This is a genomic window from Dickeya aquatica, from assembly GCF_900095885.1.
Classification (GTDB): Bacteria; Pseudomonadota; Gammaproteobacteria; order Enterobacterales; family Enterobacteriaceae; genus Dickeya; species Dickeya aquatica.
The window spans coordinates 4,430,870-4,488,540 of sequence record NZ_LT615367.1 but is presented as its reverse complement, the minus strand read 5'-3'; the positions used below and the strand labels follow the sequence as shown (position 1 = coordinate 4,488,540).

Annotated in this window: 51 protein-coding genes (1 of these 51 cut by a window edge); 34 read left to right on the top strand and 17 right to left on the bottom strand. The window is 54.8% G+C overall.

The features are described from left to right. The first annotated feature begins 118 nt into the window (after nt 1-118). Nucleotides 119-1,489, top strand: a complete 1,371-nt coding sequence (gene glmU, locus DAQ1742_RS20315) for a bifunctional UDP-N-acetylglucosamine diphosphorylase/glucosamine-1-phosphate N-acetyltransferase GlmU (protein WP_035345374.1) — start codon at nt 119-121, stop codon at nt 1,487-1,489. A 218-nt stretch (nt 1,490-1,707) separates the two neighbouring features. Further along, nucleotides 1,708-3,540 (top strand): glutamine--fructose-6-phosphate transaminase (isomerizing), encoded by a 1,833-nt coding sequence (glmS, locus tag DAQ1742_RS20310; protein ID WP_035345376.1) that lies wholly within the window; start codon nt 1,708-1,710, stop codon nt 3,538-3,540. A 126-nt stretch (nt 3,541-3,666) separates the two neighbouring features. On the opposite strand, the gene DAQ1742_RS20305 is transcribed toward glmS, so the two are convergent. Then, nucleotides 3,667-3,942: a hypothetical protein gene (locus DAQ1742_RS20305; protein ID WP_035345378.1), complete on the bottom strand. Its 276-nt coding sequence runs from the start codon at nt 3,940-3,942 to the stop codon at nt 3,667-3,669. Between the two features lie 511 nt (nt 3,943-4,453). On the opposite strand from DAQ1742_RS20305, the gene pstS reads away from it, so the two are divergent. The 8 genes from pstS (at nt 4,454) to DAQ1742_RS20265 (ending at nt 11,817) form a co-directional block, all read left to right on the top strand. Then, a complete protein-coding gene (pstS, locus tag DAQ1742_RS20300) occupies nt 4,454-5,494 on the top strand; it encodes a phosphate ABC transporter substrate-binding protein PstS (protein WP_035345380.1) in 1,041 nt (346 codons plus the stop codon). A gap of 147 nt (nt 5,495-5,641) precedes the next feature. Further along, the gene (pstC, locus tag DAQ1742_RS20295) at nt 5,642-6,631 is read left to right on the top strand and encodes a phosphate ABC transporter permease PstC (protein ID WP_035345382.1); all 990 of its coding nucleotides are present in this window, start codon (nt 5,642-5,644) and stop codon (nt 6,629-6,631) included. Continuing rightward, complete coding sequence (pstA, locus tag DAQ1742_RS20290) at nt 6,631-7,518, top strand: phosphate ABC transporter permease PstA (RefSeq protein WP_035345385.1); 888 nt, start codon at nt 6,631-6,633, stop codon at nt 7,516-7,518. The genes pstC and pstA overlap by 1 nt, the downstream gene beginning before the upstream one ends. 65 nt (nt 7,519-7,583) lie before the next feature. Next, the gene (gene pstB / locus DAQ1742_RS20285; RefSeq protein ID WP_012886779.1) at nt 7,584-8,360 is read left to right on the top strand and encodes a phosphate ABC transporter ATP-binding protein PstB; all 777 of its coding nucleotides are present in this window, start codon (nt 7,584-7,586) and stop codon (nt 8,358-8,360) included. Between the two features lie 13 nt (nt 8,361-8,373). Beyond that, nucleotides 8,374-9,105: a phosphate signaling complex protein PhoU gene (gene phoU, locus DAQ1742_RS20280; RefSeq protein WP_035345388.1), complete on the top strand. Its 732-nt coding sequence runs from the start codon at nt 8,374-8,376 to the stop codon at nt 9,103-9,105. 236 nt (nt 9,106-9,341) lie between these two features. After that, entirely contained in the window at nt 9,342-10,178 is an 837-nt protein-coding gene (locus DAQ1742_RS20275; protein WP_035345391.1) for an ABC transporter substrate-binding protein, read from the top strand. A 138-nt stretch (nt 10,179-10,316) separates the two neighbouring features. Further along, complete coding sequence (locus tag DAQ1742_RS20270) at nt 10,317-11,063, top strand: amino acid ABC transporter permease (protein WP_051124151.1); 747 nt, start codon at nt 10,317-10,319, stop codon at nt 11,061-11,063. A gap of 1 nt (nt 11,064) precedes the next feature. After that, entirely contained in the window at nt 11,065-11,817 is a 753-nt protein-coding gene (locus DAQ1742_RS20265) for an amino acid ABC transporter permease (protein WP_035345394.1), read from the top strand. A gap of 10 nt (nt 11,818-11,827) precedes the next feature. On the opposite strand, the gene yieH is transcribed toward DAQ1742_RS20265, so the two are convergent. Then, the gene (yieH, locus tag DAQ1742_RS20260) at nt 11,828-12,493 is read right to left on the bottom strand and encodes a 6-phosphogluconate phosphatase (RefSeq protein ID WP_035345396.1); all 666 of its coding nucleotides are present in this window, start codon (nt 12,491-12,493) and stop codon (nt 11,828-11,830) included. 284 nt (nt 12,494-12,777) lie between these two features. Here yieH and DAQ1742_RS20255 point away from each other — a divergent pair, with 284 nt between their 5' ends. Beyond that, nucleotides 12,778-14,115, top strand: a complete 1,338-nt coding sequence (locus DAQ1742_RS20255) for an NCS2 family permease (protein ID WP_067487394.1) — start codon at nt 12,778-12,780, stop codon at nt 14,113-14,115. A gap of 57 nt (nt 14,116-14,172) precedes the next feature. On the opposite strand, the gene DAQ1742_RS20250 is transcribed toward DAQ1742_RS20255, so the two are convergent. The 3 genes from DAQ1742_RS20250 to aegA all read right to left on the bottom strand — a co-directional run bounded on the left by DAQ1742_RS20250 (nt 14,173) and on the right by aegA (nt 17,768). Next, complete coding sequence (locus DAQ1742_RS20250) at nt 14,173-14,913, bottom strand: 4'-phosphopantetheinyl transferase family protein (protein ID WP_067487398.1); 741 nt, start codon at nt 14,911-14,913, stop codon at nt 14,173-14,175. Nucleotides 14,914-15,225: 312 nt separating this feature from the next. Then, the gene (locus DAQ1742_RS20245; RefSeq protein ID WP_035345399.1) at nt 15,226-15,747 is read right to left on the bottom strand and encodes a 4Fe-4S dicluster domain-containing protein; all 522 of its coding nucleotides are present in this window, start codon (nt 15,745-15,747) and stop codon (nt 15,226-15,228) included. Beyond that, nucleotides 15,744-17,768 carry a formate-dependent uric acid utilization protein AegA gene (gene aegA / locus DAQ1742_RS20240; protein WP_067487402.1) on the bottom strand — a complete coding sequence of 675 codons (2,025 nt, stop codon included), beginning with the start codon at nt 17,766-17,768 and terminating at the stop codon, nt 15,744-15,746. The genes DAQ1742_RS20245 and aegA overlap by 4 nt, the downstream gene beginning before the upstream one ends. 125 nt (nt 17,769-17,893) lie before the next feature. Between aegA and DAQ1742_RS20235 the strand changes: the two genes are divergently transcribed. The 9 genes from DAQ1742_RS20235 (at nt 17,894) to DAQ1742_RS20195 (ending at nt 27,375) form a co-directional block, all read left to right on the top strand. Beyond that, a complete protein-coding gene (locus tag DAQ1742_RS20235) occupies nt 17,894-18,202 on the top strand; it encodes a hypothetical protein (RefSeq protein ID WP_180706197.1) in 309 nt (102 codons plus the stop codon). A 1,189-nt stretch (nt 18,203-19,391) separates the two neighbouring features. Beyond that, nucleotides 19,392-20,534, top strand: a complete 1,143-nt coding sequence (gene arnB / locus DAQ1742_RS20230; protein ID WP_035338846.1) for a UDP-4-amino-4-deoxy-L-arabinose aminotransferase — start codon at nt 19,392-19,394, stop codon at nt 20,532-20,534. After that, on the top strand, nt 20,534-21,517 hold the full coding sequence (arnC, locus tag DAQ1742_RS20225; RefSeq protein ID WP_035338848.1) for an undecaprenyl-phosphate 4-deoxy-4-formamido-L-arabinose transferase: 984 nt from the start codon (nt 20,534-20,536) through the stop codon (nt 21,515-21,517). The genes arnB and arnC overlap by 1 nt, the downstream gene beginning before the upstream one ends. Further along, nucleotides 21,514-23,505, top strand: a complete 1,992-nt coding sequence (gene arnA, locus DAQ1742_RS20220) for a bifunctional UDP-4-amino-4-deoxy-L-arabinose formyltransferase/UDP-glucuronic acid oxidase ArnA (RefSeq protein WP_035338850.1) — start codon at nt 21,514-21,516, stop codon at nt 23,503-23,505. The genes arnC and arnA overlap by 4 nt, the downstream gene beginning before the upstream one ends. A gap of 13 nt (nt 23,506-23,518) precedes the next feature. Continuing rightward, nucleotides 23,519-24,418 carry a 4-deoxy-4-formamido-L-arabinose-phosphoundecaprenol deformylase gene (arnD, locus tag DAQ1742_RS20215; protein ID WP_035338851.1) on the top strand — a complete coding sequence of 300 codons (900 nt, stop codon included), beginning with the start codon at nt 23,519-23,521 and terminating at the stop codon, nt 24,416-24,418. Then, nucleotides 24,418-26,067, top strand: coding sequence for a lipid IV(A) 4-amino-4-deoxy-L-arabinosyltransferase (gene arnT / locus DAQ1742_RS20210; RefSeq protein WP_035338853.1), 1,650 nt, complete (start codon nt 24,418-24,420; stop codon nt 26,065-26,067). Before arnD ends, arnT begins: the two co-directional genes overlap by 1 nt. Then, on the top strand, nt 26,064-26,402 hold the full coding sequence (gene arnE / locus DAQ1742_RS20205; RefSeq protein WP_035338855.1) for a 4-amino-4-deoxy-L-arabinose-phosphoundecaprenol flippase subunit ArnE: 339 nt from the start codon (nt 26,064-26,066) through the stop codon (nt 26,400-26,402). Before arnT ends, arnE begins: the two co-directional genes overlap by 4 nt. Beyond that, a complete protein-coding gene (gene arnF / locus DAQ1742_RS20200) occupies nt 26,399-26,797 on the top strand; it encodes a 4-amino-4-deoxy-L-arabinose-phosphoundecaprenol flippase subunit ArnF (RefSeq protein WP_035338857.1) in 399 nt (132 codons plus the stop codon). The genes arnE and arnF overlap by 4 nt, the downstream gene beginning before the upstream one ends. A 98-nt stretch (nt 26,798-26,895) precedes the next feature. Next, a complete protein-coding gene (locus DAQ1742_RS20195; RefSeq protein ID WP_035338858.1) occupies nt 26,896-27,375 on the top strand; it encodes a GNAT family N-acetyltransferase in 480 nt (159 codons plus the stop codon). 108 nt (nt 27,376-27,483) lie between these two features. Here DAQ1742_RS20195 and DAQ1742_RS20190 read toward each other — a convergent pair whose 3' ends face one another. After that, entirely contained in the window at nt 27,484-28,095 is a 612-nt protein-coding gene (locus tag DAQ1742_RS20190; protein WP_035338860.1) for an NAD(P)-dependent oxidoreductase, read from the bottom strand. A gap of 140 nt (nt 28,096-28,235) precedes the next feature. Here DAQ1742_RS20190 and DAQ1742_RS20185 point away from each other — a divergent pair, with 140 nt between their 5' ends. Next, on the top strand, nt 28,236-28,622 hold the full coding sequence (locus tag DAQ1742_RS20185) for a winged helix-turn-helix transcriptional regulator (protein ID WP_035345584.1): 387 nt from the start codon (nt 28,236-28,238) through the stop codon (nt 28,620-28,622). Nucleotides 28,623-28,735: 113 nt separating this feature from the next. On the opposite strand, the gene hppD is transcribed toward DAQ1742_RS20185, so the two are convergent. After that, nucleotides 28,736-29,821 carry a 4-hydroxyphenylpyruvate dioxygenase gene (gene hppD, locus DAQ1742_RS20180; RefSeq protein ID WP_035338862.1) on the bottom strand — a complete coding sequence of 362 codons (1,086 nt, stop codon included), beginning with the start codon at nt 29,819-29,821 and terminating at the stop codon, nt 28,736-28,738. Between the two features lie 323 nt (nt 29,822-30,144). On the opposite strand from hppD, the gene DAQ1742_RS20175 reads away from it, so the two are divergent. From DAQ1742_RS20175 to licT, 5 genes are all read left to right on the top strand, one after another. Further along, entirely contained in the window at nt 30,145-30,918 is a 774-nt protein-coding gene (locus tag DAQ1742_RS20175; protein WP_067487405.1) for an MBL fold metallo-hydrolase, read from the top strand. A gap of 57 nt (nt 30,919-30,975) precedes the next feature. Further along, nucleotides 30,976-31,914: a GlxA family transcriptional regulator gene (locus DAQ1742_RS20170; protein ID WP_371327851.1), complete on the top strand. Its 939-nt coding sequence runs from the start codon at nt 30,976-30,978 to the stop codon at nt 31,912-31,914. Nucleotides 31,915-32,285: 371 nt separating this feature from the next. Next, entirely contained in the window at nt 32,286-34,202 is a 1,917-nt protein-coding gene (locus DAQ1742_RS20165) for a beta-glucoside-specific PTS transporter subunit IIABC (protein WP_035338867.1), read from the top strand. Further along, entirely contained in the window at nt 34,199-35,623 is a 1,425-nt protein-coding gene (locus tag DAQ1742_RS20160; protein WP_180706196.1) for a glycoside hydrolase family 1 protein, read from the top strand. The genes DAQ1742_RS20165 and DAQ1742_RS20160 overlap by 4 nt, the downstream gene beginning before the upstream one ends. Then, the gene (gene licT, locus DAQ1742_RS20155) at nt 35,620-36,459 is read left to right on the top strand and encodes a BglG family transcription antiterminator LicT (RefSeq protein ID WP_035338870.1); all 840 of its coding nucleotides are present in this window, start codon (nt 35,620-35,622) and stop codon (nt 36,457-36,459) included. The genes DAQ1742_RS20160 and licT overlap by 4 nt, the downstream gene beginning before the upstream one ends. 33 nt (nt 36,460-36,492) lie before the next feature. Here the strand turns inward: licT and mnmE are convergent, their stop codons facing one another. The 5 genes from mnmE to rpmH all read right to left on the bottom strand — a co-directional run bounded on the left by mnmE (nt 36,493) and on the right by rpmH (nt 40,348). Next, nucleotides 36,493-37,857 carry a tRNA uridine-5-carboxymethylaminomethyl(34) synthesis GTPase MnmE gene (mnmE, locus tag DAQ1742_RS20150; RefSeq protein ID WP_035338872.1) on the bottom strand — a complete coding sequence of 455 codons (1,365 nt, stop codon included), beginning with the start codon at nt 37,855-37,857 and terminating at the stop codon, nt 36,493-36,495. A 117-nt stretch (nt 37,858-37,974) separates the two neighbouring features. Beyond that, nucleotides 37,975-39,606 (bottom strand): membrane protein insertase YidC, encoded by a 1,632-nt coding sequence (yidC, locus tag DAQ1742_RS20145; RefSeq protein WP_035338873.1) that lies wholly within the window; start codon nt 39,604-39,606, stop codon nt 37,975-37,977. A gap of 2 nt (nt 39,607-39,608) precedes the next feature. After that, the gene (yidD, locus tag DAQ1742_RS20140) at nt 39,609-39,866 is read right to left on the bottom strand and encodes a membrane protein insertion efficiency factor YidD (protein ID WP_071604042.1); all 258 of its coding nucleotides are present in this window, start codon (nt 39,864-39,866) and stop codon (nt 39,609-39,611) included. Further along, entirely contained in the window at nt 39,830-40,189 is a 360-nt protein-coding gene (rnpA, locus tag DAQ1742_RS20135; protein WP_067487410.1) for a ribonuclease P protein component, read from the bottom strand. The genes yidD and rnpA overlap by 37 nt, the downstream gene beginning before the upstream one ends. Nucleotides 40,190-40,207: 18 nt before the next feature. Beyond that, nucleotides 40,208-40,348 (bottom strand): 50S ribosomal protein L34, encoded by a 141-nt coding sequence (gene rpmH / locus DAQ1742_RS20130; protein ID WP_004093983.1) that lies wholly within the window; start codon nt 40,346-40,348, stop codon nt 40,208-40,210. A gap of 689 nt (nt 40,349-41,037) precedes the next feature. Between rpmH and dnaA the strand changes: the two genes are divergently transcribed. The 4 genes from dnaA to gyrB all read left to right on the top strand — a co-directional run bounded on the left by dnaA (nt 41,038) and on the right by gyrB (nt 47,196). Further along, nucleotides 41,038-42,426, top strand: coding sequence for a chromosomal replication initiator protein DnaA (gene dnaA, locus DAQ1742_RS20125; RefSeq protein ID WP_035338876.1), 1,389 nt, complete (start codon nt 41,038-41,040; stop codon nt 42,424-42,426). A 4-nt stretch (nt 42,427-42,430) separates the two neighbouring features. After that, nucleotides 42,431-43,531: a DNA polymerase III subunit beta gene (dnaN, locus tag DAQ1742_RS20120; protein ID WP_035338877.1), complete on the top strand. Its 1,101-nt coding sequence runs from the start codon at nt 42,431-42,433 to the stop codon at nt 43,529-43,531. 150 nt (nt 43,532-43,681) lie between these two features. Next, nucleotides 43,682-44,767, top strand: a complete 1,086-nt coding sequence (recF, locus tag DAQ1742_RS20115; protein WP_035345588.1) for a DNA replication/repair protein RecF — start codon at nt 43,682-43,684, stop codon at nt 44,765-44,767. 17 nt (nt 44,768-44,784) lie between these two features. Next, entirely contained in the window at nt 44,785-47,196 is a 2,412-nt protein-coding gene (gene gyrB / locus DAQ1742_RS20110; RefSeq protein ID WP_035338879.1) for a DNA topoisomerase (ATP-hydrolyzing) subunit B, read from the top strand. Nucleotides 47,197-47,267: 71 nt separating this feature from the next. On the opposite strand, the gene DAQ1742_RS20105 is transcribed toward gyrB, so the two are convergent. From DAQ1742_RS20105 to DAQ1742_RS20090, 4 genes are all read right to left on the bottom strand, one after another. Continuing rightward, on the bottom strand, nt 47,268-48,458 hold the full coding sequence (locus tag DAQ1742_RS20105) for an MFS transporter (RefSeq protein WP_180706350.1): 1,191 nt from the start codon (nt 48,456-48,458) through the stop codon (nt 47,268-47,270). Between the two features lie 161 nt (nt 48,459-48,619). Then, entirely contained in the window at nt 48,620-49,372 is a 753-nt protein-coding gene (rsmJ, locus tag DAQ1742_RS20100; protein WP_035338882.1) for a 16S rRNA (guanine(1516)-N(2))-methyltransferase RsmJ, read from the bottom strand. Then, the gene (prlC, locus tag DAQ1742_RS20095; protein ID WP_035338884.1) at nt 49,369-51,411 is read right to left on the bottom strand and encodes an oligopeptidase A; all 2,043 of its coding nucleotides are present in this window, start codon (nt 51,409-51,411) and stop codon (nt 49,369-49,371) included. Before prlC ends, rsmJ begins: the two co-directional genes overlap by 4 nt. Before the next feature lie 155 nt (nt 51,412-51,566). Then, a complete protein-coding gene (locus DAQ1742_RS20090) occupies nt 51,567-51,851 on the bottom strand; it encodes a DUF2623 family protein (RefSeq protein ID WP_035338886.1) in 285 nt (94 codons plus the stop codon). Between the two features lie 167 nt (nt 51,852-52,018). On the opposite strand from DAQ1742_RS20090, the gene DAQ1742_RS20085 reads away from it, so the two are divergent. After that, nucleotides 52,019-52,861: a 23S rRNA (adenine(2030)-N(6))-methyltransferase RlmJ gene (locus DAQ1742_RS20085; protein WP_035345592.1), complete on the top strand. Its 843-nt coding sequence runs from the start codon at nt 52,019-52,021 to the stop codon at nt 52,859-52,861. Between the two features lie 50 nt (nt 52,862-52,911). Here the strand turns inward: DAQ1742_RS20085 and rnz are convergent, their stop codons facing one another. After that, on the bottom strand, nt 52,912-53,841 hold the full coding sequence (rnz, locus tag DAQ1742_RS20080; protein ID WP_035338888.1) for a ribonuclease Z: 930 nt from the start codon (nt 53,839-53,841) through the stop codon (nt 52,912-52,914). A 303-nt stretch (nt 53,842-54,144) separates the two neighbouring features. Here rnz and gorA point away from each other — a divergent pair, with 303 nt between their 5' ends. From gorA to DAQ1742_RS20065, 3 genes are all read left to right on the top strand, one after another. Beyond that, a complete protein-coding gene (gene gorA, locus DAQ1742_RS20075; RefSeq protein ID WP_035338889.1) occupies nt 54,145-55,497 on the top strand; it encodes a glutathione-disulfide reductase in 1,353 nt (450 codons plus the stop codon). 374 nt (nt 55,498-55,871) lie between these two features. Then, the gene (locus tag DAQ1742_RS20070; RefSeq protein ID WP_035338891.1) at nt 55,872-57,305 is read left to right on the top strand and encodes an MBOAT family O-acyltransferase; all 1,434 of its coding nucleotides are present in this window, start codon (nt 55,872-55,874) and stop codon (nt 57,303-57,305) included. After that, a protein-coding gene (locus tag DAQ1742_RS20065) for an SGNH/GDSL hydrolase family protein (RefSeq protein ID WP_035338893.1) crosses the window boundary here: on the top strand, nt 57,292-57,671 show its start. The gene runs 742 nt beyond the window's last position; 380 of the gene's 1,122 nt are visible here — the first part of the coding sequence; its start codon is at nt 57,292-57,294; the stop codon falls past the right edge of the window. The genes DAQ1742_RS20070 and DAQ1742_RS20065 overlap by 14 nt, the downstream gene beginning before the upstream one ends.

Here is a 57,671-nt window from a genome sequence, read left to right as displayed (position 1 = left end):
GAGCGGCCTTGAGGCCCCATTTTTCGCTGAAAAATATGTAGTAATCCGGTGCGATAACAGGTTTACTTTCGTTCGCCCTCATGTGCAGGGCTCCATTCCGTTTTAAGTCAGGATGCCTATGTCTAACAGTTCAATGAGCGTGGTTATTCTTGCCGCAGGCAAGGGAACCCGCATGTATTCCAGCCTTCCTAAAGTGCTTCACCCTCTGGCAGGAAAACCGATTGTCCAGCATGTGATTGATGCTGCGCTCAACGTGGGTGCCGGGCGCATTCACCTGGTTTATGGACATGGCGCAGAGCTGATTCGCCAGACGCTGACCGATGCCTCGTTGCACTGGGTGTTGCAGGCCGAACAACTGGGTACCGGTCATGCGGTGCAGCAGGCAGCGGATGATTTTGACGATAACGAAGACATCCTGATCCTCTACGGCGATGTTCCGCTGATTTCACCGGCGACGTTACAGCGCCTGGTTGCCGCGAAACCGCAGGGCGGCATTGGCCTGTTGACCGTCGATTTGCCCGATCCAACCGGTTATGGCCGCATTGTGCGGGATAATGGCGAGGTGGTCGGGATTGTTGAGCATAAAGATGCCAGTGAGCAGCAGCGTGCCATTACAGAAATCAATACCGGAATTTTAGTCGCCGGTGGCCGTGACCTGAAACGCTGGTTAAGCCAGCTCAATAACCATAACGCACAGCGTGAATACTACCTGACGGATATTATCGCCATGGCCGCTCAGGAAGGAAACCGGGTGGTCGCGGTGCAGCCATCGACGCTGAGTGAAGTGGAAGGGGTAAACAATCGCCTGCAACTGGCGACGCTGGAGCGCACTTTTCAGCGCGAACAGGCTGAACGGCTGCTGCTGGCAGGCGTCATGCTGATGGACCCGGCCCGCTTTGACCTGCGCGGAGAGCTGGTGCACGGCCTTGATGTGACCCTTGATGCCAATGTGATTCTGGAAGGCCGGGTCACGCTCGGCAACCGGGTGAAAATCGGCGCTGGGTGCATCATCAAAAACAGCGTGATTGGCGATGATTGCGAACTGAGCCCCTACTCGGTTGTTGAAGATGCGGTGCTGGACGCGCGCTGCACCATCGGCCCGTTTGCCCGTCTGCGCCCAGGCGCTGTGCTGGAAGAAGAGGCACATGTGGGCAACTTCGTCGAAATGAAAAAGGCGCGCCTGGGTAAAGGGTCGAAAGCCGGTCATCTGACCTATCTTGGTGATGCGCACATTGGCTCCGGCGTGAATATCGGCGCGGGCACGATCACCTGTAACTATGACGGTGCCAACAAACACCAAACCGTGATTGGCGATGATGTGTTTGTCGGGTCGGATAGCCAGCTGGTTGCACCGGTGACGATTGGCCGTGGCGCGACCATCGGCGCGGGGACTACCGTCACCCGTCATGTTGGTGAAAATGAACTGGTGATAAGCCGCGTGAAACAGACGCACATTGCGGGCTGGAAACGCCCGGTGAAGAAAAAGTAACCGTCTCATGCCCGAGGCGCGCAGGCCCGTCAGGGTTAGCGCGCTCCTCTGGCTGATGATGATAACGTTTGGTCTGGGCTTATTACCGTTGAGCCCAGACCAAAACATAATAAAACCCCGCTTTCTACAACGGCTCGGGGAACCCGGAATCAACCGGAATAATCAGGTCTAAAGACATCGCGGTGACACAATATGTCACGTTTACAGGAATACAACCGATGTGTGGAATTGTTGGCGCTGTCGCGCAACGAGATATAGCTGAAATCCTGCTGGAAGGGCTGCGCCGCCTTGAATACCGGGGTTATGACTCTGCCGGTCTGGCGGTGGTGGGCCATGATGGGCAGGTTTCACGCCTGCGTCGTCTGGGTAAAGTGCAGGTGCTGGCGCAGGCGATGGAAGAACACCCGCTGACCGGTGGCACCGGGATTGCGCATACCCGCTGGGCAACGCACGGTGAACCGTCCGAGCATAATGCGCACCCGCATGTGTCTGGCCATATTACCGTGGTGCATAACGGCATTATCGAGAATCACGAACCATTACGTGAATTGATGGTGTCGCGTGGGTATCAGTTTACCTCTGCAACCGACACCGAAGTCGTTGCCCATTTGGTGCATTGGGAGCAACAGCAGGGCGGCTCACTGCATGACGTGGTGCAGCGTGTTATTGCGCAATTGCGCGGTGCTTACGGCATGGTGCTGCTTGATAGCCGCGACCCCAGCGTATTGGTTGCCGCCCGTTCCGGCAGCCCACTGGTGATTGGCCGGGGCGTCGGGGAGAACTTTATCGCCTCAGACCAGCTGGCACTGTTGCCGGTAACGCGCCGTTTTATCTTCCTTGAAGAAGGCGATATCGCGGAAGTTACCCGCCGCACGGTACGCATCGTCGATCGTCACGGTAAAGAGGTGCAGCGCGAAGAGATAGAATCAAACGTGCAGTATGACGCTGGCGATAAAGGGGCCTACCGTCACTACATGCAAAAAGAGATTTTCGAGCAGCCGCTGGCCATCAAAAACACGCTCGAAGGGCGCTTTAGCCACGGTGAAATTCATCTCTCAGAGCTGGGGCCTAAGGCCGAGGCGCTGCTGGCAACGGTGCGACATATACAGATTATTGCCTGCGGTACGTCATACAACGCGGGCATGGTGTCGCGCTACTGGTTTGAGTCGCTGGCGGGTATTCCTTGCGATGTGGAAATCGCCTCCGAATTCCGTTATCGCAAACCGGCGGTGCGTGAAAACAGCCTGATGATCACCTTATCGCAATCCGGTGAAACGGCTGACACGCTGGCAGCGTTGCGTTTGTCAAAAGAGCTGGGGTATCTCGGTTCGCTGGCGATTTGCAATGTGGCGGGCTCCTCACTGGTGCGTGAATCAGACTGGGCGCTGATGACCCGCGCCGGGGCTGAAATCGGTGTTGCTTCCACCAAGGCTTTTACTACCCAACTGACGGTGCTGTTGATGTTGGTGGCGCGTATTGGCCGTTTGCGCGGGATGGCGGCAGAGGTTGAGCGTGAAATCGTGCAGGCGTTGCAGGCGCTGCCCGCCCGTATAGAACAGATGCTGTCACAGGACAAGCTTATCGAATCGCTGGCAGAAGGCTTCTCTGATAAACACCACGCGTTGTTCCTCGGCCGTGGCGATCAGTACCCGATTGCGATGGAAGGCGCGCTTAAGCTCAAAGAGATTTCCTACATCCACGCAGAAGCGTATGCCGCAGGCGAACTGAAACACGGCCCGCTGGCGCTGATTGATGCTGATATGCCAGTCGTTGTGGTCGCGCCTAATAACGATTTGCTGGAAAAACTGAAATCCAACATCGAAGAAGTGCGCGCGCGCGGCGGTGAAATCTATGTGTTTGCCGACGAGCAGGCCGGGTTCACGTCTGACAGCGAGATGATGAAAATCATCCAGTTGCCGCATGTTGAAGAGTTCATCGCGCCTATTTTCTACACGGTGCCGCTACAACTGCTCTCTTACTATGTGGCGCTGATTAAAGGCACCGATGTTGACCAGCCGCGTAACCTGGCGAAATCGGTAACGGTGGAGTAAGGTTTGCCGGTGACTGAGCGAAGAGCGTGATTCTTCGCCTGGCATAAAAAAGCCCTGATTTAATCTCTCAGGGCTTTTCTTTTTTACATTAAATACGAGGTAGTCATGATATTTTATGGATAATAGTTAACATATTAACTTTGATTTGCCTTTAATATTGTTGATATCTCTTTTTAGACATTCAATTTGATTCGTTAATGCTTCGTTTTTGTTTTCTAATTTTTTTATTCGATCCATCATTTCATTAATATCCCTTATTGTAATATTGGTTTGGGAAATTTTATCGCCATTACCTGCGGATAGCAGTTGCTCTCTGTCAAATGGATTGGAATCAAAGGCATTTGTTATAAATGGAGCACATAATAATGTGCTGGCTATTATAAATTTCTTGGCTGCGTGCATACATTGAACTCCTTTTAGTATTAACACGCTTTTACTTTACTGCTGTAATTAACGCCCTGCTAATCAGAGAAATCTGTCTTTTCTGTTATTTTTATTTTTACGCAAGAGTACATGGTTTGTAACAGAATCGCCCTGCCTGCGGTATAGCGTTTAATCGGGTTTTCTAATTTTGGACAGTATGCTATTTAATAAAAGCCATGTTGTGGTTGAGAGGTGAAAGCCGCATGTGTTAAGAACAGCGTGTTTTCAAAACAGTGTGTTTTCCTCAGCCTCTTTACCCTCTATTTACCCTCTCTTTTCCCCGCTCTTGTTGAGGGACGCGCGTGTCGCCAACTGTCCCTGATGTGCCTGTCACATAACTGTCATATTTCATACATTTTACTGTCACCGAATTGACCTATTTTCTCTTCCAGCAAATGACATTGTGATCGCGCACACGCTGCGGATGACACCTCTACCGATTAAACAATAGCTCCGGGTCTACACGTCTAGGTATCCCACAGGAGGGATTATGAAACTCATGCGTACCACTGTTGCCAGTATCGTTGCTGCAAGTTTTTCTCTGACGGCGGTTTCTGCTTTCGCCGCAGCAAATCTCACTGGTGCAGGTGCGACATTCCCCGCTCCGGTTTATGCCAAGTGGGCAGACTCTTATGAGAAAGAGACCGGCAATAAAGTGAACTATCAGGGCATCGGCTCCTCCGGCGGCGTGAAACAAATTACCGCCAAGACCGTCGATTTTGGCGCGTCCGATGCTCCGCTGGCCGATGACAAGCTGGCGCAAGATGGCCTGTTCCAGTTCCCGACCGTGATTGGCGGTATCGTACTGGCGGTTAACCTGCCGGGTGTGAATGCCGGTGAACTGACTCTGGATGGCAAAACGCTGGGTGATATCTACCTGGGGAATATTAAAAAATGGAACGATGCGGCCATCGCTAAACTGAACCCTGGTGTGAAACTGCCGGATCAGGATATCGCGGTGGTGCGTCGTGCCGATGGTTCTGGCACTTCTTATGTGTTCACCAGCTATTTGGCGAAAGTGAACAGCGAGTGGAAAGAGAAGATTGGTGCCGGTAACACGGTGAACTGGCCGACCGGTCTGGGTGGTAAAGGCAATGACGGTATCGCTGCGTTTGTTCAGCGTCTGCCGGGGTCTATCGGTTATGTCGAATACGCCTATGCCAAGCAGAACAATCTGGTGTACACCAAGCTGCTCTCTGCCGATGGCAAAGCTGTCAGCCCGACGGAAACTTCATTTAGCAATGCGGCCAAAGGGGTGGACTGGAGCAAGTCGTTTGCACAAGACCTGACTAACCAGAAAGGGGCGGATGCATGGCCTATCACGTCAACCACCTTCATCTTGCTGCACAAAGAGCAGAGCAAACCGGAGCAGGGCACCGAAGTGCTGAAGTTCTTCGACTGGGCCTACACGAAAGGCGATGCACAGGCGAAAGCGCTGGATTACGCCACCCTGCCTAAAGATGTGGTTGCTCAGGTTCGCGCTGCATGGAAAGCACAAATTAAAGACAGCAGCGGTAAAGCACTATACTGATTGCAGTCGGTCAGGAACGGTTGAGTCAGTCTCCTGAGGTGGATAAACCGCAATCGGTCTATCCACCTCCGACGTTGATAGCGCCGCCTGATTATCTGAAAGACGCAGTTATTTGAAAAACGCCGTTATCTGAAAGAAGAGAGACGTATGGCTGACGATAAGCCAACAACTATAGCGGATATACCTGTAGGCAAAACCATTACCCCGCCGGGAAAACAGGGCGATATCCTTTTCGGGGCGCTGGTCAGACTGGCGGCCCTGCTGACGTTACTGCTGCTGGGCGGCATTATCGTCTCACTGATGTTCGCCTCCTGGCCGAGCATCAAAACTTTCGGTTTTTCTTTCCTGTGGAACAAAGAGTGGGATGCGCCTGCCGGGCAATTCGGTGCGCTGGTGCCGATTTACGGCACGCTGGTGACGTCGCTTATTGCCTTGATTATCGCCATTCCCATCAGTTTCGGTATTGCGCTGTTCCTGACGGAACTGGCACCCGGCTGGCTGAAGCGTCCGCTTGGGGTGGCGATTGAGCTGCTGGCGGCAATCCCCAGTATTGTTTACGGCATGTGGGGGTTGTTTGTTTTTGCTCCGCTGTTTGCCAAATATTTCCAGCAGCCGGTCGGCAATGTGCTCTCTGGCATTCCGCTCATCGGTTCGCTGTTTTCCGGCCCGGCTTTCGGTATCGGCATTCTGGCCGCCGGGGTCATTTTGGCCATTATGATAATCCCTTATATTGCCGCTGTGATGCGCGATGTGTTCGAGCAAACGCCGGTGATGATGAAAGAGTCGGCGTATGGCATCGGTTGTACTACGTGGGAAGTTATCTGGCATATCGTGCTGCCGTTTACCAAAAATGGCGTGATTGGCGGCGTGATGCTCGGGCTTGGCCGGGCGCTCGGTGAAACCATGGCGGTGACCTTTATCATCGGTAACACCTACCAGCTCGACAGCGTTTCGCTCTACATGCCGGGTAACAGTATTACCTCGGCGCTGGCCAACGAATTTGCCGAAGCGGATACCGGGCTGCATACCGCCGCGCTGATGGAGCTGGGCCTGATCCTGTTTGTGATTACTTTTATCGTGCTGGCCTGCTCGAAGCTGATGATTATGCGTCTGGCGAAAAATGAAGGAGCACGCTGATGGCAAGCATTGGCATTGAAACCCATTCCGATACGCTGGAAACCCGCCGCAAGATGCAGGCGTGGCGTCGTCAGAAAAACCGTATTGCGCTGTTTTTATCCATGTTGACGATGGCATTTGGCCTGTTCTGGCTGGTGTGGATCCTGATGTCTACCGTCACCCGAGGCATTGATGGCATGTCGCTGTCGCTGTTTACCGAAATGACGCCGCCCCCCAATACCGCAGGCGGTGGGCTGGCCAACGCGATTGTCGGTAGCGGGTTACTGATTGTATGGGCCACATTACTGGGCACCCCGCTGGGGATTATGGCGGGCGTCTATCTGGCGGAGTATGGTCGTAAATCACTCATTTCTGAGGTTATTCGCTTCATTAACGACATTCTGCTGTCTGCGCCGTCAATTGTGGTTGGGTTATTCGTCTACACGCTGGTAGTAACCAAAATGGAGCACTTCTCCGGCTGGGCGGGCGTAATTGCACTGGCGTTGTTGCAGATACCTATCGTGATTCGTACCACCGAGAACATGCTGAAACTGGTGCCAGATAGCCTGCGTGAGGCGGCCTATGCGCTGGGGACACCGAAATGGAAGATGATCTCGGCTATCACCCTGAAAGCGTCGGTATCCGGCATTATTACCGGTGTGTTGCTGGCGGTGGCGCGTATCGCCGGGGAAACCGCTCCGCTGCTGTTTACCTCGCTGTCGAACCAGTTCTGGAGCACTGATTTGATGCATCCGATTGCTAACCTGCCGGTCACGATTTTTAAGTTTGCCATGAGCCCGTTCAAAGAGTGGCAAGGGCTGGCGTGGGCCGGGGTGCTGCTGATTACCTTGTGTGTGCTGCTGCTGAACATTCTGGCACGCGTACTGTTTGCCAAAAAAACACGTTAACCCAGCAACATTAATGAATATTTGAGCGTCGCGCAGGCGGCGTTCGCCAGAAGAGAGACGTCTTAATGAGTATGGTCACAGAGACATCCGCCAGCAAAATCCAGGTGCGTAATCTGAATTTCTATTATGGAAAATTTCACGCCCTGAAAAACATCACACTGGATATCGCCAAAAATCAGGTGACGGCGTTTATCGGGCCGTCTGGCTGTGGTAAATCCACTTTGCTGCGTACCCTGAACAAAATGTATCAGCTCTATCCTGAGCAGCGCGCTGAAGGCGATATCCTGCTGGATGGCAACAATATTCTGACAGATAGCCAGGATATCGCGTTGCTGCGCGCCAAAGTGGGCATGGTGTTTCAGAAGCCGACACCGTTCCCGATGTCGATTTACGACAACATTGCCTTTGGCGTAAAGCTGTTTGAGAAGCTGTCGCGGGCGGAAATGGATGAGCGCGTACAGTGGGCGCTGACCAAGGCGGCGTTGTGGCAGGAAACCAAAGACAAACTGCACCAGAGCGGCTATAGCCTGTCCGGCGGTCAGCAGCAGCGTTTGTGTATTGCCCGCGGCATCGCCATTCGTCCCGATGTCCTGTTGCTGGACGAGCCCTGTTCGGCGCTGGATCCGATTTCCACCGGCCGTATCGAAGAGCTGATTTCCGAGCTGAAGAAAGACTATACCGTGGTGATCGTCACGCATAACATGCAGCAGGCGGCGCGTTGCTCCGACCATACGGCGTTTATGTACCTGGGTGAGCTGATTGAATTTAGCGATACCGACACCCTGTTTACCGCGCCACGGCAGAAGCAGACCGAAGATTACATCACCGGTCGTTACGGTTGATTACGGGAGTATCATGGAAAATCTTAATCTGAATAAACATATTTCCGGTCAGTTTAATGCCGAACTGGAAAGCATCCGCACCCAGGTGTTGACGATGGGCGGGCTGGTGGAACAGCAACTGACGGATGCTATTACCGCCATGCACAATCAGGATGCGGAGCTGGCGCAGCGCGTGATTGAAGGCGATGCTAAAGTCAACATGATGGAAGTGAGCATTGATGAGGCGTGCGTGCGGATTATTGCCAAGCGCCAGCCAACCGCCAGTGACCTGCGCCTGGTGATGGCCATTATCAAGACTATTTCCGAGCTGGAACGTATTGGTGATGTGGCGGACAAAATCTGCCGCACCGCGCTGGAGAAGTTTTCCCACCAGCACCAGCCGTTGCTGGTCAGCCTGGAGTCGCTGGGCAATCACACCGTGCAGATGCTGCATGATGTGCTGGATGCGTTTGCGCGTATGGATCTGGATGAAGCCAAGCGCATCTACATGGAAGACAAGAAAGTGGACAAAGAGTACGAAGGCATTGTGCGTCAACTGATGACGCACATGATGGAAGACTCGCGTACCATTCCCAGCGTGCTGACCGCCCTGTTCTGTGCCCGCTCCATCGAGCGTATTGGTGACCGTTGCCAGAACATTTGCGAGTTCATTTTCTATTTCGTTAAAGGCCAGGATTTCCGCCACCTCGGCGGTGATGCGCTGGAAAAAATGCTGGCGCAAAAAGACGCAGGCAAACCGGAATAACGATCCCGCTGTTTTATCTCCAGCGCCCTGCATTCGTGGGGCGCTGTCATTAGTTATGTACCATTGCCGCGTTGTCACCCAAGCTTGCCTGAAGCCGGATAGAACATAAGTTCATATTATGGGTATTTATGTTATTTCCGGTGGGCGAGCGCCGCTGTTAGCCTGCATTTATTGAGTTAACAATCGTTTATGAACTCATCATCGTTTAGGCACAACGGCTTACAGGCGGATAAAAAATGAAAAAATCTTTGTTGGCATTCTCTCTTCTGGCAGGGCTGGCGGCGCTTTCTGGTAATGCACAGGCCGATAAACTCGATGACATCCAGAAAGCGGGCGTGGTGAACGTAGCCGTTTTCGACAGTAACCCGCCGTTTGGCTATGTTGACCCGCAAAGCAAAAAACTGGTGGGGTATGATGTGGACGTGGCGCAGGCTATCGGCAAAGCGCTGGGGGTGAAAGTGGAGCTGCGCGCGACGAACCCGGCTAACCGTATTCCGCTGTTGACCTCGAAAAAAGTCGATTTGATCGCCGCCAACTTCACCATTACCGACGAACGTGCCAAACAGGTGAATTTTAGTGTGCCCTATTTTGCTACCGGCCAGAAATTCATTGCCCGCAAAGGCGTGCTGAAAACCCCGGAAGACATCAAAAACCTGCGTATTGGCGCAGATAAAGGCACCGTGCAGGAAATCACCTTGCGTGAGCACTACCCAACGGCGAAAGTGATCTCTTATGACGACACGCCGCTGGCGTTTGCGGCACTGCGTAACGGCAACGTGCAGGCCATCACCCAGGATGACGCCAAACTGGTGGGGCTGCTGGGCAACCTGCCGGCTGCACAGAAAGCTGACTTTGAAATTTCGCCCTTTAGTATCACCAAGGAGTATCAGGGTGTTGGCATTCCCAAAGGCGAAGACCGCCTGACGGAAAAAGTGAATGACATCCTGCTGAATCTGGAAAAACAGGGCGAAGCGGTGAAAATCTATGATCGCTGGTTCGGGCCGCAAACCCCGTCAGCACAGCCGCGCGGTGATTTTAAAATCGCCCCGCTGGCACAACAGCCGAAAGCCTGATCCCCGTACTGCCACTTACGCAGCGCCGGAGGTGGCAGATCCCGGTAATAAATAAAAGACAGTAATGATATTGATGATAGTCACAACATTTGGCGTTGTAACCTTGCCCCCGGCCCCATCCCGGGGGCCTTCTTATTGATGATGACTGATAATCGCTTTCAACGTTGGCTGGCTGAGACATGGCTTGCCCCAGAGTACCTGCACTGGTTGTGGCAGGGTTTTCTGATTACGCTGGGATTAGCGCTGGCAACCTCACTGCTGGCTACCGTGCTGGGGTTGGGGCTCTCGGCTATGCGTGATAGCCGCATCCCTCTGCTGCGCTGGCCGGTCGTTGCCTATTGTTCGCTGTTTCGCAACACGCCCTTGCTGGTGCAACTGTTCTTTTGGTATTTCGGTGCGCCTCAGTGTCTGCCAGCGGCCTTCATGCAGTGGCTCAATACTCCGCACACGCTGCCGCTGTTGGGTATTAGCCTGCCGTCGTTTGAGTTTATTGCCGGTCTGATGGGCGTGACGTTCTACTCCAGTGCGTTTATTGCCGAAGAGATCCGCGCTGGCATTGCCGGTGTCGCGCGCGGCCAGAAATATGCCGCTTGTGCGCTCGGGTTAACCGGCTGGCAGGCCATGCGCTATGTGGTGCTGCCACAGGCGTGGCGAATTGCGTGGCCGACGCTGCTTGGCCAGTACATGAACGTGATAAAAAACACCTCGCTGACGATGGCTATCGGTGTGGCTGAGCTTTCTTATGCTTCGCGTCAGGTGGAAACAGAAACCTTGCGCACGTTTCAGGCTTTTGGGGTGGCGACGCTGCTCTACGTTGCTGCCATTGCCGTGCTGGAAGGCTTTGGTATGTGGCGTTCACACCGGCAAGCGCTAAAGGGGAAGTAAGATGGATTTCTCGGTAATCATCGATAATTTCAGTTATCTGATGTGGGGGACGTTTCCTGAGGGGCCGCTTGGCGGTGCGGCGCTGACGCTGGCATTAAGCCTGATGGCCGGATGTGCCTCGGCGCTGCTGGGCACGGTGTTGGGGGTTGCGCTGGCGATGAGCCGGGGTTTGGGCGGGGCGTTATTGGCGCTGGTGCTGGGTTTTTTCCGCGCTATACCAGTTATCATGCTGATTTTTTGGACTTATTTTTTACTCCCGATCGTGTTTGGGGTGGATATTCCGGCTATCACCACCGTGGTGTGCGCGTTAGCGTTAATTGCCTCTGCGTATCTGGCTCATGGTGTGAAGGCTGGGATCATGGCGATATCTGCGGGGCAGTGGCAGGCCGGGCTGTCGCTCGGATTGGGGCGCTGGCAGGCGCTGTGGTATATCGTGCTGCCACAAGCATTGCGCATGATGGTGCCCTCGTTCATTAATCAGTGGATCTCGCTGATTAAAGACACCTCGCTGGCTTATATTGTCGGCGTGGGCGAGCTGACCTTTCTCGCCACGCAGGTCAATAACCGCAGCATGGTCTATCCTGCCGAAGTGTTTTTGTTTATTGCGCTGGTCTATTTTTTGTTTTGTCTGGCTCTGGAAGGGGTGGCTCAGTATGTTCGCCGCCGTTTTCACGCCACCCAGCCCCCGGTGCGCCGCAGGTTGTTTGGCTTTCTTCGCATCCTAAAACGTTTACCGCGTGAGGCAACGTCCTGACGCGTGAGCCTCAGGATGTCAGCTTCCAGCCTTGTTGTTGCCACAGCGTCGGCAACTGTGCCATGTCGTGGAACATTGTCACCCGCGGGTGGTGGAGGGGCGCATTGTGCGCATCCGCGCAGTAGTAAAAGACCGGAATGCCTGCCGCTATCCCTGCCTGAGTGCCGGAAACCGAGTCTTCCACCAAAATACAACGTGAGATCTCCACGCCCATTTCCCTGGCGGCATGGTGCAGTAATGTGGGATCGGGTTTCCATTTGCCAATGTCATAGCCGCTATAGATGTGTTGACCAAAAAACGGCAATAACCCGGTTAAGCCCAGCGAGTGCTGCATTTTGCTGACCGGGCCGTTAGACACCACAGCGGTGGGCACCTGTAGCGCGTCCAGAACCGCTTTGACTCCGGGGATCGGTTGCAGTGAGAGATCAAAAAGTCGCGCCACTTCCGCGCGAAAATGTCGCTCCAGTTGATCAACGGATACCGTTAAACCAAAACGCGTGCTGATGCGCTCAATGATGTCGTAGAGCTTCATGCCTTTAAACGTTTGAATGACCTCGGTCAGCGGTAACTGCACGCCGTAGGGTTCAAAGATATTCACATAAGCCTGACAACAGATGACCTCGCTATCGACCAGCGTGCCATCACAGTCGAAAAGTACACATTCAATTATCGACATTCACACTCCTCATAAACGCATCTTCCCTTTGGGATAAGGTGGCGGTGATTAATCACTTTACCTGACTGACAGCCGATTGTGATGCCGGATAATTTTCCGATATCGGAAAACATGAACAAACGTTTTCGCAGCATGAACGGAAGCGAAAGCGCAGCGATCAGGCGCGAGATATAGAAAATTATTATGACCGGGAAAAAAAAGCCACCGGGTGCGTTAACTGCTGCGCATTTTGGTATAGGATACCGGGCGATTCTGTTTCCTTTTTCTTCTTTAGGTTATTTCTCATGGATAAATCTCAGTCTGGTTCCGCTGCGCCGCAGGGGTTGCTGGAGCGCGTGTTCAAGCTCAAACAGCATGGCACTACGGCGCGTACGGAAACGATTGCCGGGTTCACCACATTTTTGACGATGGTTTACATCGTGTTCGTTAACCCGCAGATCCTCGGGGCCGCCGGGATGGACACCAAAGCGGTGTTCGTCACGACCTGCCTGATTGCCGCTTTCGGCAGTATTTTTATGGGGTTGCTGGCTAATTTACCGGTAGCACTGGCACCGGCGATGGGGCTGAATGCCTTTTTTGCCTTCGTGGTGGTCGGCACCATGGGCCTGCCCTGGCAGGTGGCGATGGGCGCTATTTTCTGGGGCGCTATCGGATTTTTGTTGCTGACCGTATTTCAGGTACGTTACTGGATGGTGGCGAACATCCCGCAAAGCCTGCGTCTTGGTATTGCCAGCGGGATTGGTCTGTTGATTGCGATGATCGGCCTGAAAAATGCGGGCATCATCGTGCCTAACCCGGAAACGCTGGTTGCCGTTGGTAAAATGACCTCGCACGGCGTTTTGCTCGGGGTGCTGGGTTTCTTTATTATTGTGGTGCTGGCTCATCGCAATATCCATGCCGCCGTGCTGATTTCAATCGCCGTAACAACCCTGTTGGGCGTGGTGCTGGGTGATGTGAAATACACTGGTATTTTCTCTATGCCGCCGAGCGTCACCAGCGTGGTCGGGCAGGTCGATTTGGCCGGTTCGCTGAATCTGGGGCTTTCTGGCGTGATTTTCTCTTTTATGCTGGTCAACCTGTTTGACTCATCCGGTACGCTGATTGGCGTGACGGATAAAGCCGGTCTGGTGGATGCGCGTGGCAAATTCCCGCGGATGAAACAGGCACTGTATGTTGACAGCATCAGCTCAGTGGCCGGGGCATTGATTGGGACGTCATCGGTCACGGCGTATATCGAAAGCTCGTCTGGCGTGTCTGTTGGCGGGCGTACCGGGTTGACGGCAGTGGTGGCTGGGGCACTGTTCCTGCTGGTGATTTTTCTGTCTCCGCTGGCCGGTATGGTGCCTGCCTACGCGGCGGCCGGTGCGCTGATTTACGTTGGGGTATTGATGACGTCAAGCCTGGCGCGTGTGAGCTGGGATGACCTGACCGAAGCGGTGCCTGCGTTCATTACTGCGGTAATGATGCCGTTTACTTTCTCGATTACCGAAGGGATTGCGTTTGGCTTTATCGCCTATGCCATCATGAAAGCGGCAACGGGGCGCTGGCGTGATATCAGCCCGTGTGTGGTCGCGGTGGCGGTGTTATTCCTGCTGAAAATCGTCTTTATCGACGCCCATTAATCATCAGCGAGCCGGGGCAGCCCGGCTCGCGCTTTTCTTCCTTCCTTTTTTCCTTTGTTACATCACGTATTGCGCAGACGCGTTTTCCGTCGCATGGCTGCTTAATTTGATGTACCGCCGCGACTGACGCTGCTGGTGCACGATTTCACCGCTTTTACGCATACCGTAGGCCGAGGTGTAATTCCACATCACCAGACGATCCAGTCTCGGTGTGTGGGCGCAGGCCCAGGCCAGGTAGTCGTCAATATCGCTCACCACTTCCACCTCCGGTATGTGCCGGGAACGCAGTCGGCCGGAAGCCGGGTGCAGCTTTAATGACTCCGGCCCTCCGGCGTGAAAGCCGGGGATTTTTAGCACCGACTGACGAATCGTGCACAGTTGGGTGGCGGCTTCGAGCGGGTCTAGCTGGGCGTCAATCCAGGCTTTTTCCGCGTGAGTCTGGGTTTGCAGGTGAGTGGGCGTTTCACGACTCCAGACGCGGATAATTTCAACATCCATACCGACTTTTCCCTCTTCACTGAGCAGGATGGCGATGGTATTTCCTGCATAGCCAAGGCTGAAATCGGGTAGATGGGGGTCAACAAAACAGGGTCTGCCGTTTGGCGAAACCATTAATGGCGGGAGAACTGGGTAACCGAAAAAATAAAACATCATTTCTGCCAACAGTGCCCGGCCTTTCAGATAGCGCTCGCGGCGCTTAACGGAAAAGCTGTGCGTGGATGAAATCAGGTCATCCGATAACCGTTGCAGATCGGGTAACGCCTCCGTGCTTGCCCACCTGACGAAATGACAGGTCATATTCACTCCATGATGCCAACGAAAAAAACGGATAGTTTTTAGTAGAATACTGCGATGCGAAGTCATTGCTGACGCATACCGCCAGACAAAAATCTGTGACAAAGAAAAACTGGCGGATAAATCGGCGATAATTATCTCTGCCAGTGCAGAGTACGTCAAAACGCACTTTTCATTAAAACTGATTTTATTTTAATTGAAACAAAAGTCGGGGCTGCATCACATCCTGCCACACCCCCTCTGGCTGGAGAAGTGCATTGAGTGATCTGTGAACAGAGACCCCGTGAACGCCTTGCCCTTCACGGGGTCTCTTAATCAACGCAGAGGAATGTCCGTACGGGGCCAGGCAGAGCGCTGTTGCTTCTCATGAACCTGTTCGGCTATTGCTTCTGGGGTGACGAGTTTGAGTGCTGAGGTGGGGCAAACCCGCACACAGGATGGGCTTTGCGCAACACCGATGCACAGATCGCATTTATGGACGTCACTGCCGGATGTGCATTGGCCGTCATCAGTTGCACGGGCGACCACATTAATGGCACCAAACGGACAGGCTATCACGCAGCTTTTGCAGCCAATACACCGTGATGCAATAACCTGAATGCTATTTTGATGCTGCACCAGTGCATCATGCGGGCAAACGTTGGCGCATGGTGCATTTTCACATTGATGACACAATACAGGCGTCGTTACGTTAGCATTTTTTATTACTTTTAGGCGCGGAAAAAAATGCGATTTATGCAATTTTTGTTGGTCGCCCGCATGGGCAACCGCGCAGGCAATTTCACAGGTACGGCAGCCAATACACTTGGCGGCATCGGCAATCACAAACGAATTCATGACAGGCGCTCCCGTGGCTGAACCGGGGTGACGGGCAACGACATGTCTTGTACATCAATGCCCATGACATGCAGCATACCTTGTGCGGCGTAACGCCCGTCGGCGATAGCCGTCACCACCAGGTCAGCTCCGCGCACCGCATCACCGCCGGCGAACACGCGCTGATGGTTAGTCTGGCAAGGCTGGCTTGTACCGGCGGTGTTCTGTGCATCATGAGGTGTGGCAGTGATGTGCCCCCAGTTATTCAGCGCGATGTGTGCATCCTGCAACCACGGCATACTGTGGCTCTGAAAACCAAAGGCGGTTATCACCGCATCCGCAGGCTGAATAAACTCTGAACCGGCAATCGGTTTAGGGCGGCGACGGCCACTGGCATCCGGCTCGCCCATTTCGGTACGGATCAGGCTGACACCGCACACCGCACCTTCATCATTCAGGCAGATTTTAACCGGCTGTACGTTGAATAAAAACTCCACACCCTCTTCACGCGAATTTTTCACTTCCTTGCGAGAGCCGGGCATGTTGGCCTCGTCACGACGATAAGCGCAGGTCACCGCGGTGGCTCCCTGACGAATCGAGGTACGCAGGCAATCCATGGCGGTGTCGCCGCCGCCGAGCACCACGACCCGTTTCCCCGCCATCGACACATAAGGCTCATCCGGCAAGGCCGGTAGTCCCATAACGTGTTTGGTGTTGGCAATCAAAAACGGCAACGCATCGTAGACACCGGGTGCGTCTTCATGCTCCAGACCGGCTTTCATTGAGCGGTAGGTGCCGACGCCGAGAAACACGGTATCGAATTCTGCCAGTAGCTGCGTCATGCTGATATCGCGCCCCACTTCGGTATTGAGCCGAAACTCGATACCCATGGCACTGAACATGTTACGCCGGTAAGTCAGCACGGATTTATCCAGCTTGAACGCCGGAATACCGAACGTCAGCAAGCCACCGATTTCCGGGTGACGGTCAAACACGACCGCCTGAACGCCGTGGCGCGCCAGTACATCGGCACATGCCAAACCTGCCGGGCCTGCGCCGACAATCGCCGCCCGTTTGCCTGTGGCCGCGACATGGCTTAAATCAGGCTTCCAACCCATCGCAATGGCGGTATCGGTGATGTAGCGCTCGATATTGCCGATGGTGACGGCCCCAAAGCCTTTGCCTAAGGTACAGGCTCCTTCGCACAGCCGGTCTTGCGGGCAGACCCGGCCACAAATCTCCGGCAGGCTGCTGGTCCGGTGCGACAATTCAACCGCATCAAGAATGCGCCCTTGCTGTACCAGTTCCAGTAACGCGGGAATATTGTTGTGTAGCGGGCATGTCCATTCACAGATGGCATGTTGCCCACAGTGCAGGCAGCGACTGGCCTGGTCGTGGGTTTGCTCCGGGCTGAACCCGTGATAAATCTCGTCAAAGGTGGTTTTTCGCTGTGTCAGCGGTTTTTTTACCGCTTCGCGGCGTGGCCAGTTTTTATGGCTATCCAGCGGGTGGCATGACACGCTTGCCAGCGTTGGCGTCCCGCGCATGGTGCCGGGCAGGCCCGTTTGTGCGGTACGCAACTGTTTGGCGCGCCGCTGTTCTTCGAGCGCGGATTCGCTGACAACGTGCAGTGCCTTGGTGGGGCACGCCTCTACGCAGGCCTGACCTTGTGGCCTGTCGAGGCACAGGTCGCATTTGTGTGCTGCGGTTCCGCTTTGTGCGGCCGTTTCAACGCTGATAGCGCCGAACGGACACGCCAGCACACAGGTTTTGCAGCCAATACATTTTTCGGCCAGTAGCTGAACGCCGCCTTGTTTTTTGACCAGTGCCCGGGTCGGGCAGACGCTGGCGCAGGGGGCGTCTTCACAGTGACGGCACGTTACCGCAGTATGCTGTTCTGCCTTGCCAAACACCTTGATTCGTGGGTGAAAATCCTGCCTGTTTTGTGGGTAACACCCGTCATTATGGGATATCACACAGGCAATTTCGCAGGCTTTACAGCCGATACAATCCTTCGCATTGGCGATAACAAACTGATTCATATCCTCTCCCGACATGTACTACTGGGTATATAGATGAGCCGCTGTCTATCGTCAGGCAAGCCTTGGCCTCATCGGGTAAGTGATTTACCAGAGCGGCAGCGGGTGTCTGTGTCGATGGCGGGCTGGTGCGTACCGGCTGCCTGTACTGGCAGGCGATGCGGGTGTTACCAGCCTTAGCGGGTCACTTGGCAAGTGATGCTGAAAAGGGGCTGTTACCTGTCTCGTCAGGAGAAAAAATAGCGATCCCCTCATTTTTTGAGCGTGTTTTAAGGGCACCCAAACACCGCTCTGGATTCATCCTAGCGGCTCAGCAGTGGGGAAATCTTGATATAGAACAGAGAATATGGGGTAAAAATAACCAGAAATTTTCGGGCGTTTATCAAAAAAACGGCCTTGTGAGTGCGAGGGGCTGCCTCAAGAGAGTGAATGGCTAATTTATCGTGCAATTCCTGGGCGTAATTATCGTTTCAGGTGATATCGAAAGTGAGGATTATTTTCATTCCCGTGTGGCAAAAAATAGTATTTCAGCGTTGCCAGATGGCTGTTTTTTACTATTCTTTGTCAATGATAATAAAAGAGAAATATGAGATCAGTACAGAGAGTGGTAAGCAAACTTAATCATTTTGCTTTCCGGCTGATTTTTAATAGCAAGATAAGTGGTTTTGATGAATTAACGTGTAAAGGGCATTAATAATGCATTAAATAATATTGCAAGAAATCGTAATTATTCTTTTGCTCTGATTTCAATGTGATGTGCATCACGAAAAAAAAGCTTATTTTTCGTTTGGTTACAGTCAGTCTATCCGCAGAATAACATCTGCCGTTGCTTAAGGCCCGGTGGCGGGAATGGGCGGGTGATGCTATGCCGCCCTCGTCATGGGGCGGAAATGGCGTAACATCATGCGGTTGTAATATGAAGTATGACGGATATATATGAAACGAACGCTTAATTGGTGGTAGTGTGGCAACGCTATTATATTGACGGTGGGTTTAAACATCGCTTGCTACTCTTTTGCCGGTGACATCTCTTGTGGATGCCTCTTGGCAAAGACGATAAGCCGGTAAAAGAGGAAACTGAAGCGAGCTGGCGATGTCCAAGGGATTTGGGTATAGCCTGGCGCGTTGAGTGTTTGATGATCGGGCTCTTAATATTCAGCTAAGAAATGTTCGTTATGATCACCACGACGTGCTTATTCCAACGAAGTTATTGGCGAAGCCTGCGTGGAAACGGGCAGCTTGCAGAAATCGCGTATAGAGCGTGGTGTATGCGAGCAGCGTGAAAGCCCGTTGTTTCATCATGGCCGAAAAATACGCCTTATGGGATAGGCTCTGAATAACCGGATGAAAGAGGTTGTGGATAGCGTTCTGACGGCGTCAGCCGGAAGAGAGGCTTGCCTGAGTGATTGCCATGTTGTTGGCTGGCAGCTGTTTTGTTGCTCGGTGGTCATCTTCTTGTCATTTATCGCTCTTCTACTGATTCTTCATAAGGATTCAAGATGTGGTTTCCTCTTAACGCGTTTATTCCCTGACTCGAACCCTGATGGCGGGTGGCATGTCCCCTGACGCATCGGACGCCTTTTTCGCGCCAGTAATCATAGAGTTAACCTGAGAGTGAATTTTTACATGGCTGATTTTCTACCTTTCTCACGCCCTGCATTAGGTGAGGAAGAACTCGCTGCGGTCGGGCAGGTTCTTCGTTCGGGATGGATTACCACAGGTCCCAAAAATCAGGAACTGGAGCAACAGTTCGCCGCACTAACCGGTGCAAAACATGCAATTGCAGTCAGTTCTGCCACCGGAGGAATGCATGTCACGTTAATGGCACTGGGTATCGGCGCGGGTGATGAGGTGATAACGCCATCGCTGACCTGGGTGTCCACCCTGAATATGATTGTGCTGTTGGGTGCCGAGCCGGTGATGATTGATGTGGACCGCGATAACCTGATGGTCACGCCGCAGGCGATTGAAGCGGCTATCACCCCGCGAACCAAAGCCATTATTCCGGTGCATTACGCCGGTGCCCCGGCAGATATCGACGCCATCCGTGAGATTGGCCGTCGTCATGGCATTGCGGTGATTGAAGATGCTGCACATGCGGCAGGCACCTACTACCGTGGCCGTCATGTTGGTCATGAAGGCACGGCCATTTTCTCGTTTCACGCCATCAAAAACATGACCTGTGCCGAAGGTGGCCTGGTGGTGACGGATGATGATGCGCTGGCGAACCGTATTCGCAGTCTGAAATTCCACGGCCTGGCGGTGGATGCGTTTGACCGTATGGTGCAAGGGCGCGCACCGCAGGCTGAAGTGGTGTCGCCGGGCTTTAAGTACAACCTGCCGGATATCAGTGCGGCGATTGCGCTGGTGCAGCTCAATAAACTGGCGGCTAACAATGCGCGCCGCGCCGAGCTGGCACAGCGTTATTTGCAAAAACTGGCTGATTTGCCGTTTGAGCCATTGTCACTGCCTGACTGGCCGCATCAGCACGCCTGGCATCTGTTCATTATCCGGGTGGACGAAGCACGCTGTGGCATTGACCGCGATGGCCTGATGCAGGAACTGAAAGCGCGCAATATCGGCACCGGCCTGCATTTCCGCGCCGCCCATACCCAGAAGTATTACCGCGAACGTTTTCCTGATGTGCATTTACCGAATTCTGACTGGAACTCCGCGCGCATCTGCTCTTTGCCGCTGTTCCCGGATATGCGTGACGAGGATGTGGACCGGGTGGTGGATGCGTTAACTGAACTGGCGGGGAAACGCTGATGCTGGAAATGGACGCTATCAAAAAAGTTTCTGTAGTTATCCCGGTATTTAACGAGCAAGAGAGCCTGCCGGAGTTAATTCGCCGCACCACACATGCCTGCGAGCAGCTTAACCGCGATTATGAAATTCTGCTGGTGGATGACGGCAGCAGCGACAATTCTGCCGAATTGCTGACTGAAGCTGCGCAAGTGCCGGGTAGCCGCGTGATTGCGGTGATCCTCAATCGTAATTACGGGCAGCACTCGGCGATTATGGCTGGCTTTAGCCATGTTTCGGGCGATCTTATCATTACGCTGGATGCTGATTTGCAAAACCCGCCGGAAGAGATCCCCCGGCTGGTGGAGACCGCCGATCAAGGCTTTGATGTGGTGGGCACCATTCGTGAGAACCGGCAAGACAGTGTCTTTCGTAAAACCGCCTCGCGCATGATCAATCGCCTGATTCAGCACACGACCGGCAAGGCGATGAACGATTACGGCTGTATGCTGCGTGCCTATCGCCGCCACATTATCGATGCCATGCTGCACTGCCATGAGCGCAGCACCTTTATCCCCATCCTCGCCAATACCTTTGCCCGTCGTACCACCGAGATTCTGGTGCGCCACTCAGAGCGTGAATTTGGCGACTCGAAATACAGCTTCATGAAGCTGATTAACCTGATGTACGACCTGGTGACCTGCCTGACCACCACGCCGCTGCGTCTGTTGAGCGTGGTGGGCAGCATCATCGCCATCTCCGGTTTTACGCTGGCGCTGTTGCTTATCCTGCTGCGGCTGTTTTTTGGCGCGGCCTGGGCGGCGGATGGCGTATTCACGCTGTTTGCCGTGCTGTTTACCTTTATCGGCGCACAGTTCGTCGGTATGGGGCTGTTGGGCGAATATATCGGACGCATCTATAACGATGTCCGCGCCCGTCCCCGCTATTTTATTCAACGTATTGTTGGCAACGATCCACGATTTTCTGAACAGGACAATGAAGAATGAAAGCAGTTGTTTTTGCCTATCATGATCTCGGCTGCGTGGGACTCCGCGCGTTAGTGGCAGCGGGTTATACCGTAGAAGCGGTGTTTACCCACGCAGATAATCCAGCGGAAAATCAGTTCTTTGGATCGGTTGCCCGTACTGCGGCGGAGCTGGGAATTCCGGTTTTTGCGCCCGAAGACGTCAACCACCCGCTGTGGGTTGAGCGTATCGCGGCGATGTCGCCGGACGTGATTTTCTCGTTCTATTATCGCAACCTGTTGAGCGATGCCATTTTGCAAAGCGCGCCGCGCGGTGCATTCAACCTGCATGGCTCGCTGCTGCCGCGCTACCGTGGCCGCGCGCCGCTGAACTGGGTATTGGTTAACGGTGAAACCGAAACCGGCGTGACGTTGCACCGCATGGTGGCGCGTGCCGACGCCGGTAACATTGTTGCCCAGCACAGCGTGGCAATTGACGATGCCGATACCGCGCTCAGTCTGCACCATAAATTGCGTGATGCCGCCCGCAACGTGCTGGAAACCGCGCTGCCGGCCATTAAAGCCGGTAACGCACAGGAAACCGCGCAGGATGAAAGCCAGGCCACCTATGTTGGCCGCCGTACCCCGGAAGATGGCCGCATTGAGTGGCAGAAACCGGCGCGTGCGCTGTTTAACCTGGTGCGCGCGGTGACGGAACCGTGGCCGGGCGCGTTCAGCTTCGTCGGCACCACCAAATTTATTATCTGGCAGACCAAAATCCGTACCGATTTCCCGGCGGCGAAACCGGGTACGGTGCTCAGTACCTCGCCGCTGGTGGTCGCCTGTGGTAGCGATGCGCTGGAAATCGTGACCGGGCAGGGCGATAACGGTATTTATCTGCAAGGTTCGCAACTGGCTCAAAGCCTTGGCCTGGTGACGGGTGCCATCCTCAATAATTCACCGATGGTGAGCGTGAAGCGCCGCACCCGCGTCTTGATTCTTGGCGTGAATGGTTTTATCGGCAACCACCTGACCGAGCGTTTGTTGCAGGAAGATAACTACGAAGTGTTCGGGCTGGACATCAGTTCCGATGCCATTGAGCGCTTCCTCGGTAATCCGCGTTTCCACTTCGTGGAAGGCGATATCAGCATTCACTCTGAGTGGATTGAATACCACATCAAAAAATGTGATGTGGTGCTGCCGCTGGTGGCCATCGCTACGCCGATTGAGTACACCCGTAACCCGCTGCGCGTGTTCGAGCTGGATTTCGAAGAGAACCTGAAAACCATCCGTGATTGCGTGAAGTACAAAAAACGCATCATTTTCCCGTCCACGTCTGAAGTGTACGGCATGTCTACCGACCCGGTGTTCGACGAAGACAACTCTAACCTTATCGTCGGGCCTATCAACAAACAGCGCTGGATTTACTCGGTATCCAAGCAACTGCTGGATCGCGTTATCTGGGCTTACGGCGAAAAAGAGGGGCTGCGTTTCACCCTGTTCCGTCCGTTCAACTGGATGGGGCCGCGTCTGGATAACCTGAATGCCGCGCGTATCGGCAGCTCTCGCGCCATCACCCAGTTGATCCTGAACCTGGTGGAAGGCTCGCCTATCAAGCTGGTGGACGGTGGTCGGCAGAAACGCTGCTTTACCGACATCAAAGACGGGATTGAAGCGCTGTTCCGCATCATCGAAAACAAAAATGGTGTGTGCGACGGGCAAATCATCAACATCGGCAACCCGGACAACGAAGCGAGCATTCGCCAGCTGGCAGAACAGCTGCTGGAGAGCTTTGAGAAGCACCCGCTGCGTAACCAGTTCCCGCCGTTTGCCGGTTTCCGTGAAGTGGAAAGCAGCAGCTACTACGGCAAAGGCTATCAGGATGTGGAGCACCGCAAACCGAGCATCCGTAATGCCAAACGTCTGTTGAACTGGCAGCCTTCGATTGAGATGGAAAAAACCGTGGCAGAAACGCTGGACTTCTTCCTCCAGACCGTTGAGAACGGGCAGTTTAGTCAGGACGGCGAATAAAACAGGACTGCGAATGAGAAAAGTAGGGTTACGGATTGATGTCGATACCTGGCGAGGCACCCGAGTCGGGGTGCCGCGTTTGCTGGAGTTGCTCGATGTGTATGACATTCGCGGCAGTTTTTTCTTCAGCGTCGGGCCTGACAACATGGGGCGTCACCTCTGGCGTCTGATTCGCCCTGTATTTTTGTGGAAAATGCTGCGCTCACGCGCAGCATCGCTGTATGGCTGGGACATTTTGCTGGCAGGGACGGCATGGCCGGGCCGGGTGATTGGCCGTGGCTTGCCGGAGCCTATCCGCGCAGCGGCGAAGCGCCATGAGGTAGGGCTGCACGCCTGGGATCACTTTGCCTGGCAAACCTGGGCAGGCGTGTGGGATCAGGCCAAAATGGAACAGCAGACTCGGCTCGCTTACGAGGCGTTGCAGTCGATTACCGGCCAGCCGGTAAGGTGTTCGGCGGTGGCGGGCTGGCGGGCAGACCAAACCACGGTTGAGGCCAAGCAGTCATTCGGTTTTCGCTACAACAGTGATTGCCGCGGCCAGGCACCGTTTCGCCCGCTGCTTAACGACGGCAGCACCGGTACGGTACAAATTCCGGTGACGTTGCCGACCTGGGATGAAGCGGTGGGGCGCGAAACCAGCGCGGCAGAATTTAACCGCTATATTCTCGATAAAATTCATCAGGATAAGGGTACGCCGGTCTATACCATTCATGCCGAAGTCGAAGGCATTGTCATGAGTTCACAGTTTAGTGAACTGCTGGCGCTGGCAGAGCAGGAGGGGATTCGCTTTTGCCCGCTCAGTGAACTGTTACCTGATGACCTCTCAACATTACCCGTCGGGCGCGTAGTGCGCGGCTCCCTTGCCGGGCGCGATGGCTGGCTGGGGTGCCAACAGACCGGGGAGACGGCCTGATGAAATACGCACGTCAGACAACGCTGTGGGCGGCGTTGTTGCTGCTTTATTACTTTATTCCGCTCAATGGCCGCCTGTTGTGGCAGCCGGATGAAACCCGCTATGCGGAAATCAGCCGGGAAATGCTGGCCGGTGGCAACTGGGTAGCGCCGCATTTTTTCGGCATTCGCTATTTTGAAAAACCGATTGCCGGTTACTGGGTGAACAGTATCGGCCAGTGGCTGCTGGGTGATAACAATGCCGGGGTGCGCGCCGGTGCGGTGTTCTCGATTCTGCTGACCGCGCTGCTGGTTTACTGGCTGGCGGAGCGCTTATGGCAACACCGGCGAACCTCGTTGCTGGCGGCGGCCATTTACCTGAGCTGTTTTCTGGTCTACGGCATCGGCACCTATGCGGTGCTCGACCCGATAGTGACGCTGTGGCTGGCAGCGGCCATGTGCAGCTTTTGGGCGGCGACGCAGGCTGTCACTCGCGCCAGCAAGGTCGGCGGCTACCTGCTGCTGGGGGTCGTGTGCGCCATGGGCTTTATGACCAAAGGGTTTCTGGCGCTGGCGGTGCCGGTGATAGCGGTGCTGCCGTGGGTGGCGCTGGAAAAACGCTGGAAAGAGGTGCTGCTGTATGGGCCGCTGGCGATTGTCAGCGCGGTGCTGGTGTCGCTCCCCTGGGCGCTGGCGGTTGCGCGTCAGGAGCCGGATTTCTGGCATTATTTCTTTTGGGTCGAGCATATTCAGCGTTTTGCCGATTCGGAAAATGCACAGCACAAAGCGCCATTCTGGTATTACCTGCCGGTTCTGGTTGCCGGTGCGCTGCCGTGGCTGGCGCTGTTGCCTGCCTCGTTAGGCTTTGGCTGGCGTGAGCGCCACCAGCAGCGCGGCGTGTTTTACTTATTGAGCTGGGCGGTGATGCCGTTCCTGTTATTTAGCGTCGCCAAAGGGAAACTGCCAACCTATATTCTGCCGTGCTTTGCGCCGCTGGCGCTGTTAATGGCGCGGCGCGCCACCACGCTACTCAACCATCGCCTGTTAACCATCAATGGCTGGATCAATCTGGTGTTCGGCCTGCTGTGCGCGTTGGTTGTGCTGCTGGTGCTGGCTCCGTGGGGAATGGGTCGCCCGCTCTATCAGCCGCAAGAAACCACGAAAGTGCTGCTGGGTGTCGCGGGATTCCTGTTTTGGGCGCTGGTGGGGGGATGGACGCTGCTGCGCGCCCCAACACGCTGGTATTGGGCGGCGGCCTGCCCGCTGGGTATTGCATTGCTGATAGGCATGGCAATCCCCCAGCGCGTGGTGGAAACCAAGAACCCACAGTGGTTTGTGCGTAATGTGGCCTCGCCGCTCTCGCAGAGTCGCTATATTCTGGCCGACAGCGTGGGGATGGCATCAGCTATCGCCTGGGAGCAAAAGCGCAGCGATATCCTGATGTATGACAATACGGGTGAGCTGGAGTATGGCTTGTCATACCCGGACAGCGCTCACCGAATGGTATCTAAAGCGGCATTTGCCGATTGGCTGGCGGCTCATCGGCGTGAGGGGAATGTCTCGCTGGTGCTGATGTTCTCTTCGGAAAATGATCCGATAGTCGGTGTACCTGCGGCGGACAATACTTACCGGCAGGGGCGCGTTGCCTTGCTGTGGTATCGCCAGCAATGACCGATTATGCGTTGATTTTGCTGGTCAGTTTACTCACCTGCGCAGGCCAGCTCAGTCAAAAACAGGCGGCAAGCTGGCAGGGCGGCGGCACCCGGCGTACACATATTTTGCTGTGGATGGGCATCAGTGTGTTGTTGTTAGGGCTGGCGATGTTGCTGTGGCTGGCGATATTGCAGCGTGTGGCTGTCAGTGTGGCCTATCCGATGTTGAGCCTGAATTTTATTCTGGTGGCGCTGGCGGCGCGCTGGCTATGGCAGGAAGCGATTAGCGTGCGTCAGTCAGTGGGGATTGTGCTAATTGTGCTCGGAGTCATTCTGATGGGAGTGAGCGTGTGAAAGGCTATGGATGGGCATTATTGAGTGTGCTGCTGGTGAGTGCGGCACAATTATCGATGAAATGGGGGATGTCCCAGCTCCCGGAATTGACCGAACCGCTGCCATTTATGTTCGCCGCGCTGGCATTGCCGCTGGCCGCTGCCGCGGTGTTCGCCGGGCTGCTGGCGTATGCGTTATCAATGCTGTGCTGGTTTAATGCGCTGCGTTTTTTACCGCTGAGCCGCGCCTACCCGCTGTTAAGCCTCAGCTACGTGCTGGTGTGGGGGCTGGCGGTGGCGCTGCCGATTTTCCCTGATACCTTCAGCACCGGCAAATTGCTGGCGATCGCGCTGATTATTGGCGGTGTCTGGCTGGTGTGTAGCCGCCATCCGCCACGTCTGAATGATAAATCCTGACACTTGCCTGACACGACGATACCGGGCGGCACGGGTTTCTCTTTTCCATTGCCCGCTTCCCGGTTATCGTTTTCGCTTTGACTCACAGGACGTTTTTTATGAGCTTACGTATCCGTTGGGCGGCGCAGCAGGATTCCGCCACCATTCTGAATTTTATTCGTGAACTGGCCGAGTATGAGAAAGCGCTGCACGAGGTGAAAACCAACCAGCAGGAGATTGAGCAAACGCTGTTTGGCGAAGGTGCCTGTACCGAAGCGCTGATGTGTGAATGGAACGGTGAACCTATCGGGTTTGCGGTATTTTTCACCAGTTACTCCACCTGGCTTGGGCGTAACGGTATTTATCTGGAAGATTTGTATGTCTCGCCGCACTATCGCGGTTATGGGGCGGGCAAGGCATTGCTGAAATATATCGCGCGTCTGGCAGTTGAACGCGGTTGCGGACGGCTGGAGTGGAGTGTGCTGGACTGGAATCAGCCTGCCATTGATTTCTACAACAGTTTGGGCGCAGCGCCGCAAAACGAGTGGATTCGTTACCGGCTGGAAGGCGACAGTCTGTTACAGGTCGCACAGGAATAATCCAGGGGCGTGGCGGAAAAAACAGGCAGCGGAAAACCCGCCGCCTGCCGAGGGAAAAGGGACATCGCCTGGACACAGGAATGTTGTCCCTGCCACATTGAGTGTGACTCAGTAGCCAACGGTGAAGCGCTGGCGGATGTGCTGCGGTTTTTCCACTTCATCCACCAAGGCAATGGCGTAGTCTGCAAAAGAGATGCTGCTGCCTTGTTCGTTGGTCAACAGCTCGTCTTTACCAAGACGGAAGGTGCAGGTACGTTCACCGTCGATAAACATCATGGACGGCGACAGGAACGTCCAGTCCAGGTCGTTGACGGTTTTCAGCAGTTCGAGAAAATCGGCACCTTTGGTGGCTTCCGCTTTGTAAGCCTCTGGAAAGCCAGGTTGATCTACCAGACGCTGACCCGGTGCGACCAACAAACTACCGGCACCACCGACCACCAGATAGCGCTTCACTCCTGCCGCGCGCACGGCGTCGATAAGAATCTGCGGATCGCTGCTGGTAAAATGGACGGAGCTGATGACGGCGTCGTGGCCAGCCAGCAACGCCGTCAGCCCGGCGGCATCAAACACATCCCCTTTTTTAGCGCTAACGCCAGGCAGCGAGACGATGTTCTCAGGATGACGCGCAATCGCGGTTATCTGATGACCACGGTCGGACAACTCTTTTAGAATCTGTGAGCCTGCGTTGCCAGAGGCACCGATCAGTGCAATATGAGCCATGTTCCATTCCTTATAGTCTTCATTAGGGGAAAGGTCTAATATGTAGACCATTGGGGGATTATGCGTAAAGCCCGATTGCTGCGCAAGACGTCACCGTTGTGTTACCTGGTCATCAAACGCTGACCATTGTGGAGTATGCGATGCCAAAATCCGTTATTGAAAAAGAGGTTTTTGTCTTTGAACAGCCGTGTCCGATACGTGATGTGTTGGATCGTATTGGCGATCAGTGGAGCCTGCTGGTGCTGGAAACCCTGAGTGAGGGCACGCTGCGCTTTAATGAACTGATGCGTCGTATTGGCGACATATCCAGGCAAATGCTCTCCAAGACATTGAAGTTGCTGGAGCAGGATGGCTTTGTCCGGCGTACGATTTATGCGGAAGTGCCGCCGCGGGTGGAATACCAGCTCACCGAACTGGGGCGCTCTTTTCTGCAACCGATGAAAACGCTGATGCAATGGGCGGATGCGCACCACCGTACCATTTGTGAAGCGCGCAAAGCCTATGGGCAAAAAACGGATAACGCCTGATGTAAAAAACAGGTAGCAGGCCGCCAGTCGTGTTAATGGATAGCGTGACTGGCACGCCTCTGGGGTCGGCCTTGTGGTTCGCCAGAGCCGCCCCGATAAATAACGAGGTGGTGCTACGCCGCGCCTGTGACGTTGATTTCCCCGCGCGCCAGCTGGTCACGCTCCATGGATTCAAACAGCGCTTTGAAATTGCCTTCGCCAAAGCCTTCGTCACCGTCTCGTTCGATGAATTCAAAAAACAGTGGCCCGATCAGCGTTTCTGAGAAGATTTGCAGCAATAACTTCTTCTGCCCGTTCTCGGTATTACCATCAATCAGAATGCCGCGAGACTGTAGCGCTGCAAGGTTTCTGCCGTGGCCCGGCAGACGCTCTTCCACCATCTGGTAATAGCTGTCGGAAGGGGCAGTCATGAGCGGGACACCGGCCTGGCGCAGTTTATCCAGCGTGGTCAGAATATTGTCTGTCTGCATTGCAATATGCTGAATACCTTCACCATTAAAGCGGCGCAGAAATTCCTGAATTTGTCCCTGGCTCCCTTCCGCTTCTTCATTGAGTGGAATACGAATTTTCCCATCGGGGGCCATCATGGCTTTGGAGTGCAGCCCGCTGTATTCACCTGCGATATCAAAATAACGAATTTGCTGGAAATTAAATATCCGGTGATAAAATTCAGCCCAATATTCCATTCTGCCCTGATAGACATTATTGGTTAAGTGGTCAAGTGTATGCAGGCCAAATCCTTTTGGCTTTCTTTCTACACCGGAGATAAAGTCAAAATTAATATCGAAAACATCCAGGTCATCCGAGTATTTTTCGATGAAATAAATACGAGAGCCGCCAATACCTTCAATTGCCGGGACCATGATTTCACCGTGATTGACGCCCTGAACCGCCGGTTTAGCACCAGACTGGAGTGCCTGCTCATAAGCTTGTGCCGCATCGTTTACATAAAAACCGACGCCACAGGCACCACTACCATGCTCTTGTAAAAAGGTGTGAGGGAAACCAGACGTTGAGTGACTAATGAGAAAGTTAATATTGTTTTGTCGAAATAGCGTGATGTCCCGGCGGCGATGGTGCGCAACGCGAGTAAAACCGAGAGAAATAAAGAGTGAAGACAGAGTTTCTGGTGAACCGGTAACAAACTCTACAAAGGCGAATCCATTCAGATTAAGAGGGTTATCGAATAAATGAGTCATATTATTTCCTTTGTCCATAAAGGAGTGGTGTAAATAAACCAATGCTGGCTTTTTCAGAATAAATACTATCCTGAACAATCATTTTCTGGTAGCAATTTTTTCTTATTTTAAATTTAAAAATAAAAAACGAAGTAGTTTCGATTGTAAATATTTAATTGATGACTGACTGAATCAGACGTTATTTTCTAATCACGGCGTAATGATAAATAACAACCTGGCCCAAATATATCGATAAATGACCTTCGGGCCACTGCCGGTGACAGCTCCTTTTCAGCACAATGGCGCTAGTGCGCAATCCGTTTTTTAAACAGAGGAAGACCGTGATGAACATTACGCAAATCAGAAACGCCACACTGAAGGTACACTTTGCCGGTAAAACGTTCCTTATTGACCCGATGCTGGCAGAAAAAGGCGCTTATCCGGGGTTCGAGGGAACATTGAACAGCCATTTGCGTAACCCGCTGGTGGACCTGCCGGTCACGCTGGAAAGCCTGTTTACCGGCGTAGATGCGGTAATTGTGACCCATACGCATCTTGATCATTGGGATGATGCGGCTGTTACCCATCTGCCGAAATCATTACCGTTATTTGTGCAACATGAGCATGACCGGGAAATCATTCAGGCCGCCGGGTTTAGCGATGTTCGGCTGTTAAGCGAACAGAGTGCTTTTAGCGATATCACGTTAAGTAAAACGCCGGGCCAGCATGGCAGCGATGCGATCATGGAAATAATGGGCGAGAGGCTGGGTGAGGTGTGTGGCGTGGTGTTCCGTCACCCACAAGAGAAAACGTTATACCTGGCGGGGGATACCGTCTGGAATGCACAGGTGGCTGAAAACCTGAGCCATTATGCACCCGAGGTGATTGTTCTTAATTGCGGTGATGCGCAAATCGTCGGGCTGGGGTCAATCATCATGAACCAACAGGATGTACTGGCTGTGGCGCAGCATGCCCCTAATGCGACGCTGATTGCCAGCCACATGGAAGCGGTGAATCATTCCGCGCTGAGTCGTGTGGCGTTGCGTGATTTTCTACAGCAACACGGTCTGGCGCATCAGGTGCGGATCCCGGAAGATGGCGAGTCCTGTATGCTGTAGTCATTTAGTTCGGGTAACGATACTCACAAAGGAGCGACGTTGAGCACGCATGTCCCCATGGTCGCAGTCGTGGCCTGCGATCGGTTCAGCCCGTTTCATTTATCGGTGCCTTGCATGATTTTCGGCGATGTGTTGCCGGGGCAACCGCTGTTTCAATTGCGCCTCTGTCGCGCTGAGGATGGCGTACTGCGTTCGGCACAGGGCTTTGAGATTGATACCGCGTTTGGGTTGGATAGTCTCACCCAGGCCGATATCGTGGTGGTGCCTTACTGGCGTGACCCGCACGAGAAGCCGAATCCGGCGCTGCTGGCGGCACTGAGGGCGGCTTATGCCCGGGGCAGTCTGCTGGTCGGTTTGTGTCTTGGGACTTATGTGCTCGCGTGGGCCGGATTGCTTGAGCAACGCAACGCGGCAACGCACTGGGAGTTCACGCAGGATTTTCAGCAACGTTTCCCCGATGTGCATCTGGACACGCACGCATTGTACGTTGAGGATGAGCGGCTGATAACCTCAGCAGGTACAGCGGCCGGGCTGGACTGCTGCCTGCATCTGGTCAGGAAGTACCACGGCAGTGCCATCGCTAACAAGGTCGCCAGAAGAATGGTGATCCCCCCGCATCGAGAAGGCGGTCAGGCACAGTTCATTGAACAGCCGGTACCGGTATCGACGCAGGACGCCAGAATCAATGCGCTGCTTGATGACCTGAGAGGTTGCCTCAACCAGCCCCATCACCTTGATGAACTGGCGCGCCGAACGCTGATGAGCCGCCGCACCTTCACCCGCCAATTTCATAAAGCTACCGGGATGTCTGTCGGCGAGTGGCTGATGGCCGAGCGTCTGCAACAAAGCCAGATGTTGCTGGAGTCCACTACACTATCGATAGATGCGATTGCAGAGCAGGTCGGTTTTCATACCGCCACCTCACTGCGTCAGCATTTTCGCCGCCGGTTTAACGTCACGCCCGGTGAGTGGCGCAAAACGTTTCAGGGGCGATAGCCTACGGATTATGACGTTCAGGGCTGTCTTCTGTAATCTCAGGTAGGCTTTATTGATTGCCCTCAGAGGGCGGGTACGGAAGTCGGCTTAACCTTCAGGGGGGATTTGTTGTGATTGCGGCCACCCTGCGGGTGGTTATTTTTTGGCCGATTGCGCGCTGAGGCCGAATGTAAATTTTACGTAACCCGGCTCACATTTTCATCAGATTGTGATTGGAATACGCCGTAGCTGCTTAGATAATCCGGCGAAGTAACCCATTTTTATGATGGCGTGTTACTGCGAAAGCAGGCAAGACCAAAATAGAAATGCTCTCCCGTTAAGGGGAGCGTCTCTGTTTTGGTCTTTTTTTTGCTCCAACACCAGGAAATTCTATGAACTATAACGACATAGCAGCGAAAATCCTCCACTCAGTGGGAGGGGCGGAGAATATCCGCATGATCACGCACTGCGCGACCCGACTGCGCATGGAATTTAACGACCGGGAAAAGGTAAACGATGCACAAATCAGCGTGCTTCCCGGCGTTATCAGCGTGGTAGAGAACGGCGGGCAGTTCCAGATTGTTATCGGCAATGAGGTGCAGCAGGTCTTCCGCCTGATCAACAAAGCGCTGCCAGAGAAGAAAAGTGGCGTCAGCGGTGATAAACATGCCAAACCCAATGGCATCGTGGCGCGCATCATCAGCGTGATTTCAACCACCTTCACCCCGGTTATCCCGGCCATCACCGGCGCGGGGATGATTAAAGCGCTACTGGCGATCCTTAAGTTAACCGGGCTGATTAGCGCGACGAGCCCGACATATCAACTGCTGAATATTGTTGCCGATGCCGCTTTCTTCTTCCTGCCGGTGCTGCTGGCCTATGGTGCTTCACTGAAATTTGAGTGCAACCCGATTCTGGCGATGACGCTGGCAGGCGTGCTATTGCATCCGGGTATTGGCCAGATGCTGGCGGCCGGTAAAGCGGTGGATTTTGCCGGCATCCATGTCCTGCTGTCTGATTATTCCGGCTCTGTGCTGCCGATTATTCTGACGGTATGGCTGATGTCGTGGGTGGAGCGCTTTGCCGAGAAAGTATCACCTTCGATAATCAAGTTCTTTGTGAAGCCAATGCTGATTCTGCTGATTACCGCGCCGCTGGCGCTGGTGGTGGTCGGCCCATTAGGCATTCTGCTCAACGATCTGGTTGCGGCGGGGGCAGGCGCTATCGACCGTCATGCCAGTTGGCTGATTCCGATGCTGATGGGCACCTTGCAACCCTTCCTGATTATTACGGGAACCGCCTGGGCGATGACGCCTATTGCCACAGGGCAACTGAGCAAAAGCGGCCACGAAATGATTAACGGGCCGGGCATGCTGGCGTCCAATGTGGCGATGGGCGCGGCCACGCTGTGTGTGGCGTTGAAAACCAGAAACAGCAGCCTGCGTCAGTTGGCTTCGTCGTCGGGCTTTACTGCGCTATTGGGTATCACGGAACCGGCGCTGTACGGCGTGTTGCTCAAATATCGCCGCGTACTGATTGCCGCGATGATAGGCGGCGGCTGTGCCGGGGTGTATGCCGGTGTTAGCGGGCTGGTGCGCTACGCGTTTGTCTCCCCAGGCCTTGCGGCGCTGCCAGCATTTATCGGCGAAAACCCGATGAACATCGTCCATGCGCTGGTAACTTGCGCGATTTCGATTGGGGTGACGTTCGCCCTGACCTGGTTCATCGGCTTTGAAGATACCCCGGAAGATAAAGCAAAAACCCGTGAGGCCGCACCGCGGGACACTCGCCTGAAACGCGACGATGCGAGTAAAGGTGCGAGTAAAGGTGAAAATAACGGTGACGTTGACGTGTTAAGCCCGCTGCGCGGTCAGGTGGTGACGTTGAGCGAAGTGAATGATGATGTTTTTTCCAGTGGCTTGCTGGGGCAAGGCGTGGCCATTCGCCCGCAGGAAGGGGTATTGCGCGCGCCGTTTAACGGTACAGTCGTCATCTTCCTGCCGTCATGTCACGCTGTTGGGTTGCGAAGCGACAGCGGCCTGGAGCTGTTGATACATATCGGTATTGATACCGTCAATCTCAACGGCCAGCACTTTCGCTCGTCGCTGAAGTTAGGCGATGAAGTTAAGACCGGGCAAGCGCTTATCCATTTTGATATCGCGGCTATCGAGCAGGCCGGGTACGATTTGATAACGCCGGTGATCGTCGTGAATGACGATAAATCGCAGGCCCTGCGCATAACGGCGGCGGCACAGGTCGATTATGGCGATGTGTTGATGGGGCAATCGGTGAAGGAGGCGCGGGGATGATTTATCAACAGCAGGCCCGCTTCCCAGAGGGTTTTCTGTGGGGCGCATCCACCTCAGCTTATCAGGTTGAAGGGGCGTGGAATGAAGACGGTAAAGGGCCATCGGTTGTCGATATGCTCGACCATCCGCCGGGAACGGCGGACTTTCGTATCGCCAGCGATCATTATCACCGCGTAGAAGACGATGTGGCGCTGATGGCTGAAATGGGGCTGAAGGCTTATCGTTTTTCGGTGGCCTGGTCACGGGTCATCCCGGATGGCGACGGCGCGGTGAATCCGGCGGGATTGGCTTTTTATCACCGCCTGATTGACGCTCTGGTGCGCCACCGCATCACGCCTATCGTCACCCTGTACCATTTCGACCTGCCCTGGGCGCTGGAATTAAAAGGCGGCTGGCTGAACCGCAACACCAGCGCGGCGTTCGTTCGCTACGCGCGCCTGTTGTTTAGCGAGTTTGCCGATAGCGTCCCGCTGTGGCTGACGATTAATGAACAAAACACCATGATCCTCCACCCCGGTGCGATTGGCGTACCGGCTGACCGCACGCTGCCGGACAAGAAGGCGCTGTACCAGCAGAATCACCATATGATGCTGGCTCAGGCGCAGATTTTTGCGCTTTGCCACCGGGAATTTCCGGGGCTGCGCATCGGCCCGGCTATCAATACCACCTCTATGTATGCCGAGAGCTGCAAACCCGAAGACGCGATTGCCGCCCACAACTGGGAAACTCTGCGCTGCTGGAGTTTTCTGGATGTCGCGGTGCATGGCCGCTATAACGCGCTGGCCTGGGCTTACTTACAGGATCGCGGCCTGGCACCGGACAGGCAGGCGGAGGACGCGTCTATTTTGCAGCAGGGACGGCCTGACTTTATCGCTATCAACTACTACTCGACGGCGACCATTGCTGCCAGCCGGGGGATGGGCGCAGATGTTGCGCCGCGCGCGGGCGACCAGCAGATTATGCTGGGTGAAGAGGGGGTGTATCGGCCAGCGGAGAACCCCTGGGTGGGTAAAACGCCTTACGGCTGGGTGGTTGACCCGGTCGGCCTGCGCCTGACCCTGCGTAAAGTGTGTGAGCGCTATAACCTGCCGATTTTGATCAGCGAAAACGGTATGGGCGCGCCGGACAAGCCCGAGCAAGACGGTACGGTGAACGATGATTACCGCATTGCCTTTTTGCAGGCGCATATCGAACAGATGCGCCTGGCGATTGCCGATGGTGTCGAGCTGATGGGCTACTGCCCGTGGGCGGCGCTGGATGTGGTCAGCACGCACCAGGGCTATGCCAAACGCTACGGTTTTATTTACGTCGATCGCGGTGAGGATGACCTGAAAAGCCTGCAAAGAAGCCGTAAACGCAGCTTCTGGTGGTATAAGGATGTGATTGCACAAAATGGTAATCACGGTGAGTGGCAGCGATGATTGTTCAGAAGGTACTCAATAATAGTCTGGTGCTCTCTGTGGATGACGATAACAGGGAGGTTATCGTCATGGGCAAAGGCATTGGCTTTAACAGTAAGCCCGGCGATGAGATTGCGCCAGAGAAAATAGAGAAGCTGTTTGTTACTCCGTCGTTTGAAAAACGCAGCGGCTATATTGAGGGGCTTTCAGCCATTCCAGATGACGTGATTGAAATGGCCGCAATGATTATTTCTCACGCCAATGCGCAGCTTGCCAGCAAAGTTCGTGAGCAGATTTTTTTTACCCTTGCCGACCACCTGACCTTTGCCATAGAACGCAGCCGCAAAGGTATCGTGATGCAAAACCGCCTGTTGCCGGAAGTGCGGCGCTTTTACCCGCAGCAGTTCCGCGTCGCCCGTGAAGCGGTGGCGATAATTCACCAGCAGTACGGCATTGAACTGCCGCAAGAGGAGGCTGGCAACATCGCTTTTCATCTGGTGAACGGCCAGAGCGAGGGGGATGACGTGGCGCAGGCCATGCAGTCAGTGAAGATGCTGAAAGATATTTTTAATCTTGTGCAGTATCACTTTAAAAAAGAAATCGATACCGAGTCGATTAACTACTCGCGGTTTATGACCCACATGCAGTTCTTTCTCCAGCGATTACAGGAAGGGGAAATGAGCACCGCGCGCGACAGTTTCTTGCTGGCGCAGGTGATTAAGGAGTACCCGGATGCCTACCGCTGTGCCTTGCTCATCCGTGATTACGTCAAGCTTCGGCTCGACATCACGCTTGGCGGCAACGAGTTGCTGTGGCTCACGGTGCATCTGGTGAGGATTTCCGGTCTGGATGCATAGACCGGAATGCATCCAGACGTTAATACGCCCTCGTCACTTCCCAATACAAAAACTGGAAAAAATCCGCCCCAGCAGGTCATCGGAGGTGAATTCACCGGTGATTTCACTTAACGCCTGTTGTGCCAGCCGTAACTCTTCGGCCAGCAACTCGCCTGCGTAAGCACTGACTAACTGTGCATGACCTTGTTGCAAATGCGTGGCGGCCAGCTCCAGCGCTTGCAGGTGGCGACGTCGGGCGAGGAAGCCGCCTTCGGTGTTGCTGGTAAATCCCATGCTGTGCTTGAGGTGCTGGCGGAGTGCGTCAACGCCGTCGCCGGTGCGGGCAGAAAGGCGGATAAGTGAGTAAGTCTTCACCTCTTCAATACCGAAGGTTTCACCGGTGATATCGGCTTTATTACGCACCACGGTCACGGGCAGCGAGCCGGGCAGGCGGGCCATAAATTCCGGCCAGATGGCCGCAGGCGCAATCGCATCGGTGGTGGTGCCATCGACCATAAACAGCACCCGGTCAGCCTGTTCGATTTCCTGCCAGGCGCGCTCAATACCGATTCGCTCCACTTCATCGCTGGCTTCGCGCAGCCCGGCGGTATCAATAATGTGCAGCGGCATGCCGTCAATGTGAATGTGCTCGCGCAGTACATCGCGCGTAGTACCGGCGATATCAGTGACAATAGCCGCCTCGCGCCCGGCCAGCGCATTGAGCAGGCTGGATTTACCGGCATTGGGGCGACCGGCAATCACCACTTTCATCCCTTCACGTAACAGGCTGCCTTGCCGTGCTTCGCCACGTACGCCTTCCAGATCGTCTATCACCGCATTGAGCATGGCTTCGATTTTGCCATCGCTCAGAAAATCGATTTCTTCATCGGGGAAATCAATTGCCGCTTCTACGTAGATGCGCAGGTGAGTGAGTGCTTCCACTAACTGGTGAATACGGGTGGAAAAGACCCCTTGTAGCGAGTTGACCGCAGAGCGAGCCGCCTGTTCGGAGCTGGCGTCAATCAAGTCGGCAATCGCTTCGGCCTGCGCCAGATCGAGCTTGTCGTTCAAAAAGGCACGTTCGGAGAACTCACCGGGGCGAGCGATGCGCACACCCGGCAGCGCCAGCACACGCTTGAGCAGTAAGTCGAGGATCACCGGGCCGCCGTGTCCTTGCAGTTCCAGCACATCTTCGCCGGTAAAGGAATTTGGGCCGGGAAACCACAGCGCAATGCCCTGATCGAGCACGCTGCCATCGGTATCCTGAAACGGCAGGTAATCGGCATAGCGTGGTTTAGGCAGCTTACCCAGCACCGCCTGTGCCACTGCGGCCGAGTGCGGGCCAGAGATGCGCAAAATACCTACGCCGCCGCGTCCCGGCGGAGTGGCTTGGGCTACGATGGTATCGGTATGGTTCATGATAGTGTCTCTGCATTCTCGCCTGCTTTCAGGCGCGGTTACGGGATGGTTTTTTCTATAAAAAATAAGGCGGTCAGTGACCGCCTTATAATGAGATTGACTAGCTAAATCAATCGGTTATTTCTTCTCGCGGCTATGCAGACCACGTTTTTCCAGCCCGCGATAAATCAACTGCTGCTGGGCAATCGTCACCAGGTTGCTGACGATGTAGTACAGCACCAGACCTGACGGGAACCACAGGAAGAACACCGTGAAGATAACCGGCATGTAGGTCATTATCTTCTGTTGCATCGGGTCGGTGACGGTGGTCGGCGACATCTTCTGAATGAAGAACATCGTCATGCCCATCAGGATAGGCAGCACGTAGTACGGGTCTTGCGCCGACAGGTCATGAATCCACAGTGCGAACGGCGCGTGACGCAGTTCTACCGAACCCATCAGCATGTAGTACAGCGCCAGGAAGATAGGCATCTGGATGATCAGCGGGAAGCAGCCACCCAGCGGGTTCACTTTCTCGGCTTTGTACAGCGCCATCATTTCCTGACTCATGCGCTGTTTGTCATCACCGATACGCTCGCGCATCGCTTGCAGCTTGGGCTGCAACATACGCATTTTCGCCATCGAGGTGTACTGCGCTTTAGTCAGCGGGTACATGATGCCGCGCACGATAAAGGTGATGGCAATGATGGAGAAGCCCCAGTTGCCGATAAAGCCGTGCAGGAATTTCAGCAACTTAAACAGCGGCTGAGAGATGAACCACAACCAGCCATAATCCACGGTCAGGTCAAGATGCGGTGCCACGGCAGCCATTTTGTCCTGAATTTCCGGGCCAACCCACAAGGTCGCGTTCAGTGTCTGCTGGCTACCCGGCTGTACATTTACCGGTGCAGACTTAAAGCCGATAGCCGCCAGACCATTGCCCAGATTGGCGCTGTAAAAGGTATGGGAGAGCGCGGTTGAAGGCACCCAGGCGGTTGCAAAATACTGCTGCAACATCGCCACCCAGCCACCTTGCGTATTGATGTTCAGGTTCTCTTTCATATCGCTGAAGCTGTATTTGCGATATTTATCTTCAACAGAAGAGAACGCGGCACCACGGTAGGTGTGCAGGGCAAAGTTGTTGCTGCCGGTGTCACGGTGCGATGGCAGGTCGATAGACTGCTTCAACTGGCCGAACAGCGTCACTTCCAGCGGTTGTGTGCTGGTGTTGTTCACGCTGTACTCGACGTTGAGCGCATATTCACCGCGTTTGAGCACAAAGGTTTTGGTGAAGCTGACGCCGTTGGCGTCGGTGTAGGTCAGCGGGATACGCAATTCGTTCTGGCCTGCTGCCAGCGCAAAGCTCTCGGCAGAGGCGGTATACAGCGGGCGCGCACCATTTGCCGGATTATCCGGGCCGTTTTTACCGGTCAGACCGCTTTGTGCCTGATAGATAAATGCCGGTGTGGTTTCCAGCAACTTGAACGGCTGGCCTGAGCCGAGTTCTGCCGGGTAGGCCAGCAGGTCTGCTTCTTCAATATCGCCACCGCGGGTGTTGATATTCAGCGACAGCACATCGGTTTTCACCGTGATCAGTTTACCCTGACCGCTGGCAGGTACGCCCTGGTTGGCTGCATCGCTCACAGCACCATTCGCCTGTTGCGTGGTCTGGGTTGCTGCGGGTGGATTTTTATCCGTTTCCCACTGCTGCCAGATCATGAACGTTACGAATAGCAGAGCGATGAGAAAAAGATTGCGTTGCGAATCCATCGTTAATGTTCTCTGTTATTGTCAGGTTTTGGCGGTACGGGGTCATCACCACCAGGGTTCAAAGGGTGGCATTTTAATACGCGTTTGAGCGTCAACCAACAGCCTTTTATCATGCCAAACCGCCGTATTGCTTCAATGCCATATTGGGAGCACGACGGATAAAAGCGACAGTGCTGACCAAGAAGTGGGCTGATAAAGCGTTGATACCCGCGTATCAGGCCAATCAGCAGGCTTGAACCAAACGACGGTGACGACGCCATAATTTTTCCAACGCTTCCGTGAGTGTACGGTTATCCAGTTCGGATACCCCTTTCTTCGCAATGACAATGAAATCCATCGCGGGCAAATCGTGCTGGTGCAAACGAAAACTTTCACGCGTCAGGCGCTTGATACGGTTGCGTTCATGAGCCCGTCTGACGTGTTTTTTTGCGACGGTAAGACCAATACGGGGATGCCCCAGCGTATTTGGGCGACCGAGAATGGTTATCTGCGGTGTACCGGCCCGTTGTGGCTGCTGGAAGACGAAAGAAAAATGGCTGGGAGTTAACAGACGTAACTCCCTGGGAAAAGCGAGCGTAACCACTCGGTGGGTTAGCTTTTATTACTTGGAAACAGTCAGACGAGTACGGCCTTTCGCACGACGGCGGGCCAGAACCTGACGACCATTTTTAGTGGCCATACGAGCACGGAAACCGTGGCTACGGTTACGCTTCAATACGGACGGTTGGAAAGTGCGTTTCATGGCGATTTCTACCTAAACTTGATTAAGACTTCACAGTAAACGCGTTTGGCTACTCGGCGTGAAAAGTGACCGACGCCTCTATCGCATAATAAAGAGGCGGGATTGTAATAATTGTACAGTCCCGAGTCAATTAACATCCACGTTTTACCCGCCTGAAACTTCCCGATGGTTACGGATTTTCTGTCTGCTCAGCACAGAAAACAGGCGCTACGCGCAGGCCGGGAATTATACGGACTCTGTATCAAAGCGCAAGGATCGCGCGGTGATCCTGTCGTCGGGATCATGATCCGCATCACCGCCGATCGTCATGATTGCGTCTATGCTGATGTTTTTCGCGTACTGAGAGACAATTGTGAGTAACCTGACCGCTTGTTGTGAATCCCGCACGGTAGGTTTTGCGCCATGCATATAGAGTACGCCTCACAACGCGTAACAGAATAATAAGCAAAGCCTGTGGATAAAAAGGATCAAAACTGTGCAGAAAGTGGAGATCTCTTGCGTGGTTTAGGTTATGATCCGCCGTCCCGCTAGCGATCCCGATGTTGGGTTCGGCACGGCAAGGCCGTTTTCAGCGCGGCGCACCCCGGCGCAATCGTATCCATGCGCAGCCGGGTGCCTGAGAAAACCATGAGTTACATAACTAATATCTGTTCCTTTTCTTGATTGATCTTGTTCGAGTGGAGTCCGCCGTGTCACTTTCGCTTTGGCAGCAGTGTCTTGCCCGTTTGCAGGATGAGTTACCTGCCACAGAATTCAGTATGTGGATACGCCCGTTGCAGGCGGAACTGAGTGACAACACTCTGGCGCTTTACGCCCCCAACCGTTTTGTGCTGGATTGGGTGCGCGATAAATATATTAATAATATCAATGGATTGCTGAATGATTTTTGTGGCATGGATGCGCCACTGCTGCGTTTTGAAGTCGGCAGCAAACCGATGACGCCAGCCGCTGCTCCTGCGGGCCACCACAGTGCGACAACGCCTGCGCCGCAGGCCCGAACGGCTTCGCCGGTTCGTCCCAGCTGGGAAACGCCAGTGGCGCCGGCCGAGCACACCTATCGCTCGAATGTTAACCCCAAGCATACCTTCGATAACTTTGTGGAAGGTAAATCCAACCAGTTGGCGCGTGCGGCAGCGCGGCAGGTCGCTGATAACCCCGGCGGCGCTTACAATCCACTGTTTTTATACGGCGGCACCGGGCTGGGTAAAACGCACCTGTTGCACGCGGTGGGCAATGGCATTATTGCGCGCAAACCGAATGCCAAAGTGGTGTACATGCATTCCGAGCGCTTCGTGCAGGATATGGTCAAGGCGTTACAGAACAACGCGATTGAAGAGTTCAAACGCTACTACCGTTCGGTCGATGCGCTATTAATTGATGACATCCAATTTTTTGCCAACAAAGAGCGCTCGCAGGAAGAGTTTTTTCACACCTTTAATGCCTTGCTGGAAGGCAATCAGCAAATCATCCTGACATCCGATCGCTATCCGAAAGAGATAAACGGCGTGGAAGATCGCCTGAAATCCCGCTTTGGCTGGGGGTTGACCGTCGCCATTGAGCCGCCGGAGCTGGAAACGCGCGTGGCGATTTTGATGAAAAAGGCCGACGAGAACGACATTCGCCTGCCGGGTGAAGTGGCGTTTTTTATTGCCAAGCGGCTGCGCTCCAATGTGCGTGAGCTGGAAGGCGCACTGAACCGCGTGATTGCCAACGCCAACTTTACCGGGCGGGCGATTACCATTGATTTCGTGCGTGAAGCGCTGCGTGATTTGCTGGCGCTTCAGGAAAAGCTGGTCACTATCGACAATATCCAGAAAACCGTGGCCGAGTATTACAAAATCAAAGTGGCTGACCTGCTTTCCAAGCGGCGTTCACGCTCGGTGGCTCGCCCCCGCCAGATGGCGATGGCGCTGGCCAAAGAGCTGACTAACCACAGCCTGCCTGAGATAGGCGACGCGTTCGGTGGACGTGACCATACCACCGTACTGCATGCTTGCCGTAAAATTGAGCAGCTGCGTGAGGAAAGTCACGACATCAAAGAAGATTTTTCCAATTTAATCCGCACATTATCGTCATAACATCATGAAATTTATCGTTGAGCGTGAGCATCTGTTAAAACCGTTACAGCAGGTCAGTAGCCCGCTGGGCGGGCGGCCGACATTACCTATCCTCGGCAACCTGTTATTGCAGGTGAGCGAAGGGCGTTTGTCGTTGACCGGTACTGACCTGGAAATGGAAATGGTGGCCCATCTGGCGCTGACGCAGCCTCATGAGCCGGGTGCGACGACAGTGCCGGCGCGTAAGCTGTTCGACATTTGCCGGGGCTTGCCGGACGGGGCGGAGATTTCCGTCACGCTGGAGGGCGACCGGATGCTGGTGCGCTCCGGGCGCAGCCGTTTTTCATTATCGACGCTGCCCGCTGCTGACTTCCCGAATCTGGATGACTGGCAAAGCGAGGTGGAATTCACCCTGGCGCAGGCAACGCTAAAGCGCCTGATTGAAGCCACCCAATTCTCGATGGCGCATCAGGATGTGCGCTACTACCTGAACGGCATGTTGTTTGAAACCGGCGGCGACGAGTTGCGTACCGTTGCCACCGACGGCCACCGTCTGGCGGTGTGTGCTATGCCGGTCGGGCAGTCGTTGCCGTCGCATTCGGTGATCGTGCCGCGTAAAGGCGTCATGGAACTGGTGCGGTTGTTGGATGGCGGTGAAACACCGCTGCAACTGCAAATCGGCAGCAACAATATTCGCGCCCATGTCGGCGATTTTATCTTTACCTCCAAGCTGGTGGATGGCCGCTTCCCGGATTATCGCCGCGTGCTGCCGAAAAACCCGGATAAAACGCTGGAAGCGAGCTGCGATTTGTTGCGTCAGGCGTTCTCCCGCGCGGCGATTCTGTCGAATGAGAAATTTCGTGGCGTGCGTTTGTACTTAAACCAGAATCAACTGCGTATTACCGCCAATAACCCCGAGCAGGAAGAAGCGGAAGAGATTCTGGATGTGGAATACGGCGGCAGCGAAATGGAAATCGGTTTTAATGTCAGCTATGTGCTGGATGTGCTCAATGCGCTGAAATGTGAGGATGTGCGGCTGCTGCTGACCGATTCCATTTCCAGCGTTCAGATTGAGGATGCCGCAAGTCAGGCCGCCGCCTACGTGGTGATGCCGATGCGCCTGTAGTGCGCCTTGGTTTGATAACCGACGCCGCGCCATTGGGTGCGGCGTGTTTTTATCAAAGTATGTTGTTATCAAAACCTACCGTTATCAAAGGCGTGAGACTGGTATAGCAACGATGCTGGCAAAATGGTCGTTTGGCAAAATGGTTGTGATATGGCGTTGACCCGTCTGCTTATCCGTAATTTTCGCAATATCGAATCCGCTGACCTGGCGCTTATTCCCGGCTTTAATTTTCTGGTCGGAGCCAATGGCAGTGGTAAAACCAGCGTACTGGAAGCGATTTATACGCTGGGGCATGGCCGGGCGTTTCGCAGTATCCAGGCCGCCCGGGTGATTCGTCACGACCAGCCGGAATTCATTTTGCACGCCAGGCTGGAAGGCGAACTGCGCGAGCGCTCGGTGGGGTTGAGCAAAAACCGCGACGGCGACAGCACGGTGCGCATTGATGGCAGCGATGGTCACAAAATTGCTGAACTGGCGCAATTACTGCCAATCCAACTGATTACCCCGGAAGGGTTCACCCTGCTTAATGGCGGCCCGAAGTACCGGCGCGCCTTTCTGGACTGGGGTTGCTTTCACAATGAGCCCGGTTTTTTTTCTGCCTGGAGCAACTTAAAACGGTTGTTGCGCCAGCGTAATGCCGCACTGCGTCAGGTCAGCCATTATGGTCAACTGCGGGCCTGGGATCAGGAACTGGTGCCGCTGGCTGAGCGTATCAGCGAATGGCGGGCGCAATACAGCGCGGCGATTGCGGCAGATATTGCCTCCACCTGCGCACAGTTTTTACCCGAGTTTACTCTCAACTTCTCGTTTCAGCGTGGCTGGGACAAAGAGAGTGAGTATGGCGAGCTGCTGGTGCGTCATTTTGAGCGTGACAGGCAACTCGGTTACACCGCACTGGGGCCGCACAAGGCGGATTTTCGCATTCGTGCCGGGGGCGTTGCTGTTGAAGATATGCTCTCACGCGGGCAGCTTAAACTGTTGATGTGCGCGCTGCGGCTGGCGCAGGGTGAATTTCTGACCCGGCAAAACGGGCTGAAATGCCTGTATCTGATAGATGATTTTGCCTCAGAGCTGGATAGTACCCGCCGACGCCTGCTGGCCGAGCGCCTGAAAGCAACACAGGCGCAGGTGTTTGTCAGTGCCATTACCGCCGGTCAGATTGCTGACATGGCGGGCGAAAAGGGCAAGCTGTTCCGCGTGGAACAGGGTAAAATAACCGTTCAATCACAGGACTAAATGAGCGAGAAACGTTGATGTCGAATTCTTATGACTCCTCAAGTATCAAGGTATTAAAAGGGCTGGATGCGGTTCGTAAACGCCCGGGGATGTATATCGGTGACACGGATGACGGAACCGGTCTGCATCACATGGTATTCGAGGTGGTGGACAACGCTATCGACGAGGCGCTCGCTGGCTACTGTAAAGACATTGTTGTCACCATTCATGCCGATAATTCGGTGTCGGTGCAGGACGATGGCCGTGGCATTCCCACCGGTATTCATGAAGAAGAGGGCGTGTCTGCCGCCGAAGTGATCATGACCGTGCTGCATGCAGGCGGTAAGTTTGACGACAACTCCTACAAAGTCTCCGGCGGTCTGCACGGGGTTGGGGTGTCGGTGGTGAATGCGCTGTCTGAGAAACTCGAACTGGTTATCCGCCGCGAAGGCAAAACTCACCAACAGCTTTACCGTCATGGCGTGCCGCAGGCTCCGTTGAGCGTGGTGGGTGAGGCGCAAACCACAGGCACTATCGTGCGCTTCTGGCCGAGCCTGGAAACCTTCACCAACGTAGTTGAGTTTGAATATGACATTCTGGCCAAGCGCCTGCGTGAGCTGTCGTTCCTCAACTCTGGCGTGTCTATTCGCCTGCGCGATGAGCGTGAAGAGAATAAAGCTGACCATTTCCATTATGAAGGCGGCATCAAGGCATTTGTTGAGTATTTAAACCGCAACAAAACGCCGATTCACCCACAAGTGTTCTATTTCAGTGCCGAAAAAGACGAAATTGGCGTGGAAATCGCGATGCAGTGGAACGACGGTTTTCAGGAAAACATCTACTGTTTTACCAACAACATTCCACAGCGTGACGGCGGTACACATCTGGCCGGTTTCCGTGCGGCCATGACCCGTACGCTGAATAACTACATGGATAAAGAAGGCTACAGCAAGAAGGCTAAAGTCAGCGCCACCGGTGACGACGCGCGCGAAGGGCTGATTGCGGTTGTCTCCGTGAAAGTGCCAGACCCGAAATTCTCGTCCCAGACCAAAGATAAACTGGTGTCCTCAGAGGTGAAATCGGCGGTGGAATCGCTGATGAATGACCGTCTGGTGGATTATCTGATGGAAAACCCCAGCGATGCCAAAATCGTGGTCGGCAAAATTATCGACGCCGCCCGCGCCCGTGAGGCCGCGCGTAAAGCGCGCGAGATGACCCGTCGCAAAGGTGCGCTGGATTTGGCCGGTCTGCCGGGCAAGCTGGCAGATTGTCAGGAGCGCGACCCGGCGTTATCTGAACTCTACCTGGTGGAAGGGGACTCGGCGGGCGGCTCTGCCAAACAGGGGCGTAACCGTAAGAACCAGGCGATTCTGCCGCTGAAAGGGAAAATCCTGAACGTGGAAAAAGCGCGTTTTGACAAGATGCTCTCTTCACAAGAAGTGGCAACGCTGATCACCGCGCTGGGTTGCGGCATTGGCCGTGACGAGTACAACCCGGATAAACTGCGTTATCACAGCATCATCATCATGACCGATGCCGACGTGGATGGTTCGCACATCCGTACCCTGTTGTTGACCTTCTTCTACCGCCAGATGCCGGAAATTGTTGAGCGTGGTCATGTGTTTATCGCTCAGCCGCCGCTCTACAAGGTGAAGAAAGGCAAGCAGGAGCAGTACATCAAAGATGATGACGCGATGGATCAGTACCAGATAGCGCTGGCGCTGGATGGCGCGACGCTGCATACCAACGCACATGCCCCGGCACTGGCCGGTGAGCCGCTGGAAAAACTGGTGGCCGGGCACTATGGTGTGCAGAAGCTTATCGACCGTATGGAGCGCCGTTACCCACGCGCGCTGCTTAATGCGCTGATTTATCAGCCATCACTGACGGAAGCCATGCTCGGCTCTCAGGCCGAGGCTCAGTCGTGGATGGAAACGCTGATCCAGTTCCTCAATGAAAAAGAGCAGCACGGCAGCACCTACAGTTTTGTGCTGCGCCACGTCAATGAGCGCCACGAACCGGTATTACGTATACGTACTCACGGCGTAGACACCGACTATGCGCTGGATCTGACGTTTGTTCAGGGTAATGAATACCGCAAAATCAACCAGTTGGGTGAGAAGCTGCGCGGCCTTATCGAAGAAGGCGCGTTTGTTGAACGCGGCGAGCGTAAACAGCCGGTTGTCAGCTTCGAGCAGGCGCTGGACTGGCTGGTGAAAGAATCACGCCGAGGCCTGGCGATTCAGCGCTATAAAGGGCTGGGTGAGATGAACCCGGAACAGTTGTGGGAAACCACCATGGACCCGGAAAGCCGCCGTATGCTGCGTGTGACGGTAAAAGACGCCATCGCCGCCGATGAGCTGTTTACCACCCTGATGGGGGATGCCGTTGAACCGCGCCGCGCCTTTATCGAAGAAAACGCCCTGAAAGCGGCGAATATTGATATTTGATAAACGCGTATACCGTGTAAAAAACCCGCACTGGATGCGGGTTTTTTTATGGATAACGGAACCGCCGGGTGTCATTGGGGCTGCCCGGCCTGGGTTTTTGCCCCGTAACGCTCCTGCGCCAACGCCATTACCGCCGTAATCACCATAAAGATAACGGCCGACCAGAAAATGGCGGACGGGTGGCCGTTATCCAGCAGCCAGCCAAACACCACCGGGCCGCCTGCGCCGCCGATGTTAAAGCCGGTGGTGACGATGCCAAAGACGCGCCCTTCCGCACCGGCCGGTGACGCGGCGCGTACCAGCATGTCCCGTGATGGCGCGATGATCCCGGAGAGAAAACCGGCGACGCCGAGTAGCAGCGTGGTGGCCAGAAACGGTAACGGGTAGAGCGCGACAATGGCAACCAGCACCGCAGTTATCACCAGTGAGCCGGTGGCAACCAGCCCGTGATGGCGGGTTTTATCCGCCAGGTGACCCCCGGCCAGTACGCCGAAGGCGCTGGTAAACAGAAATGCCGTCAGGGCGATGTTGGCGTGAGAAAGTGGCATGGCGTAACCGTTCACTAACGCCGTGACCGAGAAATTCTGAATAGAGCTGGTGCTGAGGTTAAGCAACATAAACAGCACCAGCAGTGCGAAAATTGGCAGGGTAAACAGGCGCACCGGTAGCGCGCTGGCGGCGTTTGCGTTGTGGCGCGCGGGCGCGGCATCAGCCTGCGCATCGCCTGACAGCATCGGCACAATCACTAAACCTGCCAGCCCGGCGAGCGCAAATGCCACGCCGAGATGGGTGAGTGCGGCAATGCCAAGCAGGATAGCAGGGGCGACGGCGGTGCCGAGAAAACCTGAAAACGTGTGTACCGAGAACGCACGGCCCATGCGGTTTTCATCAATGCCGCGTGACAGCAGCGCGTAATCTGCCGGGTGGTATACCGCATTGGCAAGCCCGGCCAGCGCCATAGCGATGACCATCCACGGGTAACTGGTCAGCACGCTGAGTGACAGAAAGCTCAGACTGCCCAGAACCAGCCCGGCAATCAGGGTACGCCGCGGGCCGAGCCTGTCCACGGCAAAACCGATAGGCGTTTGCACGATGGCGGATACCACATTGAATACCCCAAGGGCGACACCGATCTCGACATAACTGATGCCGCGTTGCGCGAAAATAAGCGGCATCAGTGCGGGCAGCACCATCATATGGAAATGGCTGACCCAGTGGGCGGAGGAAACCTGTGCCAGTAGTGGTAACTTATTTATTTTCATCATTATTTATCCTGTCTGCCCACGGTTGAATCCTGCTTTTGGCAACAAGGCTAACATATCGTCACAATGGGTAGTCGCCTATTTTTAATCAGGCTGTTAATGAGCGTTGGGTGTGGAATGCAGGAAGCTGGCCGCCGGGAGAATGGTGCGGCCAGTCGTGATTACCGGGTCAGCGGCAGATAAAAATCGAACCGGTGGCTTTTGGTTGCCAGCGCTGACTGCGCAGGAATGCCAGCGAGCGGCGGCGCGTAGTCAGGCCGTTTCACCACCACGCGTTTTTTGGCCAGATGGCGCGCGGGTTCCAGCAGCGCATCCGCGTCATCATCCGCACCGACCAGCGACTGAAACACCCGCATCTCCTTTTTCACCAGCGCGCTTTTCTGGCGGTGGGGAAACATCGGGTCAAGGTAGACCACATCCGGCGGCGGCGTAATGGCACTGAGCGCATCGAGGCTGGAGGCGTGTAGCAGCGTCAGGCGCTCGCGCAGCCAGCCGCCGATCTCCGGGTCTTGATAGGCGCGCTCTAAGCCGTCATCCAGCAACGCGGCGACAACCGGGTGGCGCTCCACCATACGCACCCGGCAACCGAGTGCGGCCAGCACGAACGCATCGCGCCCCAGACCGGCGGTGGCATCCACCACGTCGGGCAGATAGTCTTTTTTGATGCCGACGGCTTTGGCCACCGCCTCGCCCCGGCCACCGCCGAAGCGGCGGCGATGCGCCATCGCGCCAGAAACAAAATCCACACAGATAGCGCCGAGCTTCGGCTCATCGCATTTACGTAATTCCAGCCGCTCCGGGGTGAGCACCAGCGCCAGCGCCGCATGGTCGTCGTTTTCCAGCCCCCAGCGCTGCGCCATTTGCGCCAGCGCCTCGGGTGCGGCACCGGCTTCGGTCAGTAAACCTATTTTCATCCCTGAATGCCGTAGTGTTTCAGCATCGCATCCAGTTGCGGCTCGCGGCCACGAAAGCGTTTGAACAGTTCCATCGGCTGCTCCGAACCGCCCCGTGACAGGATGTTGTCCAGAAATGACAGCCCGGTGTCTCGGTTAAAAATGCCCTCTTCTTCAAAGCGCGAGAACGCATCGGCGGCCAGCACATCGGCCCACAGGTAGCTGTAGTAACCTGCCGCGTAACCACCGGCGAAGATGTGGCTGAATGAGTGCGGGAAGCGGTTCCATTCCGGGCTTTTAATCACCGAGACTTGCGCTTTGACGTCCGCCAGTGTTTCCAGCACGCGCGCGCCTTTGGCCGGGTCATAACCGGCGTGCAAACGGAAGTCAAACAGGCCAAATTCCAGTTGGCGCAGAATAAACAGCGCCGCCTGGTAGTTTTTCGCTGCCAGCATCTTATCAAGCATGTCCTGCGGCAGCGGTTCGCCGGTTTCGTAATGGCCGGAAATAAATGCCAGCGCATCCGGCTCCCAGCACCAGTTCTCCATAAACTGACTCGGCAGCTCAACGGCATCCCACGGCACGCCGTTAACACCGGAGACGCCTGCGGTTTCAATGCGCGTTAGCATGTGGTGCAGGCCGTGGCCGAATTCATGGAACAGCGTGATAACTTCGTCGTGCGTGAACAGCGCCGGTTTGCCATTGAGCGGGCGGTTGAAATTACAGGTCAGGTATGCCACCGGTTTTTGCAGCTCGCCGTTGCCATTACGTATCCGGCTGACGCACTCGTCCATCCAGGCTCCGCCACGCTTGTGCTCGCGGGCGTACAGATCGAGGTAGAAACTGCCCAGCAGCGCGCCGCTTTCATCAAACAGGTCAAAGAAACGCGCCTCAGGATGCCAGACGTTAACGTCTTGGCGCTCTTTGGCGTGAATACCGTAAATGCGTTTCACCACCTCGAACAGCCCTTCCAGTACGCGAGGTTCCGGGAAATAGGGGCGCAATTGCTCATCGCTAATGGAATACAGGTGCTGCTTTTGCTGTTCGGCGTAATAGGTAATATCCCACGGGTTCAGCTCATCAACACCGAAATGTTCTCTGGCGAATGCGCGCAGTTGCGCCAGTTCCTGCTCCCCTTGCGGGCGAGCGCGTTTGGCCAGGTCGGTCAGGAAATCCAGCACCTGCTGCGGGTTTTCCGCCATTTTTGTCGCCAGCGATTTGTGGGCGAAGCTGTCAAAGCCCAGCAGTTGCGCCAGTTCGTGACGCAACGCCAGCAATTCTTCCATGATGGCGCTGTTATCCCATTGGCCGGCATTCGGCCCTTGTTCAGAAGCCCGGGTGACGTAAGCGCGGTACAGCTCTTCACGCAGTGCCTGGTTGGCACAATAGGTCATCACCGGCAGGTAGCTTGGAATGTCCAGCGTCAGCAGCCAGCCTTGTTGCTGTTTGGACTCAGCCAGTGCACTGGCGGCGGCCAGCGCACTTTCCGGCAGGCCATTGAGTTCATTCACATCCGTGACCAGTTTGCTCCAGCCCATGGTGGCATCGAGCACGTTGTTACTGAACTGCGAACCCAGTTCCGACAGGCGGGCGACAATTTCACCGTAACGTTTTTGCTGTTCCGGCGCTAACCCAATGCCGGACAGCTCGAAGTCGCGCAGCGCGTTATCGACGGCTTTTTTCTGCTCCACACTGAGCGCGGCATAATGTTCGCCGTCGCGCAGGCTGCGATACGCACGGTACAGACCGGCATGTTGGCCAACCCAGGTGCCGTATTCTGACAGCAGCGGCAGGCACTGTTCGTAGGCGCTGCGCAGTTCCGGGCTGTTTTTCACCGAATTCAGATGGCTGACCGGAGAAAAAATCCGCCCCAGCCGGTCATCACTTTCCGCCAGTGGCTGACACAGGTTATCCCAGGTGAACGGGCCGGGTTGGGCGACGACACGCTCAACGGTTTGCCGACAGACCTCCAGCGCCTGTTTAACCGCAGGCAGGATGTGTTCGATTGTGATTTGGGAGAACGGGGGCAGGGTAAAAGCGGACAGTAATGGATTGGTCATGGCGCAGTCCTGAATGATTGAATAAGAAGAAAGGCTTGATAATGACTTAACATGAGGGGTAACAAACGGAAAATCAATGGTCGGGCGCACAGCCGGGTCAGGCTCGCCGCAAAAAAAGATGAACCGGCGGGAAAAGGTCAAGCGGTGTCAGACGCTCAACTGTGCTGGTCGTATCCGGCGTAAAACCAGCCCACCAGCGACGGGTTTGTCACGTCGCTAAAAAACTCCGCCACGATGTCACGCATTAAGCCGTAACGGCGGCACAGTTGCCCGGCTTTAAACGCCGCCTGCTGCCTGCCGTGCTGCGAGGCGAGCTGGTGGGCATAGCCGCAGACATAACCACGCCGGTAATCGTCACAGTAACGCCGGATGTCGCTATCAGAGAGAGGGGCCTGCGCGTTCAGACCGGCCAGAATGCCATCGCCAAAGTGATTTTTCATGTTGCCTGCCTGTGTCTATCGCTATGTATTTAATTATATAACCAAGTGGGTGAGAAATGGCAGAGGCTGGGTGCGATCGCCACGGGCGATTTTGTGCCGAAGCGTTTATACTGTGGCGTCTGATCTTTTTTCTCTTTGTGCTTTTTCTTTTCGGAAAACCGACCCTTATGCTGAGTTACCGCCACAGTTTTCATGCCGGCAATCATGCCGATGTGCTGAAACACACCGTCCTGAGTCTGATCATTACCGCGTTGAAAGAGAAGGAAAAACCGTTCCTGTATCTGGATACGCATTCTGGCGCAGGCCGTTATCAGCTACAAAGTGAGCATGCCGAGCGTACCGGTGAGTATCTTGAAGGGATTGGGCGGCTCTGGCAGCGGGACGATATTCCCGCCGAGCTTGAGCCTTACCTGCAAGTGGTGCGTTCCTACAATTCCGGTGACAGGCTGCGTTACTACCCCGGTTCCCCGCTGATTGCCCGGCAACTGCTGCGCGAGCAGGATAAAATTCACCTCACCGAGCTGCACCCCAGCGATTTTCCGCTGCTGCGTCAGGAGTTTGCACGGGATAGCCGGGCGCGCGTGATGCGTGAAGATGGCTACCAGCAGTTAAAAGCCCAGTTGCCGCCGCTCTCGCGCCGTGGGCTGGTGCTGATAGACCCGCCTTATGAGCTGAAAACGGATTATCAGGATGTGGTCAAAGGCATTCAGGAGGGCTATCGCCGTTTTGCCACCGGCGTGTATGCACTGTGGTATCCGGTGGTATTACGCCAGCATATCAAGCGGTTATTCAAAGATCTTGAAGCCACCGGGATCCGCCGTATTTTGCAAATTGAGCTGGCGGTACTGCCAGACAGCGACCGCCACGGCATGACGGCTTCCGGCATGATTGTGATTAACCCGCCCTGGACGCTGGAAGCGCAGATGAAGCGCGTGCTGCCGTGGCTGCATCAGGCACTGGTGCCCGCAGGCACCGGCCACACCCGTTTGGAATGGGTGGTGCCGGAGTAAGAAGTAGTAGGAAGTAAGAAGTAAGAGAGCACAGCCACGAAACCGGAGCGTTAAACCCGGAAGGTGGCAAAGTCGCGTGCCACCTCGGTGGCCGCAAACACCGTCTGGCACTCCTGTTGTAACCGCGCCAGGTCTGCCTGCCCGTAACGGGCGCTGAAATGCGTGATGATGAGCCGTCTGGCTCCGGCATCCCGTGCGGCAGCGGCGGCTTGTAAGGTGGTGGAGTGGCCGCGTTCGCTGGCGCGCCCGGCCATGGCCCCTTCCAGCGTGGCCTCATGAACCATCACATCGACGCCTGCGGCAAGCAGGCGTGCCGCAGGCGTAGGGCGGGTGTCGCCAAAGATAGCCAATGACTTACCCGGTGTGGCGGGGCCGACATAATCCCAGCCGTTCAGCACCCGTCCGTCATCCAGCGTGACGGTTTCGCCGCGCCTGAGATGCTGAAACCAGACGCCGGGTTTTACGCCCTCAGCCGCCAGTTTCGCCACATTCAGCGGCCCCGGTTTGGGGCGTTCTTCAATACGGTAGCCCAGACAATAGAGGGTGTGGGAGAGAACACAGGCCGTGACCTGTAAGTGCTCATCCTCACAGACCCGCGCTGATTCCCCCTCTTTGACATCCAGTTCGATGATATTGAGCGGATAAGTCAGATAGGAACCGCTGAGGGTCAGCGCCTGCTCGACAAAGGCTTTTAGCCCGCACGGCCCGTAGAGCGTGAGTGGCGTGTCGATACCGCCCATCGCGCGCGAGCACAACAGGCCCGGCAAGCCGAAAATGTGGTCGCCGTGCAGGTGGGTGATGAATATTTTCTCCAGCTTGCCCGGTTTGACCGGGGTGCGCAAAATTTGGTGCTGGGTGCCTTCGCCGCAGTCAAACAACCAAAAAGCAGGCCGGATGCCGTGCAAATCAAGTGCGAGACTACTGACGTTGCGCGTTTGGGTTGGCACACCGGCATTGGTGCCGAGAAAAATCAGTTCCATGCCTTACTCCAGCACTGAGGCGATGATGGGCGGTGGCGCATTTTACCTATTGCACCGATTTTCAAAACCGTCGCGAGCCGCTATTCGTTTCTTCATACAATCACCGGCTGTTGTTTAGCGCAATTGTTTAGCGCAATAGAGCGGGGCACGATAGGGATTTGCCGGATGCCGATGACAGGCGTTAGACTTTTCGCCAGTATGTTTTTAGTGATGGCGCGTTTTTCACCGGCAGGATGAGACATTGCCTGCTGGCGTCGCCCGTTTCCTTATTCTAATCATTTGAAAAGTAAGTGTGGAGCCCGGATGACCAGACATTATGACTATCTCGCCATTGGCGGCGGCAGTGGCGGTATTGCTTCTGTAAACCGTGCGGCGATGTACGGCAAGAAATGCGCGTTGATTGAAGCCAAACACCTTGGCGGCACCTGCGTGAACGTCGGTTGTGTGCCGAAAAAAGTGATGTGGCATGCCGCGCAGATTGCCGAGGCGGTTCACCACTATGGGCCTGATTACGGCTTTGATGTGACGGTAAATCAGTTCAACTGGGATATTTTGCTGAAAAATCGCAGCGCTTACATTGACCGCATCCATCAGTCTTACAATACGGTGCTGGGTAAAAATCAGGTTGAGGTCATTCAAGGGTTTGCGCGTTTTGTCGATGCGCACACGGTGGAAGTGAACGGCGAACGTATCACCGCTGACCATATTTTGATTGCCACCGGCGGGCGGCCAACGCGACCGTCTGTCCCGGGTGCGGAGTACGGCATTGATTCTGATGGTTTCTTTGCGCTGACGGCGCTGCCAAAACGGGTGGCGGTGGTTGGCGCTGGTTACATCGCAGTGGAGATTGCCGGTGTACTGAATGCGCTGGGCGCAGAGGTACATCTGTTTGTGCGCAAACATGCGCCGCTGCGCCAGTTTGACCCGCTGATTGTCGAAACGCTGGTTGAGGTGATGAACACCGAAGGGCCGACGCTGCATACCGAGTCCATCCCCAGCGCCGTGGTGAAAAACGCGGATGGCAGCCTGACACTGCATCTGGAGAGTGGTCATCAGCAAACGGTGGATTGCCTGATTTGGGCGATAGGCCGCGAGCCCGCGACGGATGCCATCAACCTTGAGGCTGCCGGTGTTGCACGCAACGAAAAAGGCCACATCGTGGTGGATAAATTCCAGAACACCAGCGTGCCGGGTATTTATGCCGTTGGCGATAACACCGGTGCGGTTGAGCTGACGCCGGTTGCGGTTGCCGCCGGTCGTCGCCTGTCTGAGCGGCTGTTTAACAACAAACCGGATGAGCATCTGGATTACAGCAACATCCCTACCGTGGTGTTCAGCCACCCGCCGATAGGCACCATCGGGCTGACGGAGCCGCAGGCCCGCGCCCAGTATGGCGATGACCAGGTGAAAGTGTACAAATCGGCGTTTACCGCCATGTATACGGCGGTCACGCAGCATCGTCAGCCTTGCCGCATGAAACTGGTCTGTGTCGGGCTAGAGGAAAAGGTGGTTGGCGTACACGGTATCGGTTTTGGGATGGATGAAATTCTGCAAGGCTTCGCGGTCGCGGTAAAAATGGGCGCAACCAAGCGGGATTTTGATAACACGGTTGCCATTCACCCGACGGCGGCGGAAGAGTTTGTCACCATGCGCTAATCGCGGGTGATTAACCGTGTGGCGGCAATGAGCGCGTCCGCCGCACGGTTTTTATTTTTATCGCCTTCAGCGCTGAACCATTGCGGTAAACTGTGGTCAAATTCTTTCGTTTTGCTGTCTTTTAAGTAAAATACCCCTCGCAATAAAAAGCAGCACGGCTGCTGCCCATTTCTTTTCCCTCATTCATGTTTTGCCAACCACCGTGCTCACACTGTGAATGCCAAGGTATGGATGGCGTGATATCCGCCGGGAAAGCAGTGCCGCGTCAGGCTGCAAGATGAAAAATGGCGATAGTCCGTGCTGTATTGTGTTCCTGACGAACAGGCTGGATACCGGGTTAACGCGCATTTTTCATAAATGCAGGGATGATGTTGATGAATTTTCTTTCTGTTGAGTTCTGTTTTTTCTTTCTGGCGTTATTTCTGGTGTATTGGCTGGTGTCACCCTGGGTAAAAATACAAAACGCCCTGTTGTTGATAACCGGCTATGTGCTGGTGTATTTATCCGGCTGGCAGTCACTGGTGGTATTACTGTTATTTAGCGTATCCGTCTGGTGTTTGCTGACGCTCTCTTGCCAATTTCATTTCAAAAAAATCATCCCTTTTCTATTAATTCTCTTTATTGCCGTTTTCTTTTTATTATTTAAATATTACACCGGGTTACGTGATGGTGTGCAGAGTCTGTTGGTGGCCTGCCATATTCCGCTCAGTTTGCCGGTGCTCAATGTGTTGCTGCCGGTCGGGCTCTCTTTTTACTTGTTTAATGCGGTGAGCTTAGTGATGTCAGCGGCGCAGGGGAAAATGAAGCAGCCCAGCCTGCCGGATACCTTGCTGTATCTGAATTTTTTCCCCACGCTGTTAGCTGGCCCGGTGAACCGCGCGCTGCATTTGATGCCGCAAATAGCCCGCAGCACCCCGCGCCAGTTACAGTCATGGCCGCGCGCGCTGTTTTTAATTTCATTGGCGATAGCCAAACTGTTTTTCCTCAATACCTGGCTTGATGAGCATTACGTCGCCCCGGCGTTTGGCGATCAGGCCAGTTATACCGGCTGGCAGGCGGTCATCGCCACCTATGCCTGGGCCTGGCAGATTTATTTTAATTTTTCCGGCTATACCAATCTGGTGACGGGGATTGCCTTGCTGCTGGGCTTTGAGGCGGCAAAAAACTTCGATCACCCTTATCTGGCGGAAAATATAAAGGTGTTTTGGCACCGCTGGCATATCAGCCTGTCGAGCTTTATTCGTGATTATGTCTATTTTCCGCTCGGCGGCAGCCGTCACGGCTGGTGGAAGACGCAGCGCAATCTGCTTATTGCCATGGTGCTTTCCGGTATCTGGCATGGCACCAGCATGAATTATATGGTGTGGGGGGCGATACACGGAGCCGGGCTGGTGGCGTATAACGGCTGGAGCAAACTGGGGTGGCTATCGCGCCTGCCGGAAAAATACCAGCCTGCGATACGCCTGCCGCTGCTGTCTGGTGCCATCGCGCGTTTACTGACGTTTCATTTTGTCTGTCTGGCGTGGATTTTCTTTCGTGCCGATAGCCTTGGCAGCGCGCTGACCATGCTGTCGGTTATCGCGCAGGCGCGCATTGCCGAACTCTCTGTGAGCGAGATGGCAACGTTAGGTTTCTTCCTCAGCCTGCTGGTGTTCTATCCCATCTGGCTGACGCTGCGCCAAACCCTGAAAGAGGTACTGGCGCAATGTGAGTGGTATGTGGTTCCGGTGATGATTTTCTCATTCCTCGCACTGGTTTTTTTCCTTTCTCCTGCTGGCGTTCCCGGGTTTATTTATGCCAATTTCTGAGTATCGCGCAACGTTATCACACGTTCTGAAAAGCTTTTTGGTGATGCTGAGTGCCATTATTGGGCTAATTTGGTTAAACCAGCATTCGATTAATGGTTACTGGGAACTGCATTTTCACGAGAAAAGCCCGTGGGAAAGCAACACGCATCCCTCTTGGGTATTGGGCGATCGGGTGATGAAGGCGGCACAAGCGGCAAAAGAGGCGTTTGTGGCGAACTGGTCTGGGGAGGAATCTGCATCAGGTGGCGATGAGCCGGAGAGCGCCGAGGCTCAGGCGTCGGTGTCGTCACCCTCATCAGCCGATGCCGGGCCTGAGTTGGGGAGCCATCCCGATGTGCCTGCGCTGTCAGCGCCTTCTGCCTCGGT

Excerpts from the sequence above, each read along its gene's own strand:
- glmU (WP_035345374.1), top strand. The coding sequence starts at position 119 with ATGTCTAACAGTTCAATGAGCGTGGTTATTCTTGCCGCAGGCAAGGGA.
- glmS (WP_035345376.1), top strand. The coding sequence starts at position 1,708 with ATGTGTGGAATTGTTGGCGCTGTCGCGCAACGAGATATAGCTGAAATC.
- DAQ1742_RS20305 (WP_035345378.1), bottom strand. The coding sequence starts at position 3,942 with ATGCACGCAGCCAAGAAATTTATAATAGCCAGCACATTATTATGTGCT.
- pstS (WP_035345380.1), top strand. The coding sequence starts at position 4,454 with ATGAAACTCATGCGTACCACTGTTGCCAGTATCGTTGCTGCAAGTTTT.
- pstC (WP_035345382.1), top strand. The coding sequence starts at position 5,642 with ATGGCTGACGATAAGCCAACAACTATAGCGGATATACCTGTAGGCAAA.
- pstA (WP_035345385.1), top strand. The coding sequence starts at position 6,631 with ATGGCAAGCATTGGCATTGAAACCCATTCCGATACGCTGGAAACCCGC.
- pstB (WP_012886779.1), top strand. The coding sequence starts at position 7,584 with ATGAGTATGGTCACAGAGACATCCGCCAGCAAAATCCAGGTGCGTAAT.
- phoU (WP_035345388.1), top strand. The coding sequence starts at position 8,374 with ATGGAAAATCTTAATCTGAATAAACATATTTCCGGTCAGTTTAATGCC.
- DAQ1742_RS20275 (WP_035345391.1), top strand. The coding sequence starts at position 9,342 with ATGAAAAAATCTTTGTTGGCATTCTCTCTTCTGGCAGGGCTGGCGGCG.
- DAQ1742_RS20270 (WP_051124151.1), top strand. The coding sequence starts at position 10,317 with ATGATGACTGATAATCGCTTTCAACGTTGGCTGGCTGAGACATGGCTT.
- DAQ1742_RS20265 (WP_035345394.1), top strand. The coding sequence starts at position 11,065 with ATGGATTTCTCGGTAATCATCGATAATTTCAGTTATCTGATGTGGGGG.
- yieH (WP_035345396.1), bottom strand. The coding sequence starts at position 12,493 with ATGTCGATAATTGAATGTGTACTTTTCGACTGTGATGGCACGCTGGTC.
- DAQ1742_RS20255 (WP_067487394.1), top strand. The coding sequence starts at position 12,778 with ATGGATAAATCTCAGTCTGGTTCCGCTGCGCCGCAGGGGTTGCTGGAG.
- DAQ1742_RS20250 (WP_067487398.1), bottom strand. The coding sequence starts at position 14,913 with ATGACCTGTCATTTCGTCAGGTGGGCAAGCACGGAGGCGTTACCCGAT.
- DAQ1742_RS20245 (WP_035345399.1), bottom strand. The coding sequence starts at position 15,747 with ATGAATTCGTTTGTGATTGCCGATGCCGCCAAGTGTATTGGCTGCCGT.
- aegA (WP_067487402.1), bottom strand. The coding sequence starts at position 17,768 with ATGAATCAGTTTGTTATCGCCAATGCGAAGGATTGTATCGGCTGTAAA.
- arnB (WP_035338846.1), top strand. The coding sequence starts at position 19,392 with ATGGCTGATTTTCTACCTTTCTCACGCCCTGCATTAGGTGAGGAAGAA.
- arnC (WP_035338848.1), top strand. The coding sequence starts at position 20,534 with ATGCTGGAAATGGACGCTATCAAAAAAGTTTCTGTAGTTATCCCGGTA.
- arnA (WP_035338850.1), top strand. The coding sequence starts at position 21,514 with ATGAAAGCAGTTGTTTTTGCCTATCATGATCTCGGCTGCGTGGGACTC.
- arnD (WP_035338851.1), top strand. The coding sequence starts at position 23,519 with ATGAGAAAAGTAGGGTTACGGATTGATGTCGATACCTGGCGAGGCACC.
- arnT (WP_035338853.1), top strand. The coding sequence starts at position 24,418 with ATGAAATACGCACGTCAGACAACGCTGTGGGCGGCGTTGTTGCTGCTT.
- arnE (WP_035338855.1), top strand. The coding sequence starts at position 26,064 with ATGACCGATTATGCGTTGATTTTGCTGGTCAGTTTACTCACCTGCGCA.
- DAQ1742_RS20195 (WP_035338858.1), top strand. The coding sequence starts at position 26,896 with ATGAGCTTACGTATCCGTTGGGCGGCGCAGCAGGATTCCGCCACCATT.
- DAQ1742_RS20190 (WP_035338860.1), bottom strand. The coding sequence starts at position 28,095 with ATGGCTCATATTGCACTGATCGGTGCCTCTGGCAACGCAGGCTCACAG.
- DAQ1742_RS20185 (WP_035345584.1), top strand. The coding sequence starts at position 28,236 with ATGCCAAAATCCGTTATTGAAAAAGAGGTTTTTGTCTTTGAACAGCCG.
- hppD (WP_035338862.1), bottom strand. The coding sequence starts at position 29,821 with ATGACTCATTTATTCGATAACCCTCTTAATCTGAATGGATTCGCCTTT.
- DAQ1742_RS20175 (WP_067487405.1), top strand. The coding sequence starts at position 30,145 with ATGAACATTACGCAAATCAGAAACGCCACACTGAAGGTACACTTTGCC.
- DAQ1742_RS20170 (WP_371327851.1), top strand. The coding sequence starts at position 30,976 with ATGGTCGCAGTCGTGGCCTGCGATCGGTTCAGCCCGTTTCATTTATCG.
- DAQ1742_RS20165 (WP_035338867.1), top strand. The coding sequence starts at position 32,286 with ATGAACTATAACGACATAGCAGCGAAAATCCTCCACTCAGTGGGAGGG.
- DAQ1742_RS20160 (WP_180706196.1), top strand. The coding sequence starts at position 34,199 with ATGATTTATCAACAGCAGGCCCGCTTCCCAGAGGGTTTTCTGTGGGGC.
- licT (WP_035338870.1), top strand. The coding sequence starts at position 35,620 with ATGATTGTTCAGAAGGTACTCAATAATAGTCTGGTGCTCTCTGTGGAT.
- mnmE (WP_035338872.1), bottom strand. The coding sequence starts at position 37,857 with ATGAACCATACCGATACCATCGTAGCCCAAGCCACTCCGCCGGGACGC.
- yidC (WP_035338873.1), bottom strand. The coding sequence starts at position 39,606 with ATGGATTCGCAACGCAATCTTTTTCTCATCGCTCTGCTATTCGTAACG.
- yidD (WP_071604042.1), bottom strand. The coding sequence starts at position 39,866 with ATGGCGTCGTCACCGTCGTTTGGTTCAAGCCTGCTGATTGGCCTGATA.
- rpmH (WP_004093983.1), bottom strand. The coding sequence starts at position 40,348 with ATGAAACGCACTTTCCAACCGTCCGTATTGAAGCGTAACCGTAGCCAC.
- dnaN (WP_035338877.1), top strand. The coding sequence starts at position 42,431 with ATGAAATTTATCGTTGAGCGTGAGCATCTGTTAAAACCGTTACAGCAG.
- recF (WP_035345588.1), top strand. The coding sequence starts at position 43,682 with ATGGCGTTGACCCGTCTGCTTATCCGTAATTTTCGCAATATCGAATCC.
- gyrB (WP_035338879.1), top strand. The coding sequence starts at position 44,785 with ATGTCGAATTCTTATGACTCCTCAAGTATCAAGGTATTAAAAGGGCTG.
- DAQ1742_RS20105 (WP_180706350.1), bottom strand. The coding sequence starts at position 48,458 with ATGAAAATAAATAAGTTACCACTACTGGCACAGGTTTCCTCCGCCCAC.
- rsmJ (WP_035338882.1), bottom strand. The coding sequence starts at position 49,372 with ATGAAAATAGGTTTACTGACCGAAGCCGGTGCCGCACCCGAGGCGCTG.
- prlC (WP_035338884.1), bottom strand. The coding sequence starts at position 51,411 with ATGACCAATCCATTACTGTCCGCTTTTACCCTGCCCCCGTTCTCCCAA.
- DAQ1742_RS20090 (WP_035338886.1), bottom strand. The coding sequence starts at position 51,851 with ATGAAAAATCACTTTGGCGATGGCATTCTGGCCGGTCTGAACGCGCAG.
- DAQ1742_RS20085 (WP_035345592.1), top strand. The coding sequence starts at position 52,019 with ATGCTGAGTTACCGCCACAGTTTTCATGCCGGCAATCATGCCGATGTG.
- rnz (WP_035338888.1), bottom strand. The coding sequence starts at position 53,841 with ATGGAACTGATTTTTCTCGGCACCAATGCCGGTGTGCCAACCCAAACG.
- gorA (WP_035338889.1), top strand. The coding sequence starts at position 54,145 with ATGACCAGACATTATGACTATCTCGCCATTGGCGGCGGCAGTGGCGGT.
- DAQ1742_RS20070 (WP_035338891.1), top strand. The coding sequence starts at position 55,872 with ATGAATTTTCTTTCTGTTGAGTTCTGTTTTTTCTTTCTGGCGTTATTT.